Below are 56,846 nucleotides of genomic sequence, written 5' to 3' on the forward strand. Positions count from 1 at the left end.
TGGCGGCGGTCCAGGCCAGCCCCACGCTGCTGGGCGTTGGGTTGGACGCCGTGAGCTGGTCGCTCGGGTCGGGGGCCGCCATGTCGTCACTGGGGCCCGCGCAGGAAAGCGTGGACGCGACGAGGACGACGACGAGCAGACGGGAGCGCGCGCTGAAGCTCATGAGGACGTCCGACTCCGACTCCGGGGGCGGGATTGCCCCTCCATCCGGTCAGCATAGCCGTCGCGCAGTCCCTTGGGAAACGGAGACTAACGCGCCTCACTCGGGCCGCGCCGGAGCTGCGCGTAGTCCTCCGCCGTGTCCACGTCGCCGGCGATGCCCGGTGTGACCACGATGCGTGCTTCACACCCGAGCGCCGCGGCGCGCGCACGGTGCAGCGCGAAGCTCTGCGGGTGGCCGAAGCACGTGGGCATCAGGTCGGGAGGTCGCACCAAGAGCGCGTTGGTGCCGGCGTTGGCGCGGTCGGGACCCAGCGTGAGCGCGGCATCGCCCGACAGCAGCTCGTCCAGGTCGCCGGGCGTGAGCAGCGGCAGGTCGCTCATCAGCACCAACGCGGCGTCCGCGCCTTGGTCCTCTGCGAGCGCGAGCGCGGTGTCCACCACCTCGTTCAGGCGCACGGCGTCGCTCGGGTCTTTGAGCGGCAAGTGGCCGCGGGCGCGCGCGGTCGCCAGCACCTCGGCGTCGCTCGACACCACCATGATGGATGCGACGCCTGCGTGGGCCTCGAGGGTCCTCAGCACGTGCTCGAAACATGCGCGCGCAAAGGCTTGGCGCTCGGTCTCGGGCAACACACTGGCGAGGCGTGACTTGGCGCGTGCGAAGCCCTTCACGGGCACCACCGCCACGCAGCCCGTCATGGCAGCGCCGCCGCGAAGGTGAGCAGCTCGCGCGCCAGGCGCTCGCGGTCGTGTTCGTCGCCCATCACCGTGCGGGTCTCGAAGCAGGGCAGGGGGACGTCCGCCGCGTCGCCGTGCTCCACCACCAGCGCGCTCAGCAGGCCACCATAGTGGGCGACGATGGCGGTGGCGCTCGCAGGGACACCCGCCAGGTCCGGGATCATGGTGCCGAGCGGCCCCTTCACGGCCTTGCCGCCCACGATGGGGCTCAGCGCCACCACGCGCTTCTGCGCCACGCGCTCGCGCACGCCCGGCAGCTCCAAGATGGGGTCGATGGAGACGTAGGGGTTGCTGGGGCAGAGCACCACCAAGTCGGCCTGTTCCAGCGCGCTCAGCACTTCGGGCGTGGCCACACCGTCGCCCTCGCGCGTCACGCTGCGGACGCGCGGCACGGCGCGGCGCCCCACCAGCCAGTCTTGAAACGGCAGGCGCTCGCCCTCGGTGGTCTCGATGATGGTCTTGCGCACGCCATCGGTCATGGGGAGCAGGCGCGTGGTCACGCCCACGCTCGCGCACAGGCTCGCCGTCACCTGCGTGAGCGTGGCGCCCGCGGCCAGCTGCATGGTGCGCGCGAGGTGTGTGCCCAGGTCCCGGTCGCCCAGCGAGAACCAGGTGGGCCCGCCATAGCGGCCCAGCATCTCCATGGCGCGGAAGCTCTCGTCCTGCAGGCCCCAGCCGCGCTCACGGTCACCGAGGCCCCCCAGCGTGTACATCAGCGTGTCGAGGTCGGGGCAGACCGTGAGGCCCACGTGCACCAGATCATCGCCGGTGTTCACCACCACCGTGAGCGCGTCACCCGGCAGCGCGCGCGCGAGACCCTGCGCGAGGCGCGAGCCACCCACGCCACCCGCCAACGCCACCACGTGCCGAAACGCGCTCATGCGTAGAGGTCCACCTCGGGGTCGCGCAGCAGCTCCTGCGTGCTGCTGTCGCTCGGTGTGAAGCGCAGCCCCCGGATGTGCACCACGGGCCGCGCCTCGTTGCTCTGGCCTGCCACCAAGTCCGCCGCGGCGGCCAGCTGGTCGGCCAGCGCCGTGATGGTGTACTGCAGCTCGCGGCCGTGCAGGTCGTGTCGCCCGCGCTGGTCGAACACCGCCGGGATGCCGGCCACACCCACGGCCACGCCCACGGTGCCCACGCGAAAGGGGCGCCCGAACGAGTCGCTCACCACCAGGCCCACGCCCTCCGTGCCGAGCTCGGCCAGCAGCCGGCGTGCGCTCGCGTCCGGGTCCTCGGGCAGCAGCAGCGCCCACGGGCCCGAGCCCGGCGCGGCGTTGGCCGGGGAGGCATTGCTCATGTCGATGGCGGCGTTGGCCGAGATGAAGCCCAGGCGATGCCGCGTGACCAGCACGCCGGGACGCTTGCGCGAGATGCCCACGCTCTCGCGCAGGATCAGCTCCACCTGGGCCGGGTCCTTCTCGAGCTCGAGGCCCAGCGCGCGCGCCTCGTCGGAGGGCACCACCTGGCTCATGTCCACGAAGCGCCCTTCGCTGCGCGAGAAGAGCTTGGAGGTGACCACCAGCACGTCGCCGGGGTCGAGGCTCAGCTCCACCCGCGCGAGCGCCGTCTGAATCATGGGCGCGAGCGCGTCGCCCGCCTGCACCAGCGGGATCCCCGGGAGGGCCGTGAAGTGGACGCGTGCGCCGACCTCGAGCGCCGCCCCGGGACCTTGGCTCACGTGGGCATCCCGGTGATGCGCAGGCCGGCCGTGGCGCCGTACTTCTTGTTGATGAAGAGCAGCACGGGCGTGATGGACTCGAGCGCCACCGCGTTCTCGAGCGTGCCCGCCTCGATGGCGCGCAGGCCCAGGTCCTCGATGAGCTTGGCCACGGTCTCGCGCGCGTCCTTCTCGCCGCACAGCAGCACGTCGCAGTCGAACGTGTGGTGCGGGTCGCCCAGGTGCTCGGAGCTGATGTGGTGCAGCGCGGCCACCACGGTGGTGCCCTCACCCAGGATGGCCTGCGACTCGAGCGCCGCGGCCTGCCCGGCCGGCAGCTGCACGGAGCGCACCTTGGGCGGCTTGAGCGGCACGGTGATGTCCACCACGATCTTGCCGGCCACGGCCTCGCGGATGGACGTGAAGGTGGGCGCGTGCGCCGAGTAGGGCACGGTCACGACCACGACCTCGCCGTGCGCGCAGGCGCCCAGGTTGTCGCCGCCGGTCAGCGTGATGTTGTGCTCGGCCGCCAGCTCGGCCGCCTTGGCCACCCCACGCTCGGCCTCGCGCGAGCCGATGAAGACCTCGTGTCCCGCGCGCGCCCAGCGCAACGCCAACCCCGTGCCCTCACGTCCGGTACCACCAACAAGTCCAATTCGCATCGCTCGTCTCCTTGGGCCGGGGCCCCGCCGGCGGTTGTCGCGGCGCGCGGGACAGTAGCAGATCTGGGGCAGGTGGTCGGTTCGCCCCTGCTGGTGGGTGGGCCCGGGGGTGGCGTGATCGTGAGGAGGGCGAGGGGCACCCGGGTCTGCGGGGCCGGTCGCGCTGGCGCTCCCTCCGGTACCCCCCCAATTCGGCGCGTCCTGCGGACGCTTGAATTAGGGCCCCCCCAACCCCCGCTGACCCGGGCGCCCCTCGCCCTCCACGGTGGCGCCTCCGTCGTCGCATCCTGTCAGCGCCCCGATCACCCTCGTCGCGGGGCGGGCGGGGAGCTCCACTGGCTCCGGCGGAGCGCGGCGGCTTCGGAGACTCAGTGGCTCATCTGGCCCAACGGAGCGCAGCGTGGCTCGCCGTTCAGGTCGAACGCGGGAACGTGGAGCGCGGCATGCCGCGGATGGTCGCGAGCGAGGCGCCGTAGTGGTAGCGGATTTGGTCTGCGTCGTAGCGGTGCTCGGCGCCGATGGGGCAGGCTTCGCGGGCGGGGCAGCGCAGGGCACAAGGGGAGGCCTCGCTGGCGCGGAAGGTGGTGCAGCGGTCGAGCGAGAGAGTGCCGGTGGTGAGCGCCGCGCCCCGGCAGGCGGAGAGGCAGGGCTTCTCCAAACAGGTGCTGCAGGGGGAGGGCTGTGGGCCCGCGGGCGGCGTCAGCGGCAGCGACGAGTCGGCCACGACCACGGCGCGGTACGCGAACCAGGTGCCGAACGCCTCGGAGATGCCCACCAGCAGCGGCGACGGTTGGTGCCAGCCCAGCAGCGTGCCCAGGTCCTGCAGCGGAACCAGCGCAGGGCCAGGGTAGAGCGGGGCCCAGCGGTGCACGCTGAGCTCGTCTTCGAGGTGCGTGCGCACGGTGGCTAGCGAGAACTCATCGACCGGGTTGGCCGAGGTCCACGGTTCGGGCTGGGCTTTGCGCAGCGCCCGCCACATGCGCGGGCCTGCGTGACCGAACACCAGCAGCTGTCGGTGGTCGAGCAACCCGGGGCCGGCCGCCGCGATGGCGTTGCGGACTCCGCTGGGCAGCATGTCCATGGCCAGCACACCGCGTAGCAGCAGGCCGCGCTCGAACAGCACAGGGCTGTCACTCGGGAGAAGGGCGTCCATCTCAACGCATCATGACCCATCTGCGTGAGGGCGCCGCAGACCACGTCGATGCCTGGGTCCCAGCCGCTACTCGTTCTCCCACACCAGCGCCGGCACGCCTCGTGCTTCTTGTCTCGGTGCGCCTGTGTATGTGCCAGGCTGTGCCAGGAGCCCGCCAGAATCATGCCCACCTCAGACTCTCACGTGCGTCTTGCTTCTGGCGCGATCCCTGTCGGTCGTGCGCTTGCCGTCGCCATCGGCGCGCTGCTCACGTTGGCTGGCTGCGAAGCGGATGAATGCGCCCTCGACGGCACCGTGTGGCTCGGGCCACGCCCGAACTGCCCGCCGGGCCCCGACATCAACTATGGCGGTTGTGGTGCACCGCGGTTCCTCTTCGCGGAGTGTGCAGCTCAGCTGCAGGTCGAAGACACCCTGATGGACTTCACCTATCGCGTCGCGGGCCAAACGGTCGAGCTCACCAGCGTGGGGGCCGTCACTCCGAGCTCCGCAACCTTGGGAGCCGGCGACACGCTGAGCTACCAAGGCAGGGAATACACGCTCACCACGAGCGACCCCGACGAGTACTGGTACGGCGAGCGACCCTAGAGGCCGAGTTCCTTCTCAGCGCCGGCGTCTGCGGGCGAGCAGCAGTCCGACCATCAACAGACCCAGCGCGCCCACAGGCGTGTTGCTGGTGGTGTCCACGCGGCAGCCGCAGCCGCCACCCGAGCCCGGGTTGGTGCCCGCGTCCGCCGTGCCGGCGTCCTCGGGGATGCCGCTGTCGAGGCCCGGCCCGGTCGAGTCCACCACGTTGATCATGACCGTGCGTGTGCCGGCGCCGGGGGCAGTCACCGAGATGGTCGCCACGTCGTTGTCGCTATCGGCGTCGGTGGCCCCGGCGATGGTCACGGTCTGCGGCGTGGCGTAGTTGGCCGGCGTGAAGGTCAGCGTCCCGCCGGACGCCACCGTGACGTCGCTGTCGCCCGCCGTGCGGCTCACGTTCACGTTCACGATGCCGCTCGGCGCGTCGGCCAAGCGCACGGTGAAGGTGCGCGAGCTGCCCTCGGGGATGTTCACGGTGGTGGGCGTGACCGTCAGGATGATCGTCGCGCTGTCGGTGACGTTCACGGTGACCGGAACGTCCGTGAGCCCCGCGGAGCTGACCGTCAGCGTGGCCTGGTCGGCATCGCCGTCGTCGTCATCGGCCGCCGCCAGCTCCACCGGCTGCGGGTCCATCCAGTTGGTGCTGGAGAAGGTCAAGGTCGCACCCGACGCCACGCTCACGTCCGTGTCGCCCGCGGTGCGGCTCACGTTCACGGTCACGTTGCCGGCAGGCATGCGGGCGAGGGACACCGAGAAGGCGATGGCGCCTCCCTCGAGCATGCGCACGTGCTGCTGCGAGACCACCAGGCCCTGCGTCGCGCTGTCGTACACCGTGCGGTAGATCATCCCGCCGTAGCCAGCCGTGTAGAGGGCGCCGTCCGGGCCCACGGCCTGGTCGATGGGCGCGGCCTGATTGTTGGACCAGTAGTCCACGCTCTGCACGGTGGTGCCCGGCCCCACCACGGCGCGCATGCTGCGGCCGTCGATGTAGTCGCCGTAGAAGAAGTTGCCGCGGTACTCCGCCGGGAAGCCCGTGGCGTCGTAGAAGGTGCCCCCGGCCACCGCGCGCCCTTGCGCCATGGTGTTCAGCTGGCCGTTGCCGCTGCTGGCGTCCGGGCCTGGGTCCACCACCGTGAACGTCGTGTCGGTGACCGCGGCCGAGCCGTCCGCCACGTAGAACGTCCCGTTGAAGCTGTTGTCGTCCACGCCCGTGACCACCACGCGTTCACCCTGCCGCAGACGGTGCCCCGTGGTGCTGGCGAACGTGATCACGCCGCTGCTGCGCGTAGCGCCGCTCTGCGCGAGGGTCACCACGCGCGTCCCGCCGGTGCGGTACACCAGCGTGGGCGTGATGTAGCCTGCGGGCTGGTCGTTCTCGTAGTCGTTGTAGCCGGCGTGAACGCCGGAGGTCACCACGAACACCTGCTCGTAGCTGGTGCCCACCACGCTCACCCACAAGAGGTCGGTGCTGGGCTGGAACGTGAGCGTGAAGGGGTTGCGGAAACCGCGGGCGAAGATGTAGTCGGCGTTGCCGCCGGGGCCGTCGGCGAAGGGGTTGTCGCCGGGCACCGAGCCGTCGCGCCGGGCGCGCCCGATCTTGGCGGCCATGGAGTCGAGGTCACCATCCACGCCCGTGCCGTTGCCCAGGTCGCCGATGCCCCAGTAGAGCATGCCGTCGGCGCCGAAGCCGATGCTGCCGCCGTCATGGTTCTCACCCGCGGTGGGCAGGTCCTGCACGATGGTGGTCTTGCCTGTTCCGATGTTCCCGCTGGCCGTGTAGCGGATGATCTGCTGCTCGGACGAGGACACGGTCACGAAGAAGTACACGTAGCCGTTGCTGGTGAAGTCGGGGTCGAACGCCATCCCGATGAGCCCGCACTCGCTGTTGAGGTAGATGGGCAAGATCGTGGTGAAGGGCGTGGGCAGCAGGGTGCCGCCGCCGCCTGCGTTGATCTGCACGATGCGCACCTCGCCGCCCTTGCGTGTCAGGAACAGGCGGTTCGAGCCGTCGGGCGCGAACGCCATGCCGGTGATGTCACTCTCGGTGTCCAGCCACTCGGTCTCGGTGAAGTCCGTGGGGTCCACCAAGTCGGCCTCCGCCGGCCGGGGCACCATGGACGAGAAGGCGATCGCGATGGCGCCCATGAGCAGGGCAAGAGGCCTCGGGTTCCTGTGCATCGGGGCAGTATGCCGGGAATGGAGCCGCTGACCCAAGCGTTGCGGGCCTCATGTCCGAACCCAGCTCGTCGTCTCCCGCTCGTCATCTCATCGGTCGCGCCATCGTGGGTGTCGCTGTCATTGCGTCAGCGGCCATCCTCGCGGCAGCCTTCGTGCATTACGTGGACGTGAAGCACCGCGACGGCATCGAGGTGGCGGGCTCAGCGCGCAGCCGCATCACCAGCGACCGCGCCATGTGGTCGGCCGAGGTGTCGACGCGCGGAGCCACGCTGGTGGAAGCCTACGGCGTGCTGGACACGCACATCACCCGGGTGCGCGCGTTCCTCCAGGAGCAGGGCGTCCCCGCCGAGGCCATCAGCGTGCGCTCGGCCATGACGCGCGAGATGCACCCCTTCCACGAGAACGGCATGGAGCTCACCGAGACCATCCTGGGCTACAGCCTCACCCAGCAGGTGGAGGTGACCAGCAACGACATCGCCATGGTGGGCCGCATCTCGCGCGACATCACCCAGCTCATCCAGGAGGGCATCAACATCGCGTCGAGCGACCCGGAGTACATCTACACCGAGCTGGGCGACGTGAAGATCCGCCTGGTGGGTGAAGCGACGGAGGACGCCCGCCAGCGCGCCGAGCAGGTGGCCACGCACGCCCACGGGCGGCTCGGGCGGCTGGTGTCGGCGCGCATCGGAGTGGTGCAGGTGAACGCGGCGGACGAGACCGCGGTCACGTGGGACGGGGTCTACGACCGCAGCACCGTGGACAAAGACGTCATGATCGTGGTGCGCACCGTGTTCGAGCTGGAGTAGCCCGCTCCAGCCGAGCTGCGGCGGGGAACGCTTCCAGGCCACGGCACTTGCCAGGCACACTGCCGGCATGACGTCTTCGCCCCGCACGCTGGCCTACGCGGCCGTGGCTCTCGGGACCGCCTCTGCGGCGGCGTGGTGGCTGCTGCCGTACTTCATGGAAGCGCCCCAGGTGCTCATCGCGCCCGCGGTGGTGGTGGCGTTCTGCATCTTCGTGGTGTTGCTCGAGGTGCCCACACGCAGGCGCACCCGCGCGCTGCTCGAGAGCGACGCTGCACTGCAGGTGGCCACGTGGGAGTACAGCGCTGCCGCCTGGCCCGAGGTGGTGCGCACGGCACCTTCGCCGGGCTGGGGGGTGAACCTCTCGATCACCGTGCTCACCACCTTCGTCGTCACCATGGTGGCGGGCGTGACTACCGAAGACGTGCGCGCGCTCTTCTTGGGGGCCGCGTGGGCGGTGGTGTGCGCCGCGGCCATTCAGGCGTGGTTCAGCCACCGGGACGCCGCCCTGGCCAACCACCCCACGCGCAGCCTGCGCATGACGCGCAGCATCGTGATGCTGGGAGACCAGCTGTTCATCTTGAACCCCGAGCCTGCCCTCCCGGAGCTGGGCAGGGGCACCCACTTGCATCACTGCGTGGCCAGCCCCCGCGCGCCAGGCGACAGCAGCCCCCACTTCGCGGGCACGCTCACTTGGACGAGCCTCGCGTGGAGTCGCAACGGCCGCCTCCGCGTGGAGCGCCGCTTCCCCATCCCGCGCGAGCACGCGCACGACGTGGACCGCGTGGTGGCCGCCTACACGGCCATCGGGGCGCCGAACAGGGCGGACCCATCGCTCCGGTTGCCCGACTGATCCGGCGAGTGACCCACGCTCAGCGCGGCACGCGGCACTTGGCCCACGTGCACCACAGCGAGCGGCCATCATCCGTCGCCAGGTTCACGGCGCCGCCGTAGCGCGCCTGCACCACGCCCGGCAGGTAGACGTTGTCGTTGAGCACGTTGGCCGTCACGCGCATGCCGGGCGCGAGGTTCATGGGCCGCAAGGTGTTGTCGTGCACGCCCGCCGTGTTGCCCTCCCAATACACCACGAACGCCACTTGCGTTTTGGGGTCCACCCCCAGCACCACGGCGGGGTAGAGCCAGGGGTCGTCGCCCCAGGGAGCAAAGACATCGGAACCAGGTGGAAAGCGGCCGGGCATCATGGTCGGGGAGTCTCCTTCTGCGGCCTGCTCGGGGCGGCACGCCGTCTCCCGTCACGGAATCGTCCGCGCGACGGAGCCGGTGTCGATTGTGGTGATCGAAGCGCCGCGTGCCGCCACTGACCATGCCGATGGGCCCCCAGCTTGCCCAGAGGAGACCTTCATGTCCTTGCGTGCATCCCATTCCCTCGGCTTCGCCCTGCTCGCTCTCTTTACCGTGTCCGGCTGCGGTGGGGGCGACGGCCCGCCCACCACCGACGCGTCCGTCATGGACGCCACGGCGCCGGCTCCGCTCGGTGAGCCCTGCACCGCCGCGGCGGGTTGCGAGAGCGGCTACTGCGTGGACGGCGTCTGTTGCGAGTCCGCGTGCGACGGAGTGTGCGAGTCCGCCACCTGCGGCAGCAGCGGCGAGTGCATCGTGGCCGACGCCGCCACCGTGTGCCGCGCCGCCAGCGACGTGTGCGACGTGGCCGAGACCTGCACCGGCACCTCGAGCGTGTGTCCCGCCGACCTGGTCGCCGGCGAGGGCACCGAGTGCCGTGCGGCGGCCGACGTGTGCGACGTGGCCGAGGCGTGTGATGGCAGCTCGGCCGCCTGCCCGAGCGATGGCTTCGCGGACACCACGATCGAGTGCCGGGGAGCCGCCGGCGTGTGCGACGTCCCGGAGCTATGCCCCGGCGACAGCGCCGCTTGCCCCAGCGACGTGGTGGTGAGCGACATCGCCGAGGTCACCTGCCGGCCGAGCGTCGGGGCCTGCGACTTCACTGAGACCTGCGACGGGAGCGGCGCGGACTGCCCGGACGACGTCGTGGCGGACACCGGGACCACCTGTGGAACGTACGAGTGCAACGGCTTGGAGGGAGCCTGCCCCACCTCTTGCTCGACCCATGCGGACTGCGCCACGGGTGCCATGTGCGTGACCGGCCAGTGCATCTTCGGCCTCTGGGCCTTCACCACCAGCGGCGCCCGAAACGGCATCCTGGGCGGCTTGGCCGGCGCGGACGCTTACTGCCAGGGCTTCGCCGATGCCGCTGGCCTGCCGGGCACCTATCGTGCGTGGCTCAGCGACAGCACGGGCTCGCCGTCCACGCGCTTCACGCGCTCTGCCATCCCGTGGGTCATGCCTGTGGGCAGCACGAGCGGCATCATCCTGGCCAACGACTGGGCAGACCTCACGGACGGCAGCATCGACGCGGCGTTCCTGCAGAACGAGCTGGGCGTCACGGTGGCCCCCAACATCCCGTTCACCAACACCACGGGCGCCGGCACCGAGTGGAATGGCAACGACTGCAGCGACTGGACGTCCACCTCGGGCACGGGCGCATACGGGAGCACCAGCGCCACGACCGAAGGCATCTGGAGCGCGAGCGGTAGTGGCGGCGCCTGCAACGTCCTGCACCGCTACTACTGCTTCCAAATGGGTGGTGCCTCGAACGACTGAAGGAGGACAGTGTCTAGCGTGGCTCAGGCCGTCGTGGCCTGGGCCCGCGGGTCCATCACCAGGACAACCTCCTCGCGGGGGATCCACGAAAACCGAACCCGTTCATAGTGGCTGAAATCCGGCGCGGGACGAGGCACACTCGCCCGCGTGGAACGTCTCTCCGGACTCGACGCGTCTTTCCTCTACCTAGAGACGCCCAAGATGCACATGCACGTGGCCATGGCCGCCGTGCTGGACCCCGCGAACATGCCGGGCGGCTACAGCTTCGAGAAGGTGCAGAACCTCATCGAGAGCCGCGTGCACCGCCTGCCCGCCTTCCGGCGCCGCTTGGTGGAGGTGCCCTTCGAGCTGCACCACCCCGTGTGGATCGACGACCCGGACTTCGACATCATCCGCCACGTGCGGCGCGTGGCCTGTCCCGCGCCGGGGGGCCGCAAGGAGCTGGGCGAGATCTGCGGGCGCATCGCCAGCACCCCGCTCGACCGCTCGCGGCCGCTGTGGGAGGCGTGGGTCATCGAGGGCATCGAGGGCGGGCGCTTCGCCGTCATGACCAAGGTGCACCACGCCGCGGTGGACGGGGCCTCGGGCGCGGGCCTCTTGGTGCACCTCTTCAGCCTCAACCCGGGCGAGGCCGCGCCGCCCGCCGGAGTGGGCCCTGCCTTCCGCGGAGAGGGCGTCCCCTCGCAGCTGGACATGGTGCGCGACGCGGTGGTCTCGCGCGTGAAGCAGCCCGTGGAGTTCGTGAAGCTGGTGGCCCAGACGGCCAGCGCCATCGCCGGCGTGGCCAAGCACCGCCAAGAGGCCGACGCGCTGGTGGGCGGCACGCCGCTGCGGGCTCCGCGCACCAGCTTCAACGGCGCGCTCAGCGCGCGGCGCGACGTGGCCTTCGCGCAGCTGCCCCTCGAGGGCTTGAAGCGCATCAAAGACCGCTACGACGTGAAGCTCAACGACGTGGTGCTGGCCGTCTGCGCCGGCGCCGTGCGGCGCTATCTGCAAGGGCGCGGCGAGCTGCCGGCGGACCCGCTGGTGGCCGTGTGCCCCATCTCGGTGAAGTCCGCGCAGCCGGGCCTCGGCAGCAACCACGTCTCGGGCATGTTCACCTCGCTCGCCACCGACATCGACGACCCGGTGGAGCGCCTCATGGCCATCCGCGCCGCCACCATGGGCGCCAAGCACGAGCACCAGGCCATCGGCGCCGACATGCTGCAGAACTGGGCCGAGTTCGCGGCCCCCACCACCTTCCACCTGGCCTCGGTCTTCTACGCGCGCTGGCGCTTGGCCGAGAAGCACCGCCCCATCCACAACCTGGTCATCTCCAACGTGCCGGGCCCCCAGGTCCCCATCTACTTGGCGGGGGCCAAGCTGGTGGCCGTGTATCCCATGGGGCCGGTCATGGAGGGCGCGGGGCTCAACGTCACGGTCATGAGCTACGACGGCCACGTGGACTTCGGGTTCATGGTGGCGGCGGACTTGGTGCCAGACGTGTGGTCGCTCTCGGCGGGTGTGCAGCCCGCCTACGAAGAGCTTCGCAACGCGAAGTGAGCCTCGGGTGTGCTCGGAGGGACGGCGTCAGCCGCCCAGCACCCGGAGGTCGGGGGCAACGCGGAACGCGGGCTCGGTCTTGGCCCGGAGCTCGTCCATGCTCACACCCGCCGCGGTCTCGAGCAGCACCAGCCCGTCGCTCGTCACGTCGAAGACCGCGAGGTCGGTGACGATGCGGTGGACGCAGCCGAGGCCCGTGAGCGGCAACGTGCACTGGTTCCGGATCTTGGGCGTCCCGTCTTTGGCGGCGTGATCCATCATCACGAGGATGCGCTTCGCGCCGACCACGAGGTCCATGGCGCCGCCCATGCCCTTGATCATCTTGCCCGGGATCATCCAGTTCGCGATGTCGCCGCTGCCGGTGACCTCCATCGCTCCGAGGACGCAGAGGTCCACGTGGCCTCCGCGAATCATCGCGAACGAGTCGGCGCTCGAGAAGAACGACGCGCCGGGCATCTCGGTGATGGTCTGCTTGCCCGCGTTGATGAGATCGGGGTCTTCGTCGCCCTCGAAAGGAAACGGACCGATGCCGAGCAGGCCGTTCTCGGACTGCAGGAAGACGTCCATCCCCTCGGGGATGTAGTTGGCGACCAGGGTCGGCATGCCGATGCCGAGGTTCACGTAATAGCCGTCGCGGAGCTCTTCGGCGACGCGCATCGCCATCTGTTCTCGTGTCAGCGCCATCTCAGCTCCTCTTGCGCGTGGTGCGTTGTTCGATCGGCTTCTCGTAGTTCGTGCCGACCAGGATTCGCTGGACGTAGATGCCCGGCGTGTGGACGTGGTCTGGATCGATCGACCCCACTTCCACGAGCTCCTCGACCTCGGCGATGGTGATCCGCGCGGCGGTCGCCATCATGGGGTTGAAGTTCCGCGAGGTCTTCCGGTAGACGAGGTTCCCGAGGCGGTCGCCCTTCCATGCCTTCACGAAGGCGAAGTCGGCGGTGAGGGCGGTCTCCATTACGTGCATGTGGCCGCCGAACTCGCGCGTCTCCTTGCCCCGCGCAACTTCGGTCCCGTAGCCGGTCCGAGTGAAGAACGCGGGAATGCCTGCGCCGCCGGCCCGAATGCGCTCGGCGAGTGTGCCTTGCGGGGTGAGTTCCACCTCGAGCTCCCCGCTGAGGAAGAGCCTCTCGAAGATCTTGTTCTCGCCCACATAGGACGAGACCATCTTCTTCACCTGGCCGTTGGCGAGCAGGATGCCGAGCCCCTTGTCGGTGGTTCCGCAGTTGTTCGAGATGATGGTGAGCGCGCGGGTGCCGCGACGGTGGAGCGCGGCGATCAAGTTCTCGTGGTTGCCCGAGAGACCGAAGCCGCCGGACATCAGCGTGCAGCCGTCCGGCAAGTCCTCGATCGCGGCATCCGCGGACGGGAAGAGCTTGTTCATGTGCCCGAATCATGGGGGGTCATCGCGGGGGAAGTCAATGAATGGCCATTCATTTTCTGCACCGGGCGCCCAGCGCCTTACAAAGTGCCGCCCGTTTCGCCGATAGCGCTAAGGCAGCGCGCCGCATTTCCTCTGCTAGCGTGGCTCTCCATGAAGCAGAAGCTGTTCATCTACTGGCCGGCCGGCATGGAGTTCTTCACCATCGCGCTCGCGTGCTCGCTCGACACCAGCGACCCCACCAAGCTCATCGCGCTGCACTTCGACCCGGCCCAGTGGGCGGCCATGCTGTTCTCGCCCTTCTTCCTGGTGTGCATGTTCTTCGCTGCGCTGGGCATGTGGAAGCTGCACCAGATCTGGAAGACCGGCGCGCCCTTCTCGGACACCGACAAGTTCGCCATGGTCTGGTTCCTGATGAACGCCACCTGGTACCACACGGGCTGCGACGTCATGTCCGGCCTCTTCCAGGTCATGCCCAACCTGCGCGACGCCTACGCCATCTCCAACGCCGCGCACGACTTCCCCATGCACGACCTCCACCGCATCGGTCTGGACGTCGTGTACTGGCTCGAGCTGTTCATCCAGGTCCCGCTGTGCCTGGTGGTCATCGCGCTGTACGCGAAGCGCTCTCCCGCCCGGCCGGTCGTGGAGGCATTCCTCTGCGCGCTGCACTTCGCGGGCACATGGGCGTACTACCTGCCGTCGATCATCATGGGCGAGACCAACAACGTGATCATCTCCAACATCGACCGGACGGTCGCGACGGTGTGGGTGATCGTGCCGGGCCTGCTGGCGTGGCGGGCGATGAAGCAGGTGGTCGCCGCCACCGAGGCGAACGCCGCGGCGTAACGGGCGCACGGGCGCCTAGCCAGTTGTCAGCCCTGGGGACGCGTGTATTCTCTCGCGGGCAATCAACCGAGGGGAGCCCCATGCAGCCACGCGAGCGCAACACTTCGAGCCACACGTCTGCTTCGCTGGCCGCATCGGTCCATCGCCTCGGGCGTCCCGCTTGGCGCGGCGCCGTTCTCGTCATGCTGGTCGGCGTGGCACCCGGGTGCGGAGGGGGAGGCGACGCGGGCAACGACATGGGCGCACAGTCGGATGCGGGTAGCGACATGGGCGCGCCGTCGGACGCCGGACCTTGCCTCTGGTACCTGGACAGCGACGGCGATGGCTACGGCAGCGATGTCGTCGTCCCCATCGAGTCCTGCGAGCCTCGAGTGGGCCGCGTGACGCGAGGAGGCGACTGCGACGACGGAGTCGCCACCATCAGGCCCGGCGCGGGTGAGCTGTGTGACGCCGTGGACAACGACTGCGACGGGACCGCCAACGAGGGCTTCATGCTGGGCTCCGCGTGCACCGGCATGGGCGAGTGCGGGGCCGGGACCGTGGAGTGCCTCGACATGGACACGACCGTTTGCTCCACCGACGTTGGCGGGTCCGCGAGTGCAGCCACCACCGAGACGTGCGACGCGCTCGACAACGACTGCGACGGCGACACGGATGAAGACGTCCTGGTGGGCGAAGCCTGCCCGGCAGTGGGCGAGTGCGGTGCAGGGGTGACCGAGTGCTCCGTCGCAGGGAGCATCGTCTGCTCCACCCAAGCGGGAGGCTCGGCAAGTCAGGCCACGGAAGAGCTGTGCGACGGCGTCGACAACGACTGCGATGGCCCCACCGACGAGACGTTCGCGTTGGGCGGCGCGTGCGATGGCGCCGGTGGCTGTGGCGTCGGTCAGGTCGAGTGCCTCAGCTCCAGCCCCAGCTTCACGGAGACGGTCTGCTCCACGGAGCCGGGCGGGACCCAAGACCAAGCCGCCGTCAACGACTTGCTCTGCAACGGCCTGGACGACGACTGTGACGGCACGACGGACGAGGACCGCGGAGTGGGCGGGCCCTGCAATGACGCCTGCGGGCCGGGCGTGATCGAGTGCGCCTCACTGAACACCACTCGCTGCTCGTCGGAGGGCTCCTGCTGACTACGTTCAGTACCGGTACGGGAAGTTCACATTGAACGTGCTCGCGCGGAACGGCGGCACGCGCGCCTTCTGAACGGCCTGCGCAATACACGACCTCACCGACTCTGGGAGCGTCGTCGAGTTCACCGTCACGCTCTGCACGGCCCCCGAGGGCTGGAAGCGCACGTGCACGGTGACCTGGCCGCCAGTCGTGCTTCCGGCGGTGCACGAGCGCACCTCGCCAGCGCGCTCAGCCAACGCTTGCGCGACGTCGTTGCGCGAGGGCGTCTCGGGGACGGCCGGCGGTGGAGGGGGCGGTGGCGGCGCGGGCTGGTCCGCGTGCGCGATGGACTCGTTCACGCTGGGGAGCGTGGCGGCGCACAGCAACATGGCGAGTAGGAGCCATTGGCGAGGGTGGCTCGCGGTGAATGATGTCCCATGCCCTTGTCGCATGGTGAAACTCTACGCGCGGGCGCGCGGCTCGCCAAGAGTGGGCTGGACGATCCGCGCGCGACACCGTATCGCTCCGCGATGCCGCCCATCGCGAACCTGATCGCTCTCGTCGTCATCGTCGTCCTAATCGCGGTCTTCCTGGGCCCCCGACTGCTCGCGTTCATCGCGTCACACAAGGGCACCGAAGCTCGAGCCCGCGTGAAGCACGCCGAGCTCACCAGCGTGATGGACGAACGAAAGCGCTACGCGCACCGCCTCGTGCTCGTGGTGACCCCGCCCGGAGGCAAGCCCGAGTTCGAGGCGACGGTCTCGCAGGTGCTGCCCTTCATGGCCATGGGCACGCCGCCCGTGGGCACCCTTCTCGAGGTTCGCTACCTGCCGGGAATCTCACGCTCCGTCTACATCGTCGGCCCCCTCCGCTGACGTAGCCACGGAGGCCTATCGGATTGCTGTTCGCTCCGGCAGCCCCCGTGCTCCCCCGTCGAGCCCAGGTGAGCCCAACGGAAAACGAGAAGGTGACCGCCGGGGCGTGTGCTACGGGCCAATCCCGCTCAGTCGGACTGCCCAGCTGGGCCAGCTGGGTGCTCTGCCGAGGCGGTTGCAGCAGCCGGGGCGGGGCAGGGGTCAGCGGGGGCCCGGGAACGGGGGGTCGTTCGATGATCGCGGTCGAGGCGCCCGGGTGGCTAGGCGCGACGAGGGAGCATACCGACTGGTATGTGACCGAGGAGCAACGACGCCAGCCGGGATGCCTCGGCCGCGAGCGCGAACGACTCACCCGTTCCCGGGCCCCAGGGGCGTGGGGGGACCCGGAAAACAAACGCAGCGCAGCGAAGTGCGGTTTTCCAGGGAGTCCCGACAGGACGCGCCAGCGCGTCCGTGCCCGCCGCGACCCCTGCCCCGCCCCGGCGGATCGATCCCCCCACCGCCATGCCACAGCCAGCCACCGAGCTTGGCAGCGCTGGCCCTTCAATGTTACCAATGAGCTTCACGCGCCCCGGCGCGTCACCTTGGAGATGGAATGCGTAGCTGGCTGACTCTGGGAGCTGTGTTGTTCGCCGCCTACGGCGGGCTCGGCCTGTCGGCATGCGCAGACGGTGTCTACTTCGAGGGAGGCGCGCCCGAGGACGGTGTGGACTTGGGCCCGCCCGACCTGGGGCCGCCCCCACCGGACATGGGCCCCGCGGACATGGGCCCGCCGGACATGGGGCCGCCCGATCTCGGCCCGCCGGACATGGGTCCCGACCTCGGCCCCTGCCCCGTGGGCATGACCACCTGCTGCGGCGACGGCATCGTCCAGGCCAACGAGGAGTGCGAGCCGGGCCTGCCCAGCGGGAACCCCGACCGCTGCCCCACCAACCCGGGGTCCGACTGCAACCAGAGCGGCGGCACCATGTGCATCGAGGGCACCAACTGCCTGGCGCGCTGCGTCCCCGCCAACCCGCTGAACCCGGCGCTGTTCTGCCCCCTCTGATCGGAGCCTCGCGCACATGCTCGTACTGCTGACAGGGGCCTTCGGGAACCTGGGGATGGCCACGGCCGAAGCCCTCATCCGCGCTGGCCACGATGTCCGCGCGCTCGACCTGGACACCAAGCTGGCGCGCTCGCGGGCGGCCCAGCTCAAGAAGCAGGCGGCGCGCGCCGGCAAGAACCTGGACGTGCGCTACGGCGACATCCGCGACGCGTCGTTCATCCGTCACGCGGTGCTCGAGTGCGGTGCGGTCATCCACCACGCGGCCATCCTGCCGCCCAAGACGGAGCAGTCGCCCGAGCTGGCGCAGGCCATCAACGTGGGCGGCACCGAGTGCGTGCTGCGCGCCATCGAAGAGATGCGCACCCCGGCCCGCCTGGTGTTCCCCTCGAGCGTGAGCGTGCACGGCCCGCGCCTGCACGAGCGCCCGCCGGTGAGCGCTGCCACGCCCACGCAGGGCACCGACGAGTACACGCGCGGCAAGATCGCCTGCGAAGAGCTCCTCCGCGCCTCGCGCATCCCCTGGGTCATCACGCGCGTGGGGGTCTCGCCCGACCCGGGCGCCAGCAGCGTCACGCTGGACACGCTGCGCATGCTGTTCCGGCAGTCGCCCAAGAACCGCCTCGAGTACGTGCACCGCGACGACGTGGCGCGCGCGCTGGCAGCGGCCGTGTCCGAGCCCGAGGCGCTGGGCAAGACGCTCATGCTGGGCGGGGGCAAGGGCTGCCGCATCACGCACTACGACCTGATCCAGACGCTGTTCGACGCCATGGGCCTCGGCCACGTGCCCTTCGACGCGTTCGGCGACGAGAGCTACTACACCGACTGGATGGACTCCGACGAGGCGCAGCGCATCCTGCACTTCCAGGGCGGGCGCTTCGAGGACTACCAGGAAGAGCTGAAGCGCCGCCTCACCCCCGTGCGCCTCCTGCTGCGCCCGTCCCGCAGCCCGCTGCGCTGGGCGTTCCTGTCGCTGGTTCGCCCGCGCCAGCGCTAGCTGTAACAAGTTCTACTTTTTTCGTTTGGCGCCTCCCGGAAGGGCGATTCCACGCTATGGTGCCGGCCGGAGACGACCATGAGCGCCAACACCCTCTTCGAGCCGGCCTTGATGCCCCATCTGATCATCGATGGGCTCAACCGCTACAACGACCGCCCCTGCCTGTTCCTCGGCGACGAGATGCAGACCTACAAGGAGGTTCGTGAGAAGACCAGCCAGCTGATCCAAGCGCTGAACAGCAAGGGCATCGGCAAGGGGTCGCGCACGGCCATCATCTCGGCCAACCGGCCCGAGGTGCTGCACAACATCGCGGCGGGCTCCATCGCGGGCGTGTGCGCCACGGCGCTGCATCCGCTCGGCTCGCTGGACGACCACGCCTACGTCATCGAGAACGCCGGCATCGAGACGCTCATCTACGACCCCACCGCGTTCGATGGCCTGGCCAAGGCCCTGAAAGAGCGCGTGCCGGGCCTCAAGAACCTGCTGGCCTTCGGGCCCAGCGAAGTGGGCGAAGACTACGTCGCGCTCGCGTCCAAGTTCGAGCCGAAGCCCCTGGTGGCGGCCGACATCACGGCCGAAGACCTGAACACCATCGTGTTCACGGGCGGTACCACGGGGCGTCCCAAGGGCGTGCTCCAGCCGTACCGTTCGGGCGCCTACATGACCATGGTGCAGATGGCCGAGTGGGAGTGGCCCGAGGAGATCCGCTTCCTGGTGGCCACGCCGCTCTCGCACGCGGCCGCGGCGGTGTTCGTGCCCACGCTGCAGCGCGGCGGCGCGCTCTACGCCACCAAGGGCTTCACGCCCGACATCTTCTTCGACACCATCGAGAAGCACCGCATCACCACCACCTTCCTGGTGCCGGTCATGGTGTACTCGTTGCTGGACCACCCACGCGCCAAGACGGCGGACCTCAGCAGCCTCGAGACGCTGTTCTACGGGGCGTCGCCCATGTCCCCCGCGCGCCTCCAGCAGGGCATCGAGCAGTGGGGCCAGATCTTCTTCCAGTTCTTCGGGCAGTCCGAGGCGCCCATGGTGCTCACGCACATGAAGAAGAAGGAGCACGACCTCAGCAAGCCCGAGCGCTTCTCGTCGTGTGGCCGCCCGGCGCCCTGGGTGCACATGGCCCTGCTCAACGACGAAGACCAGCCCGTGCCGGCCGGCGAGCCGGGCGAGATCTGCGTGCGCGGCCCGCTGGTCATGAAGGGCTACCACGGCCTCCCGGAGGAGACGGCCAAGGCCTTCTCGGGCGGCTGGCTGCACACGGGCGACGTGGGCCGCTTCGACGAAGACGGCTTCCTCTACATCGTGGACCGCAAGAAGGACATGATCGTGACGGGCGGCTTCAACGTGTTCCCGCGCGAGCTCGAAGACGTGATCTCCGCGCACCCGAGCGTGGCCATGGTGCAGGTCATCGGCGTGCCCGACGAGCGCTGGGGCGAGTCCGTGAAGGCCGTGGTGGTGCTCAAGCCGGGCGTCGCGCCCAGCGACGAGCTGGCCTACGAGCTGAAGAACAAGGTGAAGGAGGCCAAGGGGTCCGTGCAGACGCCGAAGTCCGTGGACTTCGTGGACAAGATCCCGCTCAGCCCCCTGGGCAAGCCCGACAAGAAGGCCCTGCGCGCCCAGTACTGGGGCGACCAGGCCCGCGCCGTCAACTGATGCCGTGTCGCGCGGCCAGGCAGGACGCAGCGTCTCTGCCCAGGTCGCGCGAGGGGGTCAGAGCGCGATCGAGATACCCGCGTTCATCACGAACTGCAGCGTGCGGTAGCGCACGTCGTCGACGTCCTCGTTGCGGTCGCGGAAGCCGTCACGACGGAAGCCGGTCTCCAGCAAGAAACCGAACGTGTCGTTGATGAAGAGCTGCGCACCGAACATGAGCCCGATGCTGACGCCCACCTCGGGGAACCCGTCAGCGTCCGCCGCGTAGATGGACAGCCCCATCGGGATGCCGATGTAGACCTCGAAGGGGTTGCCCGCGAGGTCCAGCACGTAGCGTCCCTTGGACCACACCCCGAAGGTCAGCGCGTGGATGTTCTCGAACTCGATATCGAACCCGAGCACCGTGATGTCGGCGGGGTTGAGCAGGTGGTAGTCGAACATCGGTCCCAGCACCACGTACTTGTGGATGGGGATCTCGAGGCGCGCGCCCACGCCGCCGCCCACGCGCATGTCGCGGTTGATGTCGGCGCCATCGGTGCGGCCACGCCACTGGCCGCCCCCGCGCAGCACGCCGTACGCGTTGAGGCGCCACTGCTCCGTGGGGCCGCCACTGGCCACGCCCGTGCCGCCGCCTTCGGCCTGGATGACCTGCGCGTCGGCACGGCCAGCCACCAGCGTGAGCAGCGCGAGCGCAGCGCTCAGCAGGCCGGCGGAGCGGAGATTCTTGGCGAACATGGGAGCATGGGTCATGGGAGCGTCCTTCGTGAAGAGCGGGCGTGTCAGAGCGCGGCGCCCACCGGGCAGGTCACGCCTGTACCGCCGAGGCCGCAGTAGCCCCCCGGGTTCTTGCCCAGGTACTGCTGATGATAGGCCTCGGCGTAGTAGAACGGCGGGGCCGGGAGGATCTCGGTGGTGATGGCGCCGTAGCCCGCCTTCGCCAGCACGGGGGCGAAGGCGTCGCGCGAGGCCTCGGCGGCACGCTGCTGGGCGTCTCCGTACGTGTAGATGCCGGAGCGGTACTGGGTGCCCCGGTCGTTGCCCTGCCGCATGCCCTGCGTGGGGTCGTGGCTCTCCCAGAAGAGCTTGAGCAGCGCCGTGTAAGGCACCACCGCGGGGTCGAACACCACCAGGACCACCTCGTTGTGGCCGGTCTGCCCCGAGCAGACCTCCTCATAGGTGGGGTTGGGGGTGTGCCCTGCCGCGTAGCCCACCGCGGTGGTGATGACGCCGGGTGCCTGCCAGAACTTGCGCTCGGCGCCCCAGAAGCAGCCCAGGCCGAACACCGCCTGCTCGGCGCCCGCGGGGAAGGGAGGCTCGAGCGGCGCGCCGGTGAGCACGAAGTGCTTCGGGGGCACCGGCATGCGGGTGCTGCGCCCGGGCAGCGCCTCGGCCTTACTCGGAATGGAGAGCTTTTTCTGGCTGAAGAACATGCGGGCAGTCTAGTCGCTGCGCGCCCCGAAGGGCTACGGGCACTGCTCCGTGACCAGCGTCTCGGTGGCCTCCAGGCAGGCGCCGATCCCTGTGCACGATGCGCAGTCGTAGCTCATGCCCATCCGACGCACGTAGCAGCTGGTGGAGTCCTCGTTCATGCAGAACTGGTAGTCGATGACCACGCCAGGGGAGCACGTCACCGTGGAGTTGGTGCAGGTGTCGTCGCCCGCGTCCAGCGGCTCGAACATGGGGCCCATGTCGTTGTCACCGCCACCACCCCCGCCGCAGCCGGTACCCACGGCGGGGACGAAGAGCAGGACAGCGAGCAGGGAGAAGCGAGTCAGACGTGCCATGGATTACCTCCGGGACGGAATGCCGGAAAAGGCTCGGCCTGACAAGCACAGTTCGCAGCCCGGGCGGCGCAGTCGCCATCAGGGGACGATGGTGACCCGACCCGTGCCGCGCAGGCTGACCACCACCTGGTCGTCCACGACCTCGAGGCCGATGGGCTCTTCGCCCGTGGGCAGCGAGAAGCGGTTCACCTCGGCGAAGGTCAGTCCGTTCACCTGGATGACCTCGCTCGTGTCGCGGCTGGCGATCCACAGCGAGCCATCGGAGGTGAAGCCCAGGCCCTCGGGCGCCATGAAGCCCGGCGTCACGATGATCTCGTTCATGAACGCGCCGGTGTTGCCGTTGAAGCGCATGACCACCGAGTTGGTGCGCGCGGCCACGTAGAGGTGCCCGTCGGGGCCGAAGGACAAGCCCTCGGGGCTGCCCAGCGAGGGGTGCGTGGCGAACTCGCCCAGCTCGGTCCCGTCAGGGTCGAAGCGCACCACGTTGCCCGTGTTGCGGCAGCTCACGTAGAGCCGGCCGTCGGGGCCGAAGCGCGGCGTGTTGGGGCCGTTGATGCCCATGTTGGCGAAGACGTCGATGAAAGCGCCGGTGGTGCCGTTGAAGCGCAGGATGACGTTGGCGCTGGTGCGCGCGGCCACGTAGAGGTTGCCGTCGGGCCCGAAGTCGAGGCCCTGGAAGCCGGTCCCTTCCGTGGGCTGCGTGGCGAACTCGGTGATGACGCCGGTGCCCTGCTCGATGCGGTACACCGAGTCGTTCAGCGAGGCGTAGAGCGCGCAGTCGGGGCCCACCCGCAGGCCCTCGGGTGAGTTGCTGACCAGCGTGACGCCGCCCGTGGGCAGCCCCAGCCAGCCCGGGCAGGCGATCGCGGTGGGGAAGCCCCCGTCCACGCTCGCGTCCGGGCCGCCGTCGAAGCCCGCATCCATGCCGGCATCGGTCCCCCCGTCGAAGCCTGCGTCCGAGCCTGCGTCGGTGCCCGAGTCGAAGCCCGCGTCCACACCAACGTCGAAGCCCGCGTCCACGCTGGCGTCGGTGCCAGCGTCGGAGCCCTGGTCGCCCATGGCGAGGTCAGGCTGGCCCCCACCTTGATCCACGGGCGGCTGCCCGCTGTCGACCTGGGGCGTGACCGTGGTGTCCTTGCCGCAGCCCGGCGCGCCGAGCGCGAGCACGACGAAGCAGAGAGCAAACCGCTTGGGGGAGCTGGTGGGCATCACCGGGCAGGGTGCCTCAGGCGTGACCGAACGCCAACTCCGCGGCGCGACCCCGCTATCCCCCGCTCAACAGGCGCCGCACGCTGCGCGCCAGCCCCTCTGGCGTGAACGGCTTGGCGAGGAACGCCGTGCGGTCATCGCGCTCGCTCGGGTGCACCACCGCAGTCTCGGTGTAGCCCGACACGAAGAGCACGCGCAGCTCGGGGCGGATGCGGCGCAGCGTCTCCGCCAGCGTGCGGCCGTCCATCTTGGGCATGACGATGTCCGTGACCACCACGTCGAAGTCGCTGGGCGCACGCTCGAACCACCGGCACGCCTCGCTCGTGTCACCCGGCACCACCACCGTGTACCCATAGTGCTCGAGCGCGGTCTGCGCGATCTTGCGCACGGGCAGGGAGTCCTCCACCAGCAGGATGCGCTCGGAACCTTCGAGCGGGTTCGACAGGTTCACCGCGGACACCCGCTCCACGGCGGCGTCCACGCGAGGCAGGAACATGCAGAACGTGGAGCCTTGCCCTGGCGCCGAGCGCACCACCATGAAGCCGCCGCTCTGGTTCACCACGCCGTCGACCGTGGCCAGCCCCAGCCCCGTCCCGCGCCCCGCCTCCTTGGTGGTGAAGAAGGGGTCGAAGACGCGCAGGAGGGTGGCCTCGTCCATGCCCGAGCCCTCGTCACTCACGGCCACGCTCACGTACGGACCAGGCTTGGCCTCGAGGGGCGCGCCGCCGCTCCCGGGGACCACGTCCTCGTTGCGCGTGGTGATGCTGAGGCGCCCGCCGTTGGGCATGGCGTCACGACCGTTGACCACCAGGTTCATCACGACCTGGTCCAGCTGCGCGCGGTCGGCACGCACGCGCCCGAGATCCTCGGCGAGGTGGGTCTCCAGCTCGATGTCGTCACCCAGCAGCCGGCGCAACATGCGCACCAGCTCGGTCACCAGCTCGTTCAAGTCCAGCACGCGAGCCACCAGCACTTGCTTGCGGCTGAAGGCCAGCAGCTGACGCGTCAGCTCGGCCGCGCGATGCGCCGCGCTGGCGATCTCGTCGAGGGCGTCCTCGGTCTTGATGCCCCGCGTGCTGCCCTTGCGAAGGAAGTGCACGTACGACGTGATGACGGTCAGCAGGTTGTTGAAGTCGTGCGCCACCCCGCCGGCGAGCCGGCCGACGGCGTCCATCTTCTGTGCTTGGAGCAGCGCCTCGCGGCTGGCCAGGAGCTCGGCCTGCGCCCGCACGCGCTCGGTCATGTCGCGGAACGAGAACACGCGCCCCAGGTTCTTTCCATCGGCGATGCGCGGCGTGGCCTGCAGCTCGAACACGCGCCCATCGGTCAGTTCGAGGCGCCGGAAGAAGGTGGCGTCCGGGGTCTCGCGCAGCGCGTCGAGGTCACTCAGGAACGCGTCCGGGTCCACCAGCTGGGTGGTGATGGCCGGCATGCGCAGCATGTGCTCCCACGATGCGGCATTCAGCGGGTCGAGGCGCCACATGGTCATCATCTGGCGGTTGCAGGTGAGCGCCGCTTCCTCGGCGTCGGTCACCAGGAACCCATCGCCCGAAGCGTCGAACGTGGCCTGCTGCAGCGCGAGTGAACCACGCAGGGCGCGCTCGGCGATGCGACGCTCCTCGTCGCGCACGAACACGGCCACGCACGCGACAGAGGGCGCGCTGGTGCCGGCCGGCGCGCGCGTGACCAGCACCCGGACACCCAGCTCGGGGCGCATGCCGCGCGCCAGCGTGGCGTCGATGGACAGCTCGTCACGCCCGCCGCTGATCAGCTCGTCGAGCGCGCTGCCCAGCGCGGCGTGGGAGACCAGGTCGTCGAGGCGCAGCCCCAGCAGCTCGCCCCCGCGTCCCTCCAGCATGTGCAGCAGGGACTTGTTGGCGGACACGATGCGGTGGTCCGGGGCCACGAGCGCCACGCCCACCGGCAGCAACTCGAACGCACTCGCATCGATCTCAGTCAATTGTCACCGTCCGCGCCACGCAGGAAGGGTACCGCTGATTCTAGAAAAACGCGCGGGGCGTCGACATGGGCGAAGTGTGAGCCCTCTCGCAGTTTCACGAACTCGGCGTCCGGCACGAGCGCACGCATACGCTCCCCCACCTCGGGCGGCACCATGGGATCTCGCTCGGCGTACATGAGCATGAGCGGCACGGGGAAGCGCGCCCCACGCTCGCGGCGGGCGCACAGCTGGGCTTCGAATGCGGTCATCTCCCGGACGTCCAGTGTCTCTTTCAGGATGCGATGGAACGCGTGGCGGCCCGCGCGCGTGGACAGCGGCGCGCCGTACTCGCGGGTCTCCTCGCGCGACTTGAGCGTCTCGTCGTAGTAGTGGACGTTGCGCTGCACCCAGCGCTCCGGGTGGAGCGCGATGACCCGCTGCAGCACGCTCTCGCTGAGCGGCAGCCCGAGGGCCATGCGCAGCGCGTGCAGGCGCGGCAGCGGAATGCCGGGCGAGTGCAGGTTCAACAGGCGCGACATGGCGCCCCGGTCGCGCAGGGCGAGGCGCATGGCCAGGTAACCGCCCAGCGAGTTGCCCACCGTTCTGCAGCCGCGGATGCCCAGCGCGTCGATCAGCTCGCCCAGGAACTCGGCGTACCGGTCGGGGTGGTACGAGCGGTCCGGCATGCTGCTGCGGCCACTGCCGGGCAGGTCCGGCACGTACACCGTGAAGTGCTGGCCCAGCGGCTCGAGCACGTAGCGGAACGAGTAGCTGGACGTCATCAGGCCGTGCACCAACAGCAGCGGCGGCCCGCTGCCGTGCACACGGCAGTGCACGCGCACGTCGCCGAAGGCGGTGCTGTGGAGCGAGAGCTCGCGCGCGGGCGTGCTGAAGTACGGGTGCGGGATACGCGGCAGCGCGGGGAGCGCCGCGAACGGCAGCTGCTGAAACGGAGCCCGGCTCATGAAGCGGGCCCCACGTTCACCACGATGCCGTTGAGCTGCGCCATGCCCGAGAGCGCCTCGAGCGCGGCCGGCCCCGTGGCAGACAGCAGGTTCACGTTGGCCCCGTGTGTGCCTGACGCCACCCGCAGCCCGCTGGCCTCTTGGTGTCCCCAGCCGTGCGGCAGCGCCACGGCGCCCGGCATCATGTCGTCGGTCACGGCCACGGGCAGCGTCAGGCTGGCCAGCGCGTTGCTCACCGTGGCCATGTCGCCATCGGCCAGGCCGGCCTGCGTCGCGTCGTCCGGGTGCATGTAGACGTAGTTGGTGTGGTGCCGGCCGCTCACGAAGTGCGGCACGTTGTGCATCCAGCTGTTGTGGCTGAGTGGCTCGCGCTTGCTGATGAGCTTGAGCTGCGTGCGCTGTTGGAGCTCGCGCGCGAAGACCGCAGGGAGGTCTTGCGCGAGGGCCACCAGCTCGGGCGGGGCCAGCTGCACGCGGCCGTCGTCGGTGACCACGCGCGCGCCCAAGAAGGTGCCGCCCTCGTGCGGGGGCCGCAGCACGCCATGGGGGTGCGCGCGGTGGCTGCGCCGTGAGCCTTGCTTCGTGGCCCGCAGCACCACGTCCAGCAGGCGCTCGTGCGTGAGCCCCAGCGTGTCGCCCACGCCCGGAAGGCCGCGCGCGCGCAGCCATGCCTGCAGCAGCGTGGACACGGGCCGCGACCCGAACAGCGGCGCTCCGCACGCGCGCGCCAGCTGCAGCAGGATGTCCACCTCGTCGCGCTGCTCGGCCTCGGGCGGCACCACGCGCTCCGAGTACTGCATGAATGGCGTGGGCGAGGCCCCCATGAACGACTGGAACACGAAGGGGATGTTGGGCCGCTGCAGCGAGGTGGTGCCCGGCAGCACGTAGTGCGCCAGCTGGCCCGTCTCGGTGCGGAAGATGTCCACCGTGACCAGCAGCTCCAGCTCGCTGAGCGCTTGGGTGAGACGGCCGCCCGCGTTGGGCACCGAGAGCACGGGGTTGCCCGAGAACACGAAGAGGGCGCGCACCTGGCCGGGTCCCTTCGTGAGGATCTCGTCGGCCAGGATGCCGGCCGGAAAGCTGTCCACGCACGACGGCAGGTCACCCACGCGGCTGCGGTCGCCGCGCATGGTGTTGCCGGCCTTGCGCAGCAGGCGCATCAGATCCGGCACGATGGGCTGCCCCACCAGCGTGCCGCCACGGCGGTCGAGGTTGCCCGTGATGGCGTTGATGACCTCCTGCAGCCAGAACGCCAGTGTGCCGTGGCTGCCTTGGTTCACGCCCGTGGAGCAGAACAGCGCCGCCCCGTCGGCGGCCAGGTAGTCGCGCACCAGCCCGCGCAGCACGCTGGCCTCGATGCCCGTCACGGCGGCGGTCTTCTCGGGGGTCCATCCCGCTGCCAGGGCCTCGAGCCCATCGAAGCCGTTCATGTAGCGGTCCACGTGCGCGCGGTTCACGCCGTGTTGCAGCACCTCATGCAAGAACGAGAGATAGAAGAACACGTCGGTGTCGGGCCGGATGAAGACGTGCTCGCCCAGCTGACGCGCGCTCTCCGTGCGCCGCGGGTTCACGAACACCACCTTGCCGCCCCGACGCTCGATGGCCTTGAGCCGCCGCACCGGATCCGGCAGATGAATGAAGCTCATGCGACTGACGGCCGGGTTCGAGCCCACGCAGATGAGGAGCGACGTGCGGTCCACGTCCGGGTAGGGCTGCACGAACGGAAACCCGTACATGCGCTGCGCCACCACGAACTTGTTGTTGCAGTCCTGCGAGCCCGTCTGGAAGAAGTTCTTGGTGCCGAGGCCCTGCGCGAAGCCCGCCGCCAGCATGGGCGCCAGGAAGTTGAAGCTGATGGGGTTGCCGAGATAGACGCTGAGCGCGTCGGCGCCATGTTCCTGCCGGAGCTGCCGCGTCTTCGCGCCGATCTCGCGCAGGGCCTGGTCCCACGAGATGCGCACGAAGCGGTCGCCCACGCGCTTCTGCGGGTACTGCAGGCGGTCCGGCGAGTGGTGCACCTCGTGGATCTTGAGGCCCTTCACGCAGGCGTAACCCTGGCTGGCGACGTGCTCGGTGTCGGGCTCGATGCGCGTGACGCGCGAGCCTTCGACGTGGACCCGTAGGCCGCAGGTGGCCTCGCAGATATTGCAGGTGGTGTAGTGAACGGTCACGGCGCTCGCGAGGATATGCCGTCTGCGCGTCCCCCCCTAGAACTGTCAGCGGCAGTCGTGGTACCCCATGCGGCATGCGATTCCATCCACTTCGTAAGTTTGCAAGTTCCATCCTCCTCTTGGCGGGGTTCCTCGCCAGTCCGGTGTCTGCTCAGTGGCAACAGACGTCGGGCGCCGCCAACGACATCGGCATCGGTGCCAACGGCGCCGTGTGGGTGATTGGCACCAACCGCACGCCCGGTGGCTTCGGCATCTGGCAGCGTGCGCCACGAGGCAACGACTGGTCGGCCATCGACGGCGGCGCGGTGCGCATCGCGGTGGACCCGAGTGGCATGCCCTGGGTGGTCAACGAGTCGGGCAACATCTTCCGCCGCACCGCGGCGGGTTGGCAGCAGCTGCCCGGCGCAGCCAAGGACATCGGCATCGGCGCCAACGGCGCGGTGTGGGTGATCGGCACGAACGCGGTCCCGGGCGGCTTCGGCATCTGGACGTGGACGGGGACCACCTGGACCGCCATCGACGGCGGCGGCGTGCGCATCGCGGTGGACCCCACCGGCGCGCCATGGGTGGTCAACAACGCGGGCGGCATCTTCCGCCGCGTGGGCAACCAGTGGCAGCAGACGTCGGGCGCTGCCAACGACATCGGCATCGGGGCCAACGGCACCGTCGTGGTGATCGGCACCAACGCGGTGAACGGCGGATTCGGCATCTGGGCCCTGAACGCAGCGGGCAACTGGGACGCGATCCCCGGCGGCGCCACCAACGTCGCGGTGGGTCCCAACGGCCTGCCCTGGGTGGTCAACTCGTCGTACGGCATCTTCGAGGGTGTGGGCCGCGCGCCCGCGCCCGTGGTCGGCGGTGTCGTGGTCACCACGCCCACGACCGGAGGCAACCTGCTGACCAACGGTGGCTTCGAGGCGCCCGCGCTCGGCAACGGCGCGTGGAACGTGTTCCCCACCATCCCGGGCTGGCGCACGGCGTCGGGCCCTGGCGTCGAGGTCCAGGCGGGCGCGGCGGGTGCCCCGGCCGAGGGACGCCAGCTCGCGGAGCTCGACAGCAACGCGCCGTCGGCCATCGCGCAGGACGTGGCCACGAACCCACGCCAGCGCTACGAGATCCGCCTGTCGTTCGCGGCCCGCGGCGGCACCGCGCGGGGCACCAACCGCCTCGCCATCGTGTGGGAGGGCCAGGTCATCGCCCGCGTGGACGCGGACGGCACGGGCAGCGACCAGCCGCGCTGGGTGACCGTGTCCTATTTCGTCACCGCCCGCGGCCGCCAGGCCACGCTCGAGCTGCGCGACGAAGGCGTCGCCGACTCGCTGGGCACGTACGTCGACAACGTGAGCGTCACCCCCGCACCGTGACCCCTGCATTTCGCTTCCCCATTTGGCCGTGGAACGGGCGCGCCGCTTGAGGGACTATCGAGCGAGGCCATGACTCGCTCTCCACTCACGGGCCCCGCCTTGGATCTACCGTTCGCGCTGCTGCTGTGGGTGGCCGGCGCGGACGACGAGATCGACGCCCACGAGGTGGAGGTCTTCCACAAGCTGTGCGCCGACCGGAGCTGGTGCGGGAGCGCCTTCGCCAGCGAGGCGTTGGCACACGTGGACGCGGGCTACGGCGAGCTGTGGGCCCAGCATCGCGCAGGCACCTTCGACGCGAGCGTGCGCGCGCTGCGTGTTCGCTATCAGGACGCTGCCGTCCAGGTGCCTCTCGGGGAGCGTGCCCTCCTGCGTGCCGACCTCGCGCGCCTCGGGCTCTCGCTGGCGCGCGCCTCGGGTGGCTTTCTCGGCATCGGTAGCGTCTCGCGACGGGAGCGCGCGGCCCTCGCGTTGCTCGATGCGCTGGCCGACGAGCTGCTGCCGAGCGTGGCCGTGGCGGATGACGTCGCGCAGCTGGGGCGCGTGGAGGCTCCCTGTGAGACCCCCGTGTGGGATGGGGGGCGCATCGTGGTGCGCTGCGTGCAGGTCATCCCCGAGACGCACGACTGCACCACCTTTCGCTTCGTGCCCGAGCACGCGCTGCACTTCCGCTACGCGCCGGGTCAGTTCCTGTGCATGGAGCTCAGCATCGATGGCCAGCCGGTGCGGCGCTCCTACACCATCGCGTCCACGCCCACGCGGCCCGACGCGCTCGAGGTCACCGTCAAGCGCGTGCCCGGAGGGCTGGTCTCCAACTGGCTCAACGACCACATGCGCCCCGGCGAGCCGCTGATCGTCACGGGCTGCGCGGGGCACTTCACGTGCGCACGCTCGTCTGCCGAGAAGCTGCTCATGATCTCGGCCGGTAGCGGCATCACGCCCGTGATGTCCATGGCGCGCTGGCTCCACGATCGCGGGGACCCGCGCGACGTCGTGTTCGTGCACAGCGCGCGCGGTCCACGCGATGTCATCTTCCAGGACGAGCTGCGCCTGTTGGAGCAGCGCCACCCGTCGTTCCGCACGGCGCTCACGTTCACGCGCGACGTCCCGGCAGACTGGGAGGGCCCGCGCGGGCGGGTGGATGCCGCGTTGCTGTCGCGCGTGGCACCCGACTGGATGGACCGGCACATCTTCCTGTGTGGGCCCGAGCCGTTCATGGAGGCCGTGCGCGACGCGGTGCACGCGGCCGGTTTCCCCATGGCGCACTACGCCGCCGAGAGCTTCGGCGCGTCGCGCGAGAAGGCGCAGAAGGTCACCGGCCGCACGTCGGCGAGCGCGCTTCGTCGCATGCTGCCCGAGCCACTGGCGTGGGGCCCGCAGCCCAGCCCCTTGCGCGCGCCACGCCCGACCGATGCCGGGCCGGCACCTCGCCCGGCCACGCGCTCCGTGGCACCGCAGGTGGTGTTCGCTGGCACGCCGGATGGGCCTTGTGAGGTCTGTTGCGACGACACCATGACGCTGCTGGAAGCGGCCGAGAGCGTGGGCGTGGACCTGCCCTTCGCTTGCCGCAGCGGCGTGTGCGGTACCTGTCGTATCCGCGTGCAGGGCGAGACCGAGCTGCCGGCCTCTGCAGGGCTGAGCGAGTCGGACCGCGCCGCGGGGTTCACGCTTGCGTGTGTGGCCCGGCCTCGTGGGCACGTGAGAGTGGATCTCTGACGTGTTCGCGCGCCTCCCGGAGCGCATCGCGCGACTCGTGCGGCTCGGCCTGGTGCTGGGCTGGGGCCTGATCATCGCGTCGCTCTTCTGGGACCCATACACCTCGGCGCTCACCGCGCACGATGCGCTCGCGAGCCCCTTTCGCCTCGACCACCACGCGCAGGAGGAGCTCGCCCACGAGCGCCACGCATGCCCGCGCGTGACGGCCGGTGGCGCAGTGGACTGGGTGGGCCGCCCAGCCGGCGAGTGCGACCCGCGCTGCACCCGCGTGCAGGGCCGCTGCCTCGTGGAGCGGGCCTACCCGCTGGGTGCGCGCCTCTTCTGGACCATCTTGCTGCCCATCGTGCCCATGTTCCTGCTCGTGTTCGGGCACGAGGCGTGGCGGCGCATCTGCCCGCTGTCGGCGCTCATGCAGATCCCGCGGCGGCTGGGCATCCAGCGCACGCGCAAGGTGCTGCACCCAGCGACCGGGCGCGTGGAGCGCAAGTTGGTGCTCATCGCGCCCGACTCGTTCCTGGGGCGCCACTTCTGGTACGTGCAGGGCGGTCTGCTGTGGCTCGGCGTGTCCCTGCGCATCCTGTTCATCAACTCGGACCGCGTGGCGCTCGGCGTGTTCTTCCTCTGCGTCATCGCCATCGCCATGACCGTGGGCTACCTGTTCGGCGGCAAGACCTGGTGCAACTACCTCTGCCCGGTGTCCGCGGTCCAGAAGGTCTACACGGAGCCACGCGGCCTGTTCGAGAGCCAAGCGCACGCCGGCAAGCTGCGGCTCACGCAGGCCACGTGCCGCACCATCAACCCGGAGGGCGAAGAGCAGAGCACCTGCGTGGGCTGCAAGAGCCCGTGCCCAGACGTAGACCTCGAGCGGCAGTATTGGGCTGGGCTGATGGAGCCCGGGCGGCGCGCCTTCTACTACGCCTACTTCGGGCTCGTCTGGGGCTTCTACGGCTACTACGCCGTCTACGCGGGGAACACGGGGTACTACTTCTCGGGCGCGTGGACGCACGAAGAGGATGTGCTGGCGCAGCTCGGCGCGCCCGGCGTCTACCTGGGTGGGCAGGCCGTCACGTCGCTTCCGAAGTGGGTGGCCGCGCCCCTCACCATCCTCGCCGCCATGGGGGTCGCGTTCGCGTTGGGCCTCGGGCTCGAGTGGGCCTATGGTGCGTTCCGGCGCTTTCGCGGCGCGCCCCTCACGGCCGAGGGCCTGCGGCACCGCGCGCTGGTGCTGTGCACCTTCCTGACCTTCAATTCGTTCTACTTCTTCGGCGGCCGGCCGAACATGAACCTGCTGTCGACGGTGCCGCACACAGCGCTCGACGTGCTCATCATCATGGTCAGCGCCGTCTGGCTGACCCGCACGTGGCCACGCACCAACGAGGCCTACGAACGCGAGAGCGTGGCGGAGTCGCTGCGCCGGCAGCTGGGCAAGCTGGGGGACATGCTGACGCGGGTGCTGGGCGGAAGGAGCATCGCGCAGCTCAACACCGACGAGGTGTTCGTGCTGGCCCAGACGCTCCCGGTGGTGTCGTCGAACGCGCGCCTCGACGCCTACCGCGCGACCCTGCGTGAGTGCTTGGTGGCCGGCCACGCCGACAGCGCCGCAGGCCTGGCCGTGCTCGAGAACCTGCGCGCGCAGATGGAGGTCAGCGCGGAGGAGCACGCCGAGGTGCTGGCCGAGCTGGGCATCGAGGGCTCCCAGCTGATGCGCTCCGACGAGGCCCGCAGCATGGAGAGCCGACTGCGCCTCGACGGCTTCCGCGAGTCGCTCGAGCGCGTGCTGGTGGCGGCGGCGGACCGCGGCGTGCCCGTCAAGAGAGCGCTGGCGGACGGGAGCGTGGTCAACGAGATTCGGGCGCTGCAGCGCACCTTCGTGGTGAGCGCGGCGGAGCAGGACTCCGTGGTGGACGAGCTGGCCGGGCGCGCCGGCCGCCTCGTCGAGCGGGTGGAGCGTGGGCTCGCGGAGCTGCTCTACCTGGACATCAACGCCACCAGCTTGGCGTCTGCACCCATCGACGTGGTGGTGCGCGTCGCGATGCTGGACGTCATCGCGCGCCGCCGCGTGCGCGTGGTGGAGCGTTCCCTGCACCTGCTGTCGGGGTTGGGCGACGACCCCGAGCACCAGCGCCTGGCGCAGCGGCTCCGAGCGCTGGCCGCGGTGGAGGTGGAGCGGCTCGTCACCGAGCGGGTGCGCTCGCTGCAGCTGGCCCCCGACATCAACCAGGGGCTCATGCAGATCATCGAGATCGCGAAGGACCCCAGCGTGACGGTGCCGCGCCCCGACCGCGTGGAGCTGTGCCTGCGCGCGCTGCGTGACTGGGTCGGCGTCGAGCGTGCCGTGGCGCTGTTCTTGCTGACCCGCGTGGATCGCGCGCGGGCGCGACAGGCGGCGACCGATGCCCTGGTGGGCGCGGATGCCCTGCTCGACGAGACGGCGCGCGCCATCCTCGACGCACCGAGCGACGCCTCCGTGCCCCCCGCCGCGCCAGCGGGGCTGACCCGCCTCTTCCTGCTGCTCGACTCGCAGGTGGGGCGCGCGCTCGGACTCGAGTCGCTGGCCGCCATCGCGCAGATCAGCGAGCTGCGGGAGTACGCGGCGGGGGAGCTGGTGTGGGCGCAGGGCGAGCCGAGCGACACGTTCCTGGCGCTGGTGGGTGGCGGCGGGGACGTCGTTCGCGAGCCCGACGGGCAGCGCGTGGGCGGTGTGCAGAGCGGCGAGTTCGTGGGTGAGCTGGGGGTCATCCTGGGCCGCCCCCGCACGCTCGCGCTGCGTGCCGGCACCGACGGAATGCGAGCGCTGGTGATCGACGCGAGCGCGTTCAAGTCGCTCCTGCGCAACGACAGGCTCGCGGCGCGGGGCTTCCTGGCGCTGGTCAGCGGTCGCTTGGCCAGCATGCTCGATGCTGGCGCGCCGCCCTGACTCGCGCGTGCCCCGGTGGGGACTTGTATCGCGGACTGTCGCGCCTGTGCGCGGTTCGCGCTGGCGGAGCGCGGTCGCACGGTCCCGCGGCACCTGCTCCCGGACGGCTCGAGCCTGCGCGCGGGCTGAAGGCTGCTGCCCTCCGGCCGAGGCCGCTCAGGCCACGGGGCAGCGAGAGGCCGCCTGCGCGTGGTGGCCCACGGCCTTCTCCACCAGTTTGCGGGGCGCTCCCGCTGGCGCGAGCGCGCGCAGCACGGTCTGCTCGAGCGCACGGCCGACGAGATCTTTGCCCTCCTTGCCGGCGAGCCGCCGCTGCGCTTCGTGGTAGGCCGGCACGTAGCGGATGCGCGGGGCAGCACCTTCACGACGGTCTGCAGCGTGCGGACCGACGCGTGGTAAATGCGTTCGTGCTCGGCGCTGAAGCGCAGCCCGAACTGCGCGCGGGTGGAGTCCGGCAAGAGCCCTGCCGTCATGAGCAGATACCACTCGAAGAAGGGCGTGCTGATGCGGCTCGGAGGCGTGAGCAGGTACTTGGCCAGCTCGTTGGCCGCGACACCCACGCGGATGGTGTCGCTCTCCACCATGTCGTTCACGTACGCGTCGAACTCGGTCCAGGTGGCCGGCATGAGCGCGGCGTCGATGCCGAAGAGCGCCGCGAAGGACTTGGACTCTTGGTAGTACTGGTCGCGCTCGGCCCACGTGAGCGGCTCCACCACTTGGTCGTAGACCAGCACGGCGGTGTGGATGAGCGTGGCGTGCACCCACAGCAGGGCGTCGTGATCGTGCGCGCGGTAGCGGTGACCGGCTTCGAAGCGCCCCACGTTCTCGGTGATCGGTCCGTGGATGGTGTCGTGGATGGCCCGCACGCCGTGGGCCGACTCGAGCGCGTCCGCCTGCGAGCCGAAGATCATGTTGTAGACGTGCAGGAAGGTGCGGTTGAAGCGCCCGATCGGATCGGTGCGCGTCTGGCTGTGCTGGTCCACGCCGTGGGCCACATAGGGGTGCGCCAGCTGGAGTAAGGCGGCGCGTCCGCCGCCCAGGAAGGTGATCGCCTCGCGGCCGATACGCCAGCTCATGCTGGAGGGGCCCTGGAAGCCGGCGCGGGGGTCGATGACGCGCTCGGACGCGGTGCTCACCGTGGACTCGAACTGGCGCTGTGTGACCAACATCCCCAAAGCGTCACTCTAATTCACCCGTTGGTCAATAGTGCTGGCGACCGTCTGTCTCCGTGGCGGCCGGGGAAGAGCTCGCCAGGCGCCGCACGGCGTCCGTGTAGCGGCCCGCTCGCACGATGGGCGTGCCGTCGAGGCGCATGCTCAGGGTGTCGCTCGCCACGCAGAAGGAGATGCCGCGATACGTGCTGTCGGTGCGGTCCGTGAGCGAGAGGCGCGGGTCCAGCAGGGTGATCACGCAGCCGGGCCGCTCGAAGGTGGCGGGCCGCGTCTCCTCCCCGGGGAACGCCTCGCCGGCGTTGTTGGCGTCACGCTGGCAGGTGCCGAACGCCACGCGCGTCACGAACAGCCCGGGCACTTGCTGCATGGCCTCGCGCATCCAGGTGGCACCGTGCGGACCCTCCACGCCGCGCAGCGCACCGTCCCGGAACTGGAAGCTGCGCAGCGGTGTGTGCCCATCGGAGGTGCCGTCGGGCATGAACACGCGTGGCGCCACCAGCTTGCCCGCGATGGTGTGCACCGCCGTGCTGGCGGGTGGGCTCGGGTAGCGCCAGACGTTCGCCGCGACCTGCCGAGCGCCCGCAGGCCGCGCGCCGTGCTCGAGCTCCAGCGTCATGCGCGTGCCGAGGCCGTCTTCGAGCTCGAGGTGTTTCGCCCGCTCGAGGCGCGCGCTCAGCCACAGGTCCAGGTCGTGATGCGGTCCACGGTCCAGGGACCCGAGCCCCACGCCCTCGGTGCGAGCCGGGGCCGTGAGCAACGCCTCGGCGTCGAAGCGCAGCAGCGCGCTCGGGAGGTTGCCCACGTGGTCGCACAGCCACTGCTCGAGCGCAGCTCCCACCTCGCCGCTGCCGGTCTCGAGCGTCATGCAGGCGTGCGCCGTGCGAAGCGCGCCCTCCAGCTCGTCACGCCCCGTGCCGCCCAGCAGGCTCACCCGGTCGGCCTCGAACGCGAGCACCTCGATGCCCAGGAGCGTGGCGTTGTGCACCAACAGCGCGAGCGCGCGGCGAGCACTGCGCGTGGGCGGATGCAGCACCAAGAGGCGGGAGCGCTTGGTGAGACGCAGCGTGCCCCGCAGCAAGTGCAGCGCGCCGCGCTCGCCCGTGGCGTGGCTGAGGATCTCCATGGTCTCGGAGGTCAGCGGGCGCCGGCGCGCTTCAGCGGGGGGGCGCGGCGGGATGTACTTGGTAGCCGTCATGATGGGGCATGTATATCCCCAAACGGTGGTATTGTCACCCCGGCGGCTGTCGGCGGCCCACCGGGGCCCTCGAGACACCCATGCGGTCGACGATTTCGGCCACCACCGCGTCTGGGCGACGACACCACGTGGCGGCGTCCAATGGCAGCACGTCCCAGCCGCGCGCGCGCAGCACCGCAGGCCGGTGCACGAAGCAGTCGTACGCGCCCGCGTCGCCACCGGCCTCGTCGATTAGGACGGCCAGCTTGAAGCGCGTGGGGTCCTGCGGATCGAGCACGGCCAGCGGGATGCGGAAGTCCGAGGTGCCCACGTTCAGCTCGTGCGGCACCCCCGCGGCCTCCAGCGCCAGGGCCAGCTGTGTGACGAGCGGGACGTAGCCCTCGATGGGCAGCGTGCGCGCGCTGCTCCGTGTGCTGCGGCGCGACTCGCGCACCGAGTCGAGGATGCCCTCGGCCTGCGAGGCGTGGCCCTCGCTCTTGAGCTTGGCGTACTCGAGGTAGCGCTTGAACAGCTGGGGGCCCACGTGGCTCGAGCCCGCCGTGCTCAGCTGTTCGGGCGAGAACGACGACACGATGTAGCAGCGCTGCTTGGCGCGCGAGATGGCCACGTTCAGGCGGCGTTCCCCGCCGCGTTGACCGAGGGGCCCGAAACGCGCTGGCACGTAGAGGTCGGCCACCCCGCTCTTGCGGGTGCGGGTCACCGGCGCGTGCGCCAGCGTGAAGATGATCACGTCGCGCTCGTCGCCCTGCACGGCCTCGAGGTTCTTCACGAACGGGCGCTCGTCCAGGCGCTCGTTGGCTTCGGCGCTGGCCCACGCCTCGCCGAACGCGGCGTCTGCCGAGGCGCGGCGCTCGAGCGCGTCCAGCACCGCGGCACGCTGCTTGAGGTTGAAGCTGACCACGCCGATGGTGGGCGGCTTCGTGTCGGCAAGCAGCTCGGCCACCAGGTCCACCACGCGCTCCGCTTCCACCGCGTTGGCGCCGGCGTCATACACGCCGTTCTCGATCTGAATGAAGCGCAGGCCGGGCGCGGCGTCGGCGCGCAGCGTGGAAGGGATGGTCAGCAGCCCGCCGCCGTACATGGCGTGGTTCGAGAATGCGATCAGCGACTCGTCTTGGCAGCGGTAGTGCCACTCGAGCGCGGTGTGACGCACGCGGCTACGCGTGAGGGTCAGCAGCGACTCGGCGGAGAGCATGTCGCGCACGTCACGCTCGTCCTCGGGCACGTCGTCGGGCGCAGCGTCCGCGCTGCTGGCATCGGGGCCCGCCTCGTCCTCGCTGCTCCCGCCCATCTGGAAGAAGGACGTGGGCGGCATCTGCTTCTCGTCGCCCGCCACCACCACGCGCTTGGCGCGCAGCAGCACCGGCAGCCCCGACTCCACCGTGCACTGCGAGGCCTCGTCGAACACCACCAGGTCGAACAGCGGCTCGCGCGGAAACAGGATGGCCATGGTCTCGGGCGAGAGCAGCCACACGGGCACCACGTCCAGCAAGCCGTCGGGCGCGAACTGGCGCACGAACGTGCGCAGCGCGAGCAGGCTGCGCTTCTTGCGCGTCTCCTTGAGCAGGCTCTCCCACACGGCCTGCTCTGCGCTGCGGCGCTTGTGCTTCTCGGGGGCGCTGATGTTCAGCAGCGGGGCTTCGTCCAGCGTGGCGACGACGCGCTCCAGCTCCACCTTCGAGAGCCGCTGGTCGAGGGACGCGAGGCGCGTGACGGCGGCACGCTGGGCCTCGTCGCTCCCGGCAGTGCCGTAGGTCTCGAGCGCCGCCCCGTCGCGCCCGACGCTGGCTAGCTGCCCGCGCGCCCAGGCGTGCAGCAGCGCGCGCTGCCAGGTGGCCGCGTCGGCGCCCGCGTGGTGCTGGGCCAGCGCGTCGAGCGCCGGCTGGAGCCCGATAAGCAGCTGCTTGCCGCGCGCCCAGCGACCGTCGGCGCGAGCCACCGCCGTGCCCTCGCGTACCAGGCGCTCGCGCAGCGCTCGCAGCGCGCTCTGTGCCGGAGCGTTCCCCAGCCCCGGAGCGTACGGCCGCAGCGTGGTGATGGCGTCGCGCAGCGCGTGGAGGCGGCCGAGCGCGTCACGCCGTGAGGCCACCAGGGCGTCCCACTCGCGCAGGCGCGCTGGGTCCAGCCGCGTGGGCAGACCCACTTGCTCGAGCGCGCGTGGGCTGCGCAGGAGCTGCTGTTGGTGGGTGACCAGCTGCGCAGCCAGAGGCAGGTAGGCCTCGAGGTCCCGGCGGTGCCGCAGGCTGGGTGCAGACGCGAGGTGGCGCATGGCCTTGCTGGCGGCGCTCCACACCCGGGCGGCACGCAGCCGGCTGGCCAGCGTCTGCAGGAAGTCGCGATCGAGCGGGTGCCCCGCACGCTCGGGCCACGCCTCGGCGATGCGCTTCGCGACGTGGAAGCGGGCCACCCACCAGGCCCACACGAAGAAGCGCACGAAGCGGCCGGCATAGCGCTCGAGCAGGCTGACCGCGGCCACGAGCTGCGGCGCCACCTCCATGTCCACGGGCTCGTCCCACTGCGCGAGGGCCGTGCGCTGAAGGTCGAGCTCGGCGTCGGCCGCGCGGAACGCCAACAGGGCCTCGTCGCTGGGCGCGCTGGCCCGTGCCGCCAGGTAGAGCGCGTCTCCGTCTTCCACGCTGGCGCGTGCTTGCTGCAACGTCGCTTCGCGCGCCAGCAGGTCGGCGGCGTCGTCGAGCGCCGCGGCGTCGAGCCCGTGCGCGTCACGCGCCTCTTCGAAGTGACGAGCCGCATCGAGCGCCACGTCCACCTGCCGCGCGAGCACCGCCAGCTGCTGGTCGTCGTGGTCGGCCATGCTCTGGCGTTCGGGTTGTCCCGGCTCGGCGCGCCAGGGCGTGCCGCGCGCCCAGTAGGCTTGGTCGGCGTGCAGCTCGGCGCTGAGCGTCAGCACGTCCGTGAGCGCGTCGTGCGAGAGGTCCCCCACCGAAGCCGGCAGCTCCGCGGCCGCGCACCCCATGGGAGGCGCCGTCGCGCTCACCAGCGTGAGCAGCTCACCCGCGCTCAGCGCGGCGCCCGGCCGCTTGCTGGCCAGCGTGCGTCGGCGAGCGTCGAGCGCCTCGCACGTGTCCGCGTGCTCGCGTGCCAACAGCGTGGCGGCGGCTTCGTCGAAGCGCTTGGGCGTGAACCCGTCGAGGCGCTCCGCAATCTGCGCATAGACGGCCTTGCGGTCCTCGTGCGCGTCGTGCACCAGCGCCATGGCGTGCCGCAGGCCGAGGGCCTCGATGCGCTGATAGACCACGTCGAGCGCGGCGCGCTTCTCGCACACCACCGCCACGCGCTCGCCGCGCCGCAGCGCGTCCAGCACCAGGTTGGCGATGACCTGGCTCTTGCCCGTCCCGGGCGGGCCGTCGATGACCATGGCCTCGTGCTGCAGGCACTCGCCCAGCACGCGCCGCTGCGTGGGGTCTGCGGCCAGCAGCGGGTGCGCGGCTTGCTGCGCGGGCGGCGGCACGTACTCGCCGCGCAGCGGCGCGGGCAGCAGCACGGTGGCGGCCGCCAGCAGGCCGGCCACGGGCTGTGCCTCGTCGCTCAGCTGCTGGATGAGCGCGTCGTAGTCCTGCAGCAGGTCCGAGCTGGACTGCGGGAAGAGCCCCAGCACGGCGATCTCCTCGAGCTCGAGGCGATGCCCACCTTGCTCGAGGTCGGTGCGTGTCTCGAACGGGGTGAGCGGCCCGGAGCGCGGCGTGATCTCCACCCCCACCTCACGCAGGCGCGCCACCACGGCGTCGAGGCCCACGGCGCGGTCGGCGGCCAGCGTGTCCAGCTCCTCGGCCAGGCTGTCGGGGAACCCGAAGCGCATCTTGTTGAAGACCAGGCGCAGCAGCGACTGGTTCACGATGGGGTCTTCGTCCTTCTTGGGCGCGAGCTTCCAGCTGCGCGCGCCGCGGCTGTCGCGCACCAGCTCCACCGGAAACAGCAAGAGCGGCGCGCGCACGGGGTAGGCCACCACGCTGGTCTGGCGCGCCACGGCACCCGCCAAGAACGGGTACCCGAGATACAGGTCGTGTGAGCCCGTCTCTTCCACGCGGTCGCGCTGCGCACGGTCCAGCTTCTGGAGCGCCTCGCCGCAGTCTTCCGCGGCGCGGTGAGTGCCGGCCTCGCTCGCGTCGATGAGCCGCGCCACGCGCCCGGCGCGAACCTGCTCGAGGGCGCGCTCGCCCAAGCCGAGCGAGATGCGTTCGAGGCGGCCCAGGTCGAAGGCGCGCTCGCTGCGCAGCACACGCAGCCGCACGGAGGGGCTGCGTCCGTCGCCCGACACCAGCTGGTCACGCAGGCGCGAGAGACCGCGGATGAGCTGCTGCCGCGATGGGTCGAGCGGCGCGCTGAGCGCAGGCAGGGCGGCGAGGGGCGCCGGCGGGGCCGTCAGTGCCAGCACGTCGTCCAGCTTCGCGCGGCGGAGCGATGGTGACGCCGTGACGTGACGGGCGGCGAACGCACCTTCGATGGCCAGCACGGCGCTCTCGCTGACCTCCGACTGGCCGATGAGGCGCACCAGACGACGGTACGGGATGTTCCCCGCGCCGCGACGGCAGACGCCGTCCAGGAACGCGTCGAGCGCCTCGAGCACGTCGTCGCGGCGGGCGGGGAGCGGGATGACCAGTGGCGGCACGTCGGTGATGACGATGTTCACGCCCAGCGCGGCGAGCGCAGCGACCATGCCCCGCTCGAACAGGGCCGCCTGCCCCAGCGCCGCGCCGATGCCGAGCACCGCGCCCACCTCGCGCTCGTCGATGGTGCCGTCGGCACCCAACATGTGCACCAGCAGCACGAAGCAGCGCTGAGCGAAGTCCGCACCTCCCGCGCGCACGATGGGCGCCGTGTCGGCGAAGCGCTGATGGGCCGCGTCGCGGTCCAGATACGTTTGCCAGTCGGGCACCAGCGGCGCGAAGATCTGCTCGATGCGCTCGGACTCTTCGCTGGCCAGCTCACCGTCCGACCACGCCACGATCACGGCGCCGGCCAGCGCGCACTCGTAGACCTCGAGGGGCGGCGGCTCGAGCGGGTCGTAGCTCACGTCCAGCTCGGGGCGCTTCAGGATCTTGTCGAGCATGCCCTCGACGTCCGCGAGCGTGCGCGTGCCAGCGCCTTGGCCGGTGAGCGCGCGGTAGACGTCGGTCTCGCTGAACAGCCACGCGGCGTAGGACCGCAGGTGGTGCTCGGGGTGCGTGTCGTGCCGCGCCTGGTCGCTGCCCGCGAGGCACGCCTCCATCAGCTCCTGGCACTGCCCGAGGTAGGCCTCGGTGTCCCACGTGAGCGCGGCCACGGGCAGGCCCGTGGTGATGGACATCTGCGCGCGCAGCATGCCCCCCAGGTCCTGGCAGGTGAGCAGGCCGAAGCGGTCTGCCGTGATCTCGGCGGCCACCTGCAGCAGCTGGGCGGTCCGCTGCACGCCGACGTCGCCTGCGCCAGCACGTGCCAGCGAGCGCGCCGCGAGCCGCGCTGGGCCTAGCGCTCCGCCCGCGCCGTGCGCCAGGAAGTGCCCCAGCTCGTGGCCGAACACCGACAAGAGCCCCGACTCGTCCAGCTGCGCCAGCAAGCGCCCCTGGACCTCCACCAAGATGGGTGCTTGCACCACGTGCATGGCGGCGTTCTCGGGGCCGGCCGACTGATAGAGCTCGAGCTGGCCGGTGATGCCCAGCACGCGCGCGCTCTCGGTGAGCAGGCCGTGGGCCTCGGGCGCCATGCTGGCCGAGAGCCGCAGCGACCGCGCCAGCAGCTCACGGCGCACGCGGGGCGCGTCGAAGGACCCTGACAGGCGCGCGGCCAGGCCATCGAAGTCCGGCGACTTCGACAGCTGGCTGAGCAGCTCGTCTTCGAGGCGATAGCGCACGCGCTCCGGATCGAGCGCGCGGAGCACGCGGCGCGAGGGTGAACTCACCGGCTGAAGGTGAGCTTGTACTCGAGGCTGTGGCCAATCCGCTTCGAGAACTTCTGCACGGAGCCGGCGGCCATCTTCTCGCTGAGGCTGACCGGGATGAGCGTGGTCAGGCGCCCCCCCAGGCCCTGCGTCTCACCCACTAGCTGGCGCGGTCCGGACGCTGGCGTGTAGCGCAGCCGTGCGCCCTTCTTCCCAGCGCGCTCCAGCAAGTCGTACAGGTCGCGGAACAGGATGAAGGCGGTGTCGTTCTGGTGCATGGCCCAGTTGGCCACGGGCAGGAAGTCCACCAGGTGGATGAGCTGGAAATTGAGCTGGATGAAGAAGTCCTCGCCGCTCATGGTGATGGGCTGGTTGTCGATGACCCGACGGAAGCTGACCTCCTTCAGCGAGTCGAGGCGGTGCAGGTTGTCACGCAGCTCGCGGCGCAGCGGCAGGTTGTAGAGCAAGCGCAGCACGGAGGGGAACGCCTCCACGTGCTTCCAGTCGAAGTCGTTCATCAAGGAGCGCAGCTTGGGGATCTGCTCGGCCTTCATGGCGAACGTGTTGGTGCCCGTGCCCAGGATGGAGTGCAGCAGCAGCACCAGCGGCGAGTGCTCGGGGTAGTGCGCCGCGCCGTACTCGAAGCAGAAGTAGAGGTGGTCCAAGAACGAGCCGTCCGCGTGCTCCACGTCGAAGTCGCACTCGTCCGCCATGAAGCGCAGCAGCGCAGGATCCACCTGGGGCAGCTTCGCGGCGATGTCCACGGCGCTGTACGCGCGCTCCACCTCGGCGCCGGCCGGGCCGTCCCAGTGGGCCTCCTTCGCGATGCGCGTCTTGATGACGAAGCGCGGCGCGGCTCCCTCGAGCGTCTGGAAGATGGTGCGGTTCAGGTCGAAGTTGTCGATGGGCTTCACACGCACGACACCCGCGTGGTCGACCGCGGCGCCGTTGGCGACGGCGGCCTTGCGCTGCAGGCTGGGATTCGGACGCTCGGTGGCGCTCTGCTTCATAAAATCTCCAGGGAGCCAGGGAGGCGACGCCGCCTACGCATGGGGCCGGTACGGTACAACGCTTCGCGCGCGGATTCCACGGTCCCGGGCTACCTCCTAGTTCGAGTGGGAGAGGTGATCGCGAGGCGTGCGACCGGCACCCTGGTCTGCGGGGGCGGTCGCGCAGGCGCTCCCTCTGGTTGACCTCCCCCATTTCGTCGCGTCGTTCCGACGCTAGAAATAGGGCCCCCCCAAGCCCCGCTGCCCAGGGCGCCCGCCGCCCGCCCCGCCAGCGCCTGGAATTTCGCGCGAGGGGGCCCGCCTGGGACCGTGGAGTCCGCGGCTGAGCGCTGTCCGAGCGATCCCGCAGGCAGGGGCTGCGTCGCCATCCTGGCGGGAGCTCACGGGTCCCCTGCGGAGCGCGGATGGGCGCACCGCGCTCCGCAGGTTCGACAGACGCGCCCCAGCAACGAGGGCTTCATCCGTTCCTCGGCTAGCCCCAAGCCCATCTGCGTTCCCCGGCGCGCCCAGGTGAGCCCGACGGCGCACCCCCAACATGCCGCCGAGTCCGGTCGAGCCTCCTGCCGAGCCCCGGATCCGGCGCATTCCGTCCCGCATTCCGCGCACTGCCAGGCGGTCGCGGGGAGGGCGAGGGGCGTCCTGGGCAGCGGGGCTTGATGGGCCCCAGAAAACAAACGGAGCGAAGCGCAGTGCCGTTTTCAGGGAGGTATCAGAGCGAGCGCCAGCGCGAGCGCACCCGCAGACCGGGATGCCCCTCGCCCTCCTCACGATCACCTCCCCATGGCTCCACTCCGAACAGGGCACGGCGGATCCCCCCTCCGCGCCTTGAATTCCCACCGGTTTGGCGGCAAACCCAGCGCCCCTATGACCAGCAACGATGACTTCCGGTCCTTCATGGAGCAGTCCGCCCCCGCGTCCGTCCGGCGCTTGACCAAGGGGGAGCGTGTGCGCGGGCGCATCGTGCACATCGGCGCGGACAGCGTCTTCGTGGACCTCGGCGGTCGCTCCGATGCGCGCATCGCCAAGCTCGAGCTCCAGCGGCCGGATGGCTCGTTGAGCGTGAAGATCGGGGACGAGATCGAGGCCACGGTGGTGGACCCGCACGCCAACGACGGTCCGCTGCTGGTGGTCACCATGGGGCACGGCGGCGGCATCGACGTGCGCGAGCTGCAGCTGGCGCTCGACACGCGCACGCCCATCGAGGGGCGCTTCAGCAAGGCGCAGAAGGGTGGCCTCGAGGTCACCATCGGCTCCACGCGCGCGTTCTGTCCCGCCTCGCAGGTCAGCAACTCCTATGTGGCCGAGCTCGAGCCGCTGGTGGGTCAGACGGCGCGCTTCATGGTCCTCGAGATCAAGGAAGAGGGCCGCTCCGTGATCGTGTCGCGCCGGCAGGTCATCGAGCTCGAGAAGGCCGAGGCGGGGCGTGCGCGCCTGGGTGAGCTGAAGGAGGGCGCCATCATGAGCGGCACCGTCAGCTCCATCCAGAAGTTCGGTGCGTTCATCGACTTGGGTGGCATCGAGGGGCTGGTGCACATCTCCGAGATCTCGCGCGGCCGCGTCGAGCGCGTGGGCGACGTGCTCACCGCCGGCGAGACGGTGGAGGTCAAGGTGCTGCGCATCGAGGCCCCCGAGGACGCCAAGCACGCGGCGCGCATCACGCTGTCCATGAAGGCGCTCCAGCAGGCTGCGCCCAGCGCCGCCCCGACTCCCGCGCCGGCCAAGGACACCGTGCTCGAGGGCACCGTGGTCAAGCACCTGCCGCACGGTGTCGTGGTGGAGACCAAGCAGGGCGAGGGCCTGGTCCCCGCGCGCGAGCTGGACGTGCAAGAGGGCCGCGACCTGCGACGCGCCTACCCGCTGGGCGAGGTCCTGCAGGTGGTCCTGTTGGACGCCTCGCGCGGCAAGCTGCGCTTCAGCGCCACCAAGGTGGCCGAGGTGCAGGCGCGCAACGACTTCCGCGACTACAAGACCGCGCAGGCGGGCGCCGAGGGCGGCTCGGGCGGCGCACTCGCGGCCGCGCTCGGCAAGCTGAGCCTCTCCAACCTGCCAGCTACCCCCTCGCGCGAGGCCCTCGAGCGCATCGCGAAGGAAGAGCAGAAGGCCCGCGAGGCGCGTGAGCGCGAGCTCGCCGAGCAGCGCGCCCGCGACGAAGCTCGCCTGGCCCAAGCCGCCCGCACCGAAGAGGCGCGCCTGGCCCAAGCCCGTCCGGTCATGCCGTCGACCACGCCCCTGACGGCGCCCGTCGCCGCCCCGGTCGCAAGCACCACAGCTCAACCGGCCCCCTCCGCAGAGGCCCCCGCCGAAGCCGAAGAGACCGAAGGCGAGGCCGACGGCGCCAAGCGCCGGCGCGTGGTCCGCAGCTACGATCTGAAGTAACCGAGACGGAGACGGAGACCGAGACGGAGTCCGAGACCGAGACGGAGTCCGAGACGGAGTCCGAGTCCGGAGACCGAGACGGAGTCCGAGACCGAGACGGAGTCCGAGACGGAGACCGAGACGGAGTCCGAGACGGAGTCCGAGACGGAGTCCGAGACCGAGACCGTACTCAGCGCGCAACGAAGCGCGTCGCACGCACCGCAGCCACTCGCTGCAGCTGTCGCCTTCAGGTGGAAACGGCGGGGCTCACGGACTCGGCCACGGACTCGGTCTCGGCCACGGCCACGGTCTCGGACTCGGACTCGGACTCGGACTCGGTCTCGGTCTCGGCCTCGGACTCCGTCTCGGACTCGGACTCGGCCTCGGACTCGGCCTCGGCCTCGGTCTCCGCCGCCCCCCCCCCGGCCTTTTGGATCTTTGCCTTTTGCGGAGGTCGGTCCGCTGCCACAATGGCGCATGCCTTCGCGTTCGCCTCTGCCCACCCCCAAGACCTTCGATTTTGCCGGCCGCCGCATCGCGTACCGTGAGCTGGGCTCCGGTCCGCGGGTGATCGTGCTCGTGCACGGCCTGCTCATGGACGTGCGCATGTTCACCGTGCTCGCGCCCACTCTGGCTGCCGCGGGCAACCGCGTGATTCTCGCGGACATGCTGGGGCACGGCGCGTCTGCGCAGCCGCACGACATGGCGGACTACTCCATGCCGCAGTTCGGCCGGGACGTCATCGCGCTGCTGGACCACCTGGGGGTGCAGCAGGCCGTGGTGGGCGGCACGTCGCTCGGTGCGAACGTGGCGCTCGAGGCGGCGGTTCACGCTCCGGAGCGGGTGCGTGGCCTGTTCGTGGAGATGCCCGTGCTCGAGAGCGGCATCGCCGCGGCGGGCGCGGTGTTCGTTCCGCTGGCGCTCGCGCTGCGCGTCAACCCGCTGGGCATGGGGCTGATGGCGCAGCTGGCGCGGCTGGTTCCGCGCACGCACTGGATCGTGGACATGGGGCTCGACACGCTGCGGCGCGACCCCAAGGCCTCGCTCGCCGTGCTGGATGGGCTGACGTTCGGGCGCATCGCCCCGCCGCGCGAGCTGCGCCGCGCGCTGCGTCAGCCGGCGCTCATCGTGGGGCACGCCGCCGACCCGATTCACCCGTTCGCCGACGCGGGCAAGCTGGCCGACGAGATGCCGCGTGGGCGTCTGCTGACGGCGCGCTCGGCGGCCGAGTGGCGCGTCATCCCCAAGCGCCTAGACGGCGAGCTGTGCGCCTTCCTCGACATGGTCTGGGGCCAGCCGCAGAGCGTCGCCAAGGCCGCGAGCTGAGCGGCGCATGACCACCGAGTCCCGTGTCTTCACGCCAGAGAAGCGCACGTTCGCCTCACTGCGTCGCGACCTGCGCATCTTCGCCAAGTACCACTTGGTACGTCAGCCTCATCGCTATCCCGCCCCCGCCGAAGCCGACATGGGCGTGGAGCTGCTGGCCTTCGACCTCGCGGCGCACGTTCGCGCGCTGCAGGCCTACGAACCCCACTTCAGCAGCGAGACGCTGGGCACCGTGGCATACGCCGGGCGCGAGCACGCCATCACCTGGGTGCGGAACAGCGCTCCCGTAGACGCGCCACGCTTGCTGGTGCTCTCGGGTGTGCATGGCAACGAGCACGCGGGGATCGTGTGCGTGCCACGCATCCTCGAGCGCCTCGTCGCCCTCGGACAGCCGCGCGTCGCGGTGGGCATCGTGACGCCCGTGAACCCCATCGGCGCCGTAGAAGGCTCGCGCTTCAATGGGCAGGGCTTCGACATCAATCGCGACTTCCGCCGCTTCGAGACGGAAGAAGCCAGGATCGTGCGCCGGGTCATCGCCGACTTCCGGCCCAGCCTGATCGTCTCATTGCACGAAGGTCCCCAAGACGCGTCGTTCGTCTTCGTCAATCGCAGCACGCCGGCCGGTCTCGCAGAGAGGGCCATCGCGCAGCTTGCCGCGCGCGGCGTGACGCTGTCTGCCACCGACTACTTCGGCCGCACCCTTCCGTCGCCGGGGTACTCGCCCGTGAGCCTGGCCAACCACTTGATCACCCGGGTCTGGGCCGCCACCCTGGGCATGATGCACACCGGCATGTATGCCGATGAGCTGAGCGTTGGCGAACTCACGCTCGAGAGTTCTTGGCGCGGCCGCGAAGAAGACCGCGTGCGCGCGCACGTGGAGCTGGTCTGCGCGCTGGTCGCCGAGCTTGCGCCCCTGTCTCAGGACGCCTGAGGAGACGCGTCGATCTCCGTGTCCTCGATTGGGGGTAAGAATGCGCCGTTCTCCGACAAAATGATGGAGTGAGCTCGGTGCATTGAATCTTTCTGACAGAGCGGCGTAGATCTGCGCCTATGCAACACAGCTCCCCACGGTCACGCACCAAGTTCAAGTTTGTTCTCGCTGCGCTGGGGGCTGTGGCTCTCGGCGCTCCCACGGGCGCAGAGGCGCAGGGGTCCCACGCGGACTTCGTCGCCGGCCGCCTCGAGCTCGCCCAGCCCGCCCTCGCGGGGTGCGTCACGAGCGTCACCGACGCACGGCCTGCCACTCCAGCGCTGGTCGAGGTCACCATCCAGGACCGCAACGTCACGTTGCAGACCATCTCCCCAGACACGACGCCCGCCTGGCGCACGTGCATCGAGAACGCCCTGCGCGGTGCGCTCGTCATCTCGGCGGGACAGGCCGGCAGCCTCCCGCGCTCGCAGGGCTTCATGACGGTCAGCGTCACGCTGGGCATCGCAGGCCCCACCGCTCAGCCCGCATCGCCCACGTATGCAGCGGGTCAGCGCGTGCGCATCCTGTGGGGCAGCTCGTGGTACGACGGCACCATCGTGGCGGTGCAGGGGCCCAACCGCTTCCTCGTCCACTATGAAGGCTGGTCCAGCTCGAGCGATGAGGTGGTCGGCACCGACCGTCTGGCTCAGGTGGCCGGAACCACCACGACGCCAGCGCCCGCCAGCGTCACGCCCGCGCGGTTCGTCATCCAGCCGGGCACGCCCAGCCGGCCGGGACGTCCGGGCCGTCCCATCCCGCAGCCGCAGCCGCAGCCGCAGCCGCAGCCGCAGCCGGTCCCGCAGCCCATCCCGCCCGTCGTGGTGGTGCCGCCCAGCACCCAGGGCAACCTGCTGACCAACGGCGGTTTCGAGGCTCCGGCGCTCGCCAACGGCACGTGGAACGTGCTCCCCACCGTCACGGGCTGGCGCACCGTCTCCGGGCCCGGCATCGAGGTGCAGGCGGGCGCCGCAGGCCTTCCCGCGGAGGGCCGCCAGCTGGTCGAGCTCGACAGCCACGCGCCCACCAGCATCGCGCAGGACGTGGCCACCAGCCCTCGCCAGCGCTACGAGATTCGCCTCTCGTTCGCGGCACGGGCCGGCACCAACCGTGGCACCAACCGCCTCGCCATCGTGTGGGACGGTCAGGTCGTCGCGCGCATCGACGCGGACGGAACGGGAACCGACCAGCCGCCCTGGGTCACGGTCTCCTACTTCGTCACCGCCCGTGGCCGCCAGGCCACCCTCGAGCTGCGTGACGAAGGCGCCGCCGACTCGGTGGGCACCTACATCGACAACGTGAGCGTCACGCCCGCGCCGTGAGCTGCGCCACCGCGCACGCTGCGCGGTTCGTTCGAGAGCCTCTGGGTCGCTGGGATCCAGGGGCTTTCGCGTGCTCGCTCCGTCGAGCGGCGGCTTTGGGCACGCCGTGGTGCTACAGCACCCATTGATGTCGCTCGCCACCCCCCCACTCCTCGCGCGCCTGGCCGGCGCGAAGCGCGTGCTGATCGCGGGCGCAGGTGGCGGCTACGATGTGTTCGCCGGCATCCCGCTCGCGGTGCACCTCATGGCGCAGGGCACGCACGTCACGTTCGCGAACCTCACGTTCACCTACGTGGGGGGCACGGACGCGCAGTTCATCGCGCCCAACATCGCGCTGGTGACCAGCGACACCATCGGCGAGGACCACTACTTTCCCGAGCGCTCGCTGGCCCGCTGGCTCTTGCAGCGCGGCATCGACGCGCGCGTCTACACGCTCGACAAGGTGGGCGTGGACCCGCTCACGCGCGCCTACCGCGAGCTGGTACACCTCACGCGCGCGGACACCGTGGTGCTGGTGGACGGCGGCACCGACATCTTGATGCGGGGCGACGAGGCGGGTCTGGGCACGCCGCAGGAGGACGTCACCAGCCTGGCGGCGGTACACGCGCTCGACATCCCCACCAAGCTCGTGGCGTGCTTGGGCTTCGGGGTGGACGCGTTCCACGGCGTCTGCCACGCGCACTTCCTCGAGAACGTGGCGGCCCTCGAGACGGACGGGGCATTTCTGGGGGCCTTCTCCGTGCCGCGCAGCTCGCGCGAGGGCGCGGCCTACCTGGACGCCGTGGAGCTGGCGCACCGCGACAACCCGGCGCGCGTCAGCATCGTGAACGCCAGCATCTCGTCGGCGCTGCGAGGGCAGTTCGGCAACGTGCCCCTCTCGGAGCGCACGGCGCGCAGCGAGCTGTTCATCAACCCGCTCATGTCCATGTACTTCGGCTTCGAGCTGGACGCGGTGGCGCGCCGCTGCCTGTACCTGGACCAGCTGCGTGGCACGCGCACCATCTTCGAGGTGTCCGCGGTGATCGAGGCCTTCCGCCACGAGGTCACCACGCGGCCCCGGCGCAGCATCCCGCACTGACGCTCAGGCTACAGCGCGCGGCAGAGACCGCTGACGCAGCGAGCCTCGAGCTCACCCGGGCACAATGAAGACGAGACGCACTCGAGCGTGCGCTCGGCGCAGAGAAAGGCTCCCAGCGCGCCGACGTCCGAGAGCCAGGTGGCCTCGTGCGCCACGGCCACCGCGCTCTGGCAGCCTGCCACGCGGATGTCGTCGCCCGTGATGGGCTTGCAGTCGATGGCGGTGACCACCAGCACGCAGTCCGTGTCGTGTTCGCACCCTTTCAGGTCCGCCGCGATCAGGTCCTGCTGCTGGTGCCACAGGAAGTCGAGCTGCATGCAGCTGAGTGAGTCTGCCTCCGTGAACGGGTTCATCACCGCAGAGTCACGCCTCACGCCACCCCCATCCGGCGTGTCGCTCCCGCCGTCGGGACCGCCGCAGTCCTGGCACTCGCCCGCATCGGGCGTTCCCTCGCCTTCGGGGTCGCGTCCGCAGCCCTTGCAGCCAACGGCTGTCAGGAGCGTCAACCCCACCACCAGCCCCATCACCAGCTTGCACGCGCGCGGTCCCATCCCGCCACTCTAGCCGAACCAACCGCGAGGCGGAAAGCCCGAGCGGGCCCTCAGACGTGCACCTTGCTCACGCGCCGCTGGCTCACGTAGCCCACGATGCCCGCCACGAGGGCCAGGAAGCCGGCCACCACCGCGGGGATCGTCCAGCGGTCCTGCGCTTCGCTCACCGTGCGCCCGCTCTCGTCCCGCTGCGTCAGCCACTCGACGTGCATGAACTGGGTGGGGTCCTCCCGCCACACCACGATGTCCCGCAGCGTCCCGATGGCAGGCGCGGTGGCGCAGCCGTTGGACTGCGAGTCGTGCGCGGTGAACTCCACGCCAGCCGCCGTCGTGCCGACGAGCGTCATGTTGCAGGACCCGGTGCGAGGCTCGTGGCTCGCCACACGGGCGGTCACCGCCTCGCCGTTGGCGCGCAGCTGGAGGGCCAGCTCTCGGTCTCGGGTGAACGCCTCGTCCATGAGGATGTGCATGACCGCGAAGGCGACCACCGCGGTGGCGAAGGCTCGGAGCAAGACGGACATCCCCTGCAGCCTAACAGCTCCTGGCCCGGCGGCGGCACCCGGGCGGGTGGCCCGGGTCACTTCGCCTTGGCGGTCAGGATCATCACGAACTCCGCCACGTTCTCGTGGTCGAGCGCGCCGACCAGCTGGCCGCCCTCCATGACGGGCATCAGCTCCTTGCGCTGCTGGTTCATGCGCTGGAACGCCTCGTCGAGCGGGAGCTCGGGGCCCAGCGCCAGCAGCTCCGGGTCCATGGCCTGCCGCACCAGCGCGCCGTCGCCGGCTTCGCTCAGGGCGCGGATGATGGCCTCGCGCGTGAGGATGCCCACGGGCGTGCTCTCCTCCGTCACCAGGAACGTGCGGCACTGCGTGTCCAGCAGCAGCTGTACGGCGCTGCCCACCGTGCTGCCTGCTTCGATGGTGCGGAACTCGCGCAACATGACGTCGCGCACCGTGTAGCCGGCCAGCATGGACTTGGTGTTGGTGTAGCTGGCCTCCGACTGCGCCCCCACGAAGATGAAGATGCCGACGAGCGCCAGCATGGGGTTGGACGTGAAGCCCAGCACCACGAAGCCCACGGCGCAGAGCTGGCCCACCAACGCCGCCACGCGTGTGGCCTGGGCACGCGGCAGTCGCATGGCCAGGAGGGCCCGCAGCACGCGCCCGCCGTCCATGGGGAACGCCGGCAACAAGTTGAAGAGCGCCAGCACCAGGTTCACCGACAGCAGCGCCAGCAAGAAGTTGCCCGCGTGGATGGTGTTCAGCTGCTCCACCTGGCTCGGGTTGGGCAGCGCACTCACCACTGGCAGCAGCAGCAGCGCGATGACGAAGTTCACGGCAGGCCCGGCCAGCGCCACCACCAGCTCCTCACTCGGCTTCTCGGGCATGGACTCGAGGCTGGCCACGCCGCCGATGGGCAACAGCGTGATGTCCCGTGTCTTGATGCCGTAGCGCCGCGCGGCGAGCGCGTGACCCAGCTCGTGCAGCACCACGCACGTGAACATGGACAGCACGAACAGCAGCGACCACGCGATGTCCAGAGCGCCGGACCCGGCGCGCACGCCAGACACGATGATCCAGAGGACCAGCAGCGAGAACGTCCAGTGCACGTAGACGCGGATGCCCGCGACGGTCGCGATGGGGAGCTTCTGGGACATGCGGTCAGGGCCTCAGCGCTCGTGGGTCTTCAGCCACTCGATGACGGCCGTGGAGAACGCCACGCGGTTCACGATGGGCAGGTGCAGACCGCCCTCGATGGTCCAGAGCGCTGCGTCGATGCCGCGTTCGCAGCCGGCGCGGTACTCGAGCACGCTCGTCTCGGCACCGTCGAGGCTGTTGTCGAGGTCGAGGTCGGCGCCTGCGACGGCAGCATCCAGATCACACCCGGCCGTCTCGGCGCTGCGTCGCGTTGTCTCGGGGGCGCTGGGGTAGCCGCTCGCGACGATGCCTACCGGTTCGGCGACGCCGTCGTAGAGGATGATGTCATCGGCCGTGCCGTGGATCTGCAACATGCTGACCGGCTGCTCCGGCGTGCAGTCGGCGGGGTCGAGGTAGGTGGAGCCCGCGAGGCTGGCGATGGCCGTGATGACGTCGGACGCCTCGCACGCCATGCGATGCGCCATGAAGCCGCCGTTGCTGTGCCCGAAGAGGTACACGCGGCGCGGGTCCACGCGGTAGTTCGCCTGCGCCTCCGCGATCAGCCCGCGCAGGTAGCCCACGTCGTCCACGTCGTCCGTGTCGAAGTTGCAGCACGCGTCGGTGGCGTTCCAGAAGCGTGCCCCCTCGGAGTTCACCGTTCCGTCGGGGACCACCAGGATGAAGCCCAGCGCCGTGACCTGGTTGGACAGGCCGAAGTAGATGTTCTGCACGCCCCCCGAGGCCGAGTAGCCGTGCAGCAGGATCACCAGCGGGTACTCCACGTTGGGGTCGTAGTCGCTCGGCACGCGCACCGAAGCGGGGCGGCCGGCGGCCACGCCCAGGGTGCTGGCAGGGTCATCGGGCAGCGGCGGAAGCGACGACCCGTCGGAGCACGAGGTGAGCACGAGTGCTGCGGCGACGGCGATGAGAAAGCGGGCGAGGCGAGACATGTGGCGCATCATGTCACGTGCGCAGGGGTGGTGCGCGCTTCGCACCGCACTTGCCGTGGCCCTCGCGAACGAACCTCAGCGCGGGCGCTCGCCGCGCACCACGCTGGCGCCACCTTCGGGGTCCGGCATCCGCCGCGCCGACGTCCCCACGAAGCCCGCCACGGCGAGCGCCTCGGCGTATTGCTCGGGCGTCCACTCTCGGTGTCCCGCGTGCCCAAACTTCAGACGCGCGAGCGTGGCGGGCGGGCGCACACCCAGCACCAGCCTGCCCCCCGGCCGCAGCACCCGCAGCAGCTCGCGCAGCGCCGCCGGCAGGTCTGGCCAGAAGTACGCCACGTTCACCGCAAACGCCGCGTCGAAGCGCCCGTCCTCGAAGGGCATGCGCTCCACCCCGGCCTCCACCAGCTCGAGCTCCGGGTAGCGAGGCCGCGCGCGGCTCACCACGTCATCGCTGATGTCCACCCCCGCCAGCTGCACGCGCGGCTCGTGCGCCAGCACCATGTCGAGGCCCACGCCACCACCGAAGCCCACCTCGAGCACGGCCTCTCCCGGCTCGAGGTCGAGGGCGCCGATGGTGTGCGCCGTGATCAGCCGGTTGCCGCGGTTGAGCAGCGCGCTCATGGGGCCGGTCAAGAGACCGTGCGGGCGAGCCAGCTGGGAGACCAGGAGATCGTTCAGGCGCTTCATGGTGCTGACGACGGTAGCGCAATGGGCCCAGAACGAAAGAACCCCCGGAACCGCTTGGATTCCAGGGGCCTGATGGAGCCTCCTGTCGGATTTGAACCGACGACCTACGGTTTACGAAACCGTTGCTCTACCACTGAGCTAAGGAGGCACGCGTGAGCGGCCCGTCTGGTAGCGCGCAGGTGCGGCGGTGTCAACCGTTGGGAGCCGCCGCGCGGGACTTTTACTGCTCCCCACGTGATCGCAGGCTACCCGGCGCCCCACCATTCGTGGTATCCCCCGGCCCGTGCGTAGTTCGATCGCTGTCCTGGTGGCCCTGTGCGGCCTCACTCTCACAGGCTGCCCCTGGACGCTCTCGGAGCAGCGTGGGGAAGAGCACCTCGATGCGTTCGCCATCGCCGAGCGCCACCGGCACCACGGTCGCCTCGACGAGGCCGAGCAGGCCTATGCGCTGGCGGCCGAGCACTCCGAGCGGCGCATCGACCGCGACGAGGCCGAGTACCGCCGCAGCCGCGTGCTCATCGACCAAGAGCGCTATGAGGAAGCGGCCGCGCTGCTGCTGGACATCGGCGCCCGCCGGCCGGTGTCGCGCCGCACGGGTCGCGCCATCTACGACGCCGCGCGCGTCTACGACGAGCGCCTGCAGCAGCCCGAGCGGGCCTACGCGCTGTACGAAGAGGTCATCCGCGCCTACCCGGATGACGGCCTCGGCACGCGCTCGCTGTACTTCCGCCTGTTCACCATGCGCGATGGCGGGGACCTGGCGGGGTGCATCGCGTACCTGGACCAGCTCTACCCCACGCTGGGCGAGACGGGCCTCGCCGACGACGTACTGAAGCTGAAGGCCGACATCCAGCTCGAGGCCGAGGACCGCGCCGGGGCGCGCGCCACGCTCGAGCAGATCGTGCGCGACCATCCGTATCCGCAGGGGCGCCGCTGGGACGACGCCATCGCCAAGCTGGCCGAGATGGACGTCGAAGACGGGCACCCGCTGGTGGCCATCGCGCGGCTCGAGCGCATGCTGGAGCGCTTCGAGAACACCACCATCATCGGCAGCTACACGCAGAGCGGCATGCCCATGGCGCAGCTGAACATCGCGCGCATCTACCGCGACGAGCTGCGCGACTACGACGAAGCGGACAGCCAGTTCCGCCGCGTGGTGCGCCGCTTCCCCGACTCCATCCTGCACGACGACGCCAGCTACGAGCGCGGCGCCATGTGGCTTGACCAGGGCGAGCGCGAGCGTGGCTGCGACATCCTGCGCGACGTGGTGGAAGAGTTCGAGGTGGGCCACCCACGCCGCCTGGCCGCCGCACGCGTCGAAGCCGACTGCGGCGACAGCGAGTAGCGCAGCATCCTGCTGCGGAGCGACAGACCCAGAGAGCGTGAGGGTCAGGGCGCCGCACGAGCCGCGCCGCAGGACCCACCCACGCTAGAAGTCTTCTTCCGCGGCCTCTTCGACGTCCTCGTCGGCGTCGTCGTCCGCGTCGTCGTCGAGCTCCTCATCGGGCTCTTCGGCGTCGTCGACCTCCACCTCTTCGGGCTCTTCTTCGCCGTCGGGCGAGCCGAACTTGAGCTCGATGTCGGCGTCCGTGAGGTGCGCCTCCAACAGCTCGAGAAGCTCGTCGAGGTCCTCCATGGACCACTCCTCGAGCACTTCGGAGATGAAATCGTAGATATCCCCGGAGTCGACGCGACGCTCGATCTCCTCCGTGTCTTCTGTCGAGAAGACGCGAACGAGGTCATCGCGAAGGTTCTCCGTGTCACCTTCTTCGATGGCTTCGGATACCGAGAGTCTGATCTGGCGCAATGCGCGGTTGTCGAGGTAGATCTCCACGAACCGAATCTCCAAAAGCTACGGACGGCGCCCATTATGGGTTGCAAGACCCACCTGTCAAATCCGATGTCCCGATGCCTTCGTATGCTCCTCTCGACTTCTCCGCGCGGGCACGCGCCGCCTGGCCGCGTGTGGCTCGCAATGGTGCTCGCGGGTGCGTGTTTGCTGGCTGCTCCACGCGTGCGCGCCGAGGCGTTCGAGCTGCCTCCCGACCCGCGTGACCGTCCTCCCGCTTGGAACGTGGAGCCGCGCCTCGAGCTCGTGTTCCCGCTCGTCATCCGGCGTCTCTGCCCCGACGGCGCCGCGTGCCTCTACGGCTCCGGGTTCGGGTTGGGGGCGCTGGTCGAGCGCCGCTACCGAAGCGGCGTGGGCCTCGGGGTGGCCTACGACGTGCGCTTCATGGGCGGCGACAACGTCTTCGAGCTGAGCACGCTCCAGACCCTCGCCGTGTCCTTCCGCTACTTCTTCCGGCCGCGCAGCGCCGTGCACCCCTTCGTGGGGGTGGAGGCGGGCGCCGCCATCTTTGGCGACACGTTCCGGGCGTCCACCGGTGGCGTGCACGTGGACGGACGCGCCGGGGTCGAGATCGAGGCCACCGACACGCTCTCGTTCACGCTCTACACGATCGTGCGGGCGCTCTACACGGCGCCGTTCACGTCCCAGCCGGACGGGGTTCGCCGCTCGTCCAGCGGGGGCTTGGACCTCACGCTGAGCGTTGGCGGTGGGCTCGCGCTGCGCTTTGGGCCGTGAGCCCGGCGCGGCCGGATGATTGCTTGACTCAGAGGGGCTCGCCGGGTT

The 56,846-nt window shown here is 70.3% G+C and carries 50 protein-coding genes, 1 tRNA gene and 1 pseudogene; 21 read left to right on the plus strand and 31 right to left on the minus strand.

From position 1 onward, the window contains the following. From IPI43_19105 to IPI43_19130, 6 genes are all read right to left on the minus strand, one after another. The coding region (locus tag IPI43_19105) for a hypothetical protein (GenBank protein MBK7776211.1) at positions 1–163 on the minus strand (163 nt) is incomplete at its 3' end. A gap of 86 nt (positions 164–249) precedes the next feature. Further along, positions 250–858: a 2-phospho-L-lactate guanylyltransferase gene (gene cofC / locus IPI43_19110; GenBank protein ID MBK7776212.1), complete on the minus strand. Its 609-nt coding sequence runs from the start codon at positions 856–858 to the stop codon at positions 250–252. After that, a complete protein-coding gene (locus tag IPI43_19115) occupies positions 855–1,778 on the minus strand; it encodes a 2-phospho-L-lactate transferase (GenBank protein ID MBK7776213.1) in 924 nt (307 codons plus the stop codon). The genes cofC and IPI43_19115 overlap by 4 nt, the downstream gene beginning before the upstream one ends. Next, positions 1,775–2,575 (minus strand): coenzyme F420-0:L-glutamate ligase, encoded by an 801-nt coding sequence (gene cofE, locus IPI43_19120; GenBank protein MBK7776214.1) that lies wholly within the window; start codon positions 2,573–2,575, stop codon positions 1,775–1,777. Before cofE ends, IPI43_19115 begins: the two co-directional genes overlap by 4 nt. Next, positions 2,572–3,216, minus strand: coding sequence for an NADPH-dependent F420 reductase (gene npdG / locus IPI43_19125; protein ID MBK7776215.1), 645 nt, complete (start codon positions 3,214–3,216; stop codon positions 2,572–2,574). The genes cofE and npdG overlap by 4 nt, the downstream gene beginning before the upstream one ends. Before the next feature lie 412 nt (positions 3,217–3,628). Next, positions 3,629–4,369, minus strand: a complete 741-nt coding sequence (locus tag IPI43_19130) for a hypothetical protein (GenBank protein MBK7776216.1) — start codon at positions 4,367–4,369, stop codon at positions 3,629–3,631. Positions 4,370–4,531: 162 nt separating this feature from the next. Between IPI43_19130 and IPI43_19135 the strand changes: the two genes are divergently transcribed. Beyond that, the gene (locus IPI43_19135) at positions 4,532–4,954 is read left to right on the plus strand and encodes a hypothetical protein (protein ID MBK7776217.1); all 423 of its coding nucleotides are present in this window, start codon (positions 4,532–4,534) and stop codon (positions 4,952–4,954) included. Between the two features lie 15 nt (positions 4,955–4,969). Here the strand turns inward: IPI43_19135 and IPI43_19140 are convergent, their stop codons facing one another. After that, positions 4,970–7,129, minus strand: a complete 2,160-nt coding sequence (locus IPI43_19140) for a PQQ-dependent sugar dehydrogenase (protein ID MBK7776218.1) — start codon at positions 7,127–7,129, stop codon at positions 4,970–4,972. Between the two features lie 50 nt (positions 7,130–7,179). Between IPI43_19140 and IPI43_19145 the strand changes: the two genes are divergently transcribed. Then, on the plus strand, positions 7,180–7,935 hold the full coding sequence (locus IPI43_19145; protein ID MBK7776219.1) for an SIMPL domain-containing protein: 756 nt from the start codon (positions 7,180–7,182) through the stop codon (positions 7,933–7,935). A 67-nt stretch (positions 7,936–8,002) separates the two neighbouring features. After that, the gene (locus tag IPI43_19150) at positions 8,003–8,785 is read left to right on the plus strand and encodes a hypothetical protein (protein MBK7776220.1); all 783 of its coding nucleotides are present in this window, start codon (positions 8,003–8,005) and stop codon (positions 8,783–8,785) included. A gap of 19 nt (positions 8,786–8,804) precedes the next feature. Here the strand turns inward: IPI43_19150 and IPI43_19155 are convergent, their stop codons facing one another. Then, on the minus strand, positions 8,805–9,134 hold the full coding sequence (locus tag IPI43_19155; protein ID MBK7776221.1) for a hypothetical protein: 330 nt from the start codon (positions 9,132–9,134) through the stop codon (positions 8,805–8,807). 160 nt (positions 9,135–9,294) lie between these two features. Between IPI43_19155 and IPI43_19160 the strand changes: the two genes are divergently transcribed. Beyond that, positions 9,295–10,572 carry a hypothetical protein gene (locus tag IPI43_19160; GenBank protein ID MBK7776222.1) on the plus strand — a complete coding sequence of 426 codons (1,278 nt, stop codon included), beginning with the start codon at positions 9,295–9,297 and terminating at the stop codon, positions 10,570–10,572. Positions 10,573–10,719: 147 nt separating this feature from the next. Next, a complete protein-coding gene (locus tag IPI43_19165; protein ID MBK7776223.1) occupies positions 10,720–12,114 on the plus strand; it encodes a wax ester/triacylglycerol synthase family O-acyltransferase in 1,395 nt (464 codons plus the stop codon). A gap of 27 nt (positions 12,115–12,141) precedes the next feature. On the opposite strand, the gene IPI43_19170 is transcribed toward IPI43_19165, so the two are convergent. Both IPI43_19170 and IPI43_19175 read right to left on the minus strand, forming a co-directional pair. After that, positions 12,142–12,798 carry a CoA transferase subunit B gene (locus IPI43_19170; protein ID MBK7776224.1) on the minus strand — a complete coding sequence of 219 codons (657 nt, stop codon included), beginning with the start codon at positions 12,796–12,798 and terminating at the stop codon, positions 12,142–12,144. Between the two features lies 1 nt (position 12,799). Next, entirely contained in the window at positions 12,800–13,498 is a 699-nt protein-coding gene (locus tag IPI43_19175) for a CoA transferase subunit A (protein MBK7776225.1), read from the minus strand. Positions 13,499–13,648: 150 nt separating this feature from the next. On the opposite strand from IPI43_19175, the gene IPI43_19180 reads away from it, so the two are divergent. Both IPI43_19180 and IPI43_19185 read left to right on the plus strand, forming a co-directional pair. After that, positions 13,649–14,344: a hypothetical protein gene (locus IPI43_19180; protein MBK7776226.1), complete on the plus strand. Its 696-nt coding sequence runs from the start codon at positions 13,649–13,651 to the stop codon at positions 14,342–14,344. 80 nt (positions 14,345–14,424) lie between these two features. Further along, complete coding sequence (locus IPI43_19185) at positions 14,425–15,471, plus strand: putative metal-binding motif-containing protein (protein ID MBK7776227.1); 1,047 nt, start codon at positions 14,425–14,427, stop codon at positions 15,469–15,471. A 6-nt stretch (positions 15,472–15,477) separates the two neighbouring features. On the opposite strand, the gene IPI43_19190 is transcribed toward IPI43_19185, so the two are convergent. Then, positions 15,478–15,840, minus strand: coding sequence for a hypothetical protein (locus tag IPI43_19190; protein ID MBK7776228.1), 363 nt, complete (start codon positions 15,838–15,840; stop codon positions 15,478–15,480). A 141-nt stretch (positions 15,841–15,981) separates the two neighbouring features. On the opposite strand from IPI43_19190, the gene IPI43_19195 reads away from it, so the two are divergent. The 4 genes from IPI43_19195 to IPI43_19210 all read left to right on the plus strand — a co-directional run bounded on the left by IPI43_19195 (position 15,982) and on the right by IPI43_19210 (position 20,027). Continuing rightward, positions 15,982–16,326, plus strand: coding sequence for a hypothetical protein (locus tag IPI43_19195; protein ID MBK7776229.1), 345 nt, complete (start codon positions 15,982–15,984; stop codon positions 16,324–16,326). Positions 16,327–16,951: 625 nt separating this feature from the next. After that, complete coding sequence (locus tag IPI43_19200; GenBank protein MBK7776230.1) at positions 16,952–17,374, plus strand: hypothetical protein; 423 nt, start codon at positions 16,952–16,954, stop codon at positions 17,372–17,374. Between the two features lie 16 nt (positions 17,375–17,390). Further along, on the plus strand, positions 17,391–18,368 hold the full coding sequence (locus tag IPI43_19205) for an NAD(P)-dependent oxidoreductase (protein MBK7776231.1): 978 nt from the start codon (positions 17,391–17,393) through the stop codon (positions 18,366–18,368). Between the two features lie 78 nt (positions 18,369–18,446). Further along, complete coding sequence (locus IPI43_19210) at positions 18,447–20,027, plus strand: AMP-binding protein (protein MBK7776232.1); 1,581 nt, start codon at positions 18,447–18,449, stop codon at positions 20,025–20,027. Positions 20,028–20,084: 57 nt separating this feature from the next. Here IPI43_19210 and IPI43_19215 read toward each other — a convergent pair whose 3' ends face one another. The 7 genes from IPI43_19215 to IPI43_19245 form a co-directional block, all read right to left on the minus strand. Beyond that, entirely contained in the window at positions 20,085–20,777 is a 693-nt protein-coding gene (locus tag IPI43_19215; protein ID MBK7776233.1) for a hypothetical protein, read from the minus strand. 29 nt (positions 20,778–20,806) lie between these two features. After that, entirely contained in the window at positions 20,807–21,457 is a 651-nt protein-coding gene (msrA, locus tag IPI43_19220; protein MBK7776234.1) for a peptide-methionine (S)-S-oxide reductase MsrA, read from the minus strand. A gap of 33 nt (positions 21,458–21,490) precedes the next feature. Next, positions 21,491–21,811, minus strand: coding sequence for a hypothetical protein (locus IPI43_19225; GenBank protein ID MBK7776235.1), 321 nt, complete (start codon positions 21,809–21,811; stop codon positions 21,491–21,493). A 78-nt stretch (positions 21,812–21,889) separates the two neighbouring features. Next, positions 21,890–23,020: an SMP-30/gluconolactonase/LRE family protein gene (locus IPI43_19230; GenBank protein ID MBK7776236.1), complete on the minus strand. Its 1,131-nt coding sequence runs from the start codon at positions 23,018–23,020 to the stop codon at positions 21,890–21,892. Between the two features lie 55 nt (positions 23,021–23,075). After that, positions 23,076–24,980, minus strand: a complete 1,905-nt coding sequence (locus IPI43_19235; protein ID MBK7776237.1) for a response regulator — start codon at positions 24,978–24,980, stop codon at positions 23,076–23,078. After that, positions 24,977–25,924, minus strand: a complete 948-nt coding sequence (locus IPI43_19240) for an alpha/beta hydrolase (protein ID MBK7776238.1) — start codon at positions 25,922–25,924, stop codon at positions 24,977–24,979. The genes IPI43_19235 and IPI43_19240 overlap by 4 nt, the downstream gene beginning before the upstream one ends. Further along, complete coding sequence (locus IPI43_19245) at positions 25,921–28,095, minus strand: molybdopterin-dependent oxidoreductase (GenBank protein ID MBK7776239.1); 2,175 nt, start codon at positions 28,093–28,095, stop codon at positions 25,921–25,923. The genes IPI43_19240 and IPI43_19245 overlap by 4 nt, the downstream gene beginning before the upstream one ends. 143 nt (positions 28,096–28,238) lie before the next feature. Between IPI43_19245 and IPI43_19250 the strand changes: the two genes are divergently transcribed. From IPI43_19250 to IPI43_19260, 3 genes are all read left to right on the plus strand, one after another. Next, complete coding sequence (locus IPI43_19250) at positions 28,239–29,459, plus strand: hypothetical protein (protein ID MBK7776240.1); 1,221 nt, start codon at positions 28,239–28,241, stop codon at positions 29,457–29,459. 69 nt (positions 29,460–29,528) lie between these two features. Continuing rightward, a complete protein-coding gene (locus IPI43_19255) occupies positions 29,529–31,172 on the plus strand; it encodes a hybrid-cluster NAD(P)-dependent oxidoreductase (protein MBK7776241.1) in 1,644 nt (547 codons plus the stop codon). Position 31,173: 1 nt separating this feature from the next. Beyond that, positions 31,174–34,089 carry a cyclic nucleotide-binding domain-containing protein gene (locus IPI43_19260; protein ID MBK7776242.1) on the plus strand — a complete coding sequence of 972 codons (2,916 nt, stop codon included), beginning with the start codon at positions 31,174–31,176 and terminating at the stop codon, positions 34,087–34,089. Positions 34,090–34,245: 156 nt separating this feature from the next. On the opposite strand, the gene IPI43_19265 is transcribed toward IPI43_19260, so the two are convergent. The 5 genes and pseudogenes from IPI43_19265 to IPI43_19285 all read right to left on the minus strand — a co-directional run bounded on the left by IPI43_19265 (position 34,246) and on the right by IPI43_19285 (position 43,341). Then, positions 34,246–34,425: a hypothetical protein gene (locus IPI43_19265; protein MBK7776243.1), complete on the minus strand. Its 180-nt coding sequence runs from the start codon at positions 34,423–34,425 to the stop codon at positions 34,246–34,248. Positions 34,426–34,463: 38 nt separating this feature from the next. Beyond that, a pseudogene (locus IPI43_19270) lies at positions 34,464–35,258 on the minus strand (DUF2236 domain-containing protein). A gap of 31 nt (positions 35,259–35,289) precedes the next feature. Next, positions 35,290–36,456, minus strand: a complete 1,167-nt coding sequence (locus IPI43_19275; protein ID MBK7776244.1) for a hypothetical protein — start codon at positions 36,454–36,456, stop codon at positions 35,290–35,292. A gap of 34 nt (positions 36,457–36,490) precedes the next feature. Continuing rightward, positions 36,491–42,352: a DUF4011 domain-containing protein gene (locus IPI43_19280; protein ID MBK7776245.1), complete on the minus strand. Its 5,862-nt coding sequence runs from the start codon at positions 42,350–42,352 to the stop codon at positions 36,491–36,493. Next, positions 42,349–43,341 carry a hypothetical protein gene (locus IPI43_19285; GenBank protein MBK7776246.1) on the minus strand — a complete coding sequence of 331 codons (993 nt, stop codon included), beginning with the start codon at positions 43,339–43,341 and terminating at the stop codon, positions 42,349–42,351. The genes IPI43_19280 and IPI43_19285 overlap by 4 nt, the downstream gene beginning before the upstream one ends. An 864-nt stretch (positions 43,342–44,205) precedes the next feature. On the opposite strand from IPI43_19285, the gene IPI43_19290 reads away from it, so the two are divergent. After that, complete coding sequence (locus tag IPI43_19290; protein ID MBK7776247.1) at positions 44,206–45,717, plus strand: S1 RNA-binding domain-containing protein; 1,512 nt, start codon at positions 44,206–44,208, stop codon at positions 45,715–45,717. Positions 45,718–45,943: 226 nt separating this feature from the next. On the opposite strand, the gene IPI43_19295 is transcribed toward IPI43_19290, so the two are convergent. Next, positions 45,944–46,165: a hypothetical protein gene (locus tag IPI43_19295; protein MBK7776248.1), complete on the minus strand. Its 222-nt coding sequence runs from the start codon at positions 46,163–46,165 to the stop codon at positions 45,944–45,946. Positions 46,166–46,173: 8 nt separating this feature from the next. Between IPI43_19295 and IPI43_19300 the strand changes: the two genes are divergently transcribed. The 4 genes from IPI43_19300 to IPI43_19315 all read left to right on the plus strand — a co-directional run bounded on the left by IPI43_19300 (position 46,174) and on the right by IPI43_19315 (position 50,389). Further along, positions 46,174–47,022, plus strand: a complete 849-nt coding sequence (locus IPI43_19300) for an alpha/beta fold hydrolase (protein MBK7776249.1) — start codon at positions 46,174–46,176, stop codon at positions 47,020–47,022. A 7-nt stretch (positions 47,023–47,029) separates the two neighbouring features. Beyond that, a complete protein-coding gene (locus IPI43_19305; GenBank protein MBK7776250.1) occupies positions 47,030–47,953 on the plus strand; it encodes a DUF2817 domain-containing protein in 924 nt (307 codons plus the stop codon). A 119-nt stretch (positions 47,954–48,072) separates the two neighbouring features. Continuing rightward, a complete protein-coding gene (locus IPI43_19310; protein ID MBK7776251.1) occupies positions 48,073–49,311 on the plus strand; it encodes a hypothetical protein in 1,239 nt (412 codons plus the stop codon). A gap of 127 nt (positions 49,312–49,438) precedes the next feature. Next, entirely contained in the window at positions 49,439–50,389 is a 951-nt protein-coding gene (locus IPI43_19315) for a DUF1152 domain-containing protein (GenBank protein ID MBK7776252.1), read from the plus strand. An 8-nt stretch (positions 50,390–50,397) separates the two neighbouring features. Here IPI43_19315 and IPI43_19320 read toward each other — a convergent pair whose 3' ends face one another. The 6 genes from IPI43_19320 to IPI43_19345 form a co-directional block, all read right to left on the minus strand. After that, positions 50,398–50,940, minus strand: a complete 543-nt coding sequence (locus IPI43_19320; GenBank protein ID MBK7776253.1) for a hypothetical protein — start codon at positions 50,938–50,940, stop codon at positions 50,398–50,400. A gap of 50 nt (positions 50,941–50,990) precedes the next feature. Next, positions 50,991–51,461, minus strand: a complete 471-nt coding sequence (locus IPI43_19325) for a hypothetical protein (GenBank protein ID MBK7776254.1) — start codon at positions 51,459–51,461, stop codon at positions 50,991–50,993. A gap of 56 nt (positions 51,462–51,517) precedes the next feature. Further along, the gene (locus IPI43_19330; protein MBK7776255.1) at positions 51,518–52,597 is read right to left on the minus strand and encodes a site-2 protease family protein; all 1,080 of its coding nucleotides are present in this window, start codon (positions 52,595–52,597) and stop codon (positions 51,518–51,520) included. Positions 52,598–52,609: 12 nt separating this feature from the next. Next, on the minus strand, positions 52,610–53,527 hold the full coding sequence (locus IPI43_19335) for an alpha/beta fold hydrolase (GenBank protein MBK7776256.1): 918 nt from the start codon (positions 53,525–53,527) through the stop codon (positions 52,610–52,612). A gap of 75 nt (positions 53,528–53,602) precedes the next feature. Next, the gene (locus IPI43_19340) at positions 53,603–54,214 is read right to left on the minus strand and encodes a class I SAM-dependent methyltransferase (GenBank protein ID MBK7776257.1); all 612 of its coding nucleotides are present in this window, start codon (positions 54,212–54,214) and stop codon (positions 53,603–53,605) included. Between the two features lie 73 nt (positions 54,215–54,287). Beyond that, positions 54,288–54,362 (minus strand) — tRNA-Thr (locus IPI43_19345). A gap of 135 nt (positions 54,363–54,497) precedes the next feature. Between IPI43_19345 and IPI43_19350 the strand changes: the two genes are divergently transcribed. After that, positions 54,498–55,559, plus strand: a complete 1,062-nt coding sequence (locus IPI43_19350) for a tetratricopeptide repeat protein (protein MBK7776258.1) — start codon at positions 54,498–54,500, stop codon at positions 55,557–55,559. Positions 55,560–55,643: 84 nt separating this feature from the next. Here IPI43_19350 and IPI43_19355 read toward each other — a convergent pair whose 3' ends face one another. Next, positions 55,644–56,048, minus strand: a complete 405-nt coding sequence (locus tag IPI43_19355) for a hypothetical protein (GenBank protein ID MBK7776259.1) — start codon at positions 56,046–56,048, stop codon at positions 55,644–55,646. 129 nt (positions 56,049–56,177) lie between these two features. Here IPI43_19355 and IPI43_19360 point away from each other — a divergent pair, with 129 nt between their 5' ends. After that, entirely contained in the window at positions 56,178–56,798 is a 621-nt protein-coding gene (locus IPI43_19360; GenBank protein ID MBK7776260.1) for a hypothetical protein, read from the plus strand. Positions 56,799–56,846 lie beyond the last annotated feature (48 nt).

The sequence above is a fragment of the Sandaracinaceae bacterium genome, from assembly GCA_016706685.1.
In the GTDB taxonomy this organism is placed as follows: domain Bacteria; phylum Myxococcota_A; class Polyangia; order Polyangiales; family Houyiibacteriaceae; genus JADJJE01.

What these genes read in the sequence shown, in the direction of transcription:
- cofC (MBK7776212.1), bottom strand. Translation starts at nt 858, where the DNA reads ATGACGGGCTGCGTGGCGGTGGTGCCCGTGAAGGGCTTCGCACGCGCC.
- IPI43_19115 (MBK7776213.1), bottom strand. Translation starts at nt 1,778, where the DNA reads ATGAGCGCGTTTCGGCACGTGGTGGCGTTGGCGGGTGGCGTGGGTGGC.
- npdG (MBK7776215.1), bottom strand. Translation starts at nt 3,216, where the DNA reads ATGCGAATTGGACTTGTTGGTGGTACCGGACGTGAGGGCACGGGGTTG.
- IPI43_19130 (MBK7776216.1), bottom strand. Translation starts at nt 4,369, where the DNA reads ATGGACGCCCTTCTCCCGAGTGACAGCCCTGTGCTGTTCGAGCGCGGC.
- IPI43_19135 (MBK7776217.1), top strand. Translation starts at nt 4,532, where the DNA reads ATGCCCACCTCAGACTCTCACGTGCGTCTTGCTTCTGGCGCGATCCCT.
- IPI43_19140 (MBK7776218.1), bottom strand. Translation starts at nt 7,129, where the DNA reads ATGCACAGGAACCCGAGGCCTCTTGCCCTGCTCATGGGCGCCATCGCG.
- IPI43_19145 (MBK7776219.1), top strand. Translation starts at nt 7,180, where the DNA reads ATGTCCGAACCCAGCTCGTCGTCTCCCGCTCGTCATCTCATCGGTCGC.
- IPI43_19150 (MBK7776220.1), top strand. Translation starts at nt 8,003, where the DNA reads ATGACGTCTTCGCCCCGCACGCTGGCCTACGCGGCCGTGGCTCTCGGG.
- IPI43_19155 (MBK7776221.1), bottom strand. Translation starts at nt 9,134, where the DNA reads ATGATGCCCGGCCGCTTTCCACCTGGTTCCGATGTCTTTGCTCCCTGG.
- IPI43_19160 (MBK7776222.1), top strand. Translation starts at nt 9,295, where the DNA reads ATGTCCTTGCGTGCATCCCATTCCCTCGGCTTCGCCCTGCTCGCTCTC.
- IPI43_19170 (MBK7776224.1), bottom strand. Translation starts at nt 12,798, where the DNA reads ATGGCGCTGACACGAGAACAGATGGCGATGCGCGTCGCCGAAGAGCTC.
- IPI43_19175 (MBK7776225.1), bottom strand. Translation starts at nt 13,498, where the DNA reads ATGAACAAGCTCTTCCCGTCCGCGGATGCCGCGATCGAGGACTTGCCG.
- IPI43_19180 (MBK7776226.1), top strand. Translation starts at nt 13,649, where the DNA reads ATGAAGCAGAAGCTGTTCATCTACTGGCCGGCCGGCATGGAGTTCTTC.
- IPI43_19185 (MBK7776227.1), top strand. Translation starts at nt 14,425, where the DNA reads ATGCAGCCACGCGAGCGCAACACTTCGAGCCACACGTCTGCTTCGCTG.
- IPI43_19190 (MBK7776228.1), bottom strand. Translation starts at nt 15,840, where the DNA reads ATGTTGCTGTGCGCCGCCACGCTCCCCAGCGTGAACGAGTCCATCGCG.
- IPI43_19195 (MBK7776229.1), top strand. Translation starts at nt 15,982, where the DNA reads ATGCCGCCCATCGCGAACCTGATCGCTCTCGTCGTCATCGTCGTCCTA.
- IPI43_19205 (MBK7776231.1), top strand. Translation starts at nt 17,391, where the DNA reads ATGCTCGTACTGCTGACAGGGGCCTTCGGGAACCTGGGGATGGCCACG.
- IPI43_19210 (MBK7776232.1), top strand. Translation starts at nt 18,447, where the DNA reads ATGAGCGCCAACACCCTCTTCGAGCCGGCCTTGATGCCCCATCTGATC.
- IPI43_19215 (MBK7776233.1), bottom strand. Translation starts at nt 20,777, where the DNA reads ATGACCCATGCTCCCATGTTCGCCAAGAATCTCCGCTCCGCCGGCCTG.
- msrA (MBK7776234.1), bottom strand. Translation starts at nt 21,457, where the DNA reads ATGTTCTTCAGCCAGAAAAAGCTCTCCATTCCGAGTAAGGCCGAGGCG.
- IPI43_19225 (MBK7776235.1), bottom strand. Translation starts at nt 21,811, where the DNA reads ATGGCACGTCTGACTCGCTTCTCCCTGCTCGCTGTCCTGCTCTTCGTC.
- IPI43_19230 (MBK7776236.1), bottom strand. Translation starts at nt 23,020, where the DNA reads ATGCCCACCAGCTCCCCCAAGCGGTTTGCTCTCTGCTTCGTCGTGCTC.
- IPI43_19240 (MBK7776238.1), bottom strand. Translation starts at nt 25,924, where the DNA reads ATGAGCCGGGCTCCGTTTCAGCAGCTGCCGTTCGCGGCGCTCCCCGCG.
- IPI43_19255 (MBK7776241.1), top strand. Translation starts at nt 29,529, where the DNA reads ATGACTCGCTCTCCACTCACGGGCCCCGCCTTGGATCTACCGTTCGCG.
- IPI43_19275 (MBK7776244.1), bottom strand. Translation starts at nt 36,456, where the DNA reads ATGACGGCTACCAAGTACATCCCGCCGCGCCCCCCCGCTGAAGCGCGC.
- IPI43_19285 (MBK7776246.1), bottom strand. Translation starts at nt 43,341, where the DNA reads ATGAAGCAGAGCGCCACCGAGCGTCCGAATCCCAGCCTGCAGCGCAAG.
- IPI43_19290 (MBK7776247.1), top strand. Translation starts at nt 44,206, where the DNA reads ATGACCAGCAACGATGACTTCCGGTCCTTCATGGAGCAGTCCGCCCCC.
- IPI43_19300 (MBK7776249.1), top strand. Translation starts at nt 46,174, where the DNA reads ATGCCTTCGCGTTCGCCTCTGCCCACCCCCAAGACCTTCGATTTTGCC.
- IPI43_19305 (MBK7776250.1), top strand. Translation starts at nt 47,030, where the DNA reads ATGACCACCGAGTCCCGTGTCTTCACGCCAGAGAAGCGCACGTTCGCC.
- IPI43_19310 (MBK7776251.1), top strand. Translation starts at nt 48,073, where the DNA reads ATGCAACACAGCTCCCCACGGTCACGCACCAAGTTCAAGTTTGTTCTC.
- IPI43_19315 (MBK7776252.1), top strand. Translation starts at nt 49,439, where the DNA reads ATGTCGCTCGCCACCCCCCCACTCCTCGCGCGCCTGGCCGGCGCGAAG.
- IPI43_19320 (MBK7776253.1), bottom strand. Translation starts at nt 50,940, where the DNA reads ATGGGACCGCGCGCGTGCAAGCTGGTGATGGGGCTGGTGGTGGGGTTG.
- IPI43_19325 (MBK7776254.1), bottom strand. Translation starts at nt 51,461, where the DNA reads ATGTCCGTCTTGCTCCGAGCCTTCGCCACCGCGGTGGTCGCCTTCGCG.
- IPI43_19330 (MBK7776255.1), bottom strand. Translation starts at nt 52,597, where the DNA reads ATGTCCCAGAAGCTCCCCATCGCGACCGTCGCGGGCATCCGCGTCTAC.
- IPI43_19335 (MBK7776256.1), bottom strand. Translation starts at nt 53,527, where the DNA reads ATGTCTCGCCTCGCCCGCTTTCTCATCGCCGTCGCCGCAGCACTCGTG.
- IPI43_19340 (MBK7776257.1), bottom strand. Translation starts at nt 54,214, where the DNA reads ATGAAGCGCCTGAACGATCTCCTGGTCTCCCAGCTGGCTCGCCCGCAC.